Source organism: Neisseria yangbaofengii (genome assembly GCF_014898075.1).
Lineage (GTDB): Bacteria > Pseudomonadota > Gammaproteobacteria > Burkholderiales > Neisseriaceae > Neisseria > Neisseria yangbaofengii.
The window spans coordinates 1380747-1437761 of the sequence record NZ_CP062976.1; the positions used below are offsets into that span (position 1 = coordinate 1380747).

Sequence of the window (57015 nt, forward strand, 5' to 3'; positions counted from 1 at the left end):
ACGCCGAACAACAAAGCCGGTACAAACGATCCGGCAAACAAGCCCCAGTCCCATGTTTTGCGCCACGTCGGATTTTTCACCAAGCTGCGGTATTTGAAGCCGACCGGCCGGAAAAACATCGCCCACAGGACTGCCAGCATCGCCCAGTAGAAACCGGAAAACGCCGTCGCATAAATAATCGGCCATGCGGCAAAAATTGCGCCTGCGCCGGTAATCAGCCAAGTTTGGTTGCCTTCCCATGTCGCACCGATGGTGTTCACCACCACGCGGCGTTCTTCATCGGTTTTGGCGACAAACGGCAACAGTGTGCAGATACCCATATCATGGCCGTCCATCACGGCAAAACCGGCAATCAGAAAGCCAATCAGCAGCCACCAAACAAATTTCAGGCTGGCGTAATCAAAGAAATTGACAATATCCATTCCCTGTCTCCTTAATGCGCTTCATTGTCGTAACGCCCCGTGCCGAGCGAACCCGGCCCTTGGCTGATGTATTTGCGCATCAAATACACTTCTACCGCCAACAATACCGTGTAAAACACGATAAAGCCCGCCAGCGAACCATACAGCGATGTTACCGATAATGATGATGCAGACAAATGCGTCGGCAACACGCCGTAAACCGTCCACGGTTGGCGGCCGTATTCGGCCAGCAGCCAGCCTGCTTCAATCGCAATCCACGGCAGCGGCAGCGAAACCGCCGCCAAGCGCAGCAGCCATTTTTTGTGGGCGAAGGTATTTTTCACCGAATGCCAGAAGCTCAAGCCGAACACGAGCAGCATCACCACACCGCTGAACACCATCACGCGGAAGCTCCAAAACAGCGGTGCCACTTTCGGAATGGTCTCCCGCGCGGCTTGGTCTTTCATTTCCGGCGTGGCATCGGCCACATTGTCAGTGTATTGTTTCAACAGCAAACCGAAGCCGAGATTGTCTCGGTGCTGCTCAAACACATCACGCGCGGCGGCATCATCACGGTTTTGGCGCAGCGTTTCCAAAGCAGTCACGGCCTGCTGCCCCGATTCAATGCGCTGGCGGTTTTCCGCCACAATGTCTTTAATGCCCGGAATCTCCTTATCCAACGAACGCGTGCCGATGATGCCCATCACATAAGGGATATGCACGGCAAAATCGTTTCTCATCTCTTTTTCGTTGGGGACGGCAATCAGGTTAAACGAAGCAGGAGCAGGCTCGGTTTCCCACATCGCCTCCAACGCCGCCATCTTGGTTTTCTGCGCATGGCCGATACTGTAGCCCGATTCGTCACCCAACACGATAACCGATAAAATCGATGCCATACCGAACGCTGCCGCAATGCGGAAACTTTTCTTGGCAAACTCAATGTCTTTCTTACGCAGCAGATACCAGCTCGATACCGACAGTACGAACATCGAGCCGGTGACATAGCCTGCCGATACCGTGTGCACGAATTTATTTTGCGCTTCCGGATTGAAAAACACATCGGCAAAGCTGGTCATTTCCATGCGCATGGTTTCCAGATTGAACACCGCACCGACGGGATTTTGCATCCAGCCGTTGGCCACCAGAATCCACAAAGCAGAAAGATTGGTGCCCAGCGCCATAAACATCGTCACCAGCAAATGCTGGCGGCGGGTCATGCGGTCCCAGCCGAAAAAAAACAGCCCGACCAAAGTTGCTTCCATAAAGAAAGCAGTTAAGCCTTCCAAGGCCAGCGGCGCGCCGAAAATATCGCCGACATAGTGCGAATAATACGACCAGTTGGTACCGAACTGAAATTCCATGGTAATGCCGGTGGTGACACCCAAAGCAAAGTTAATACCGAACAATTTGCCCCAAAACCGGGTCATGTCGCGGTAAATCGCCTTGCCCGTCATCACATACACGGCCTCCATAATCACCAAAATCCACGATAAACCCAATGTGAGCGGCACGAAGAGAAAGTGATACAGTACCGTAACGGCAAACTGGAGCCGCGAGAGCTCAATCACATCCATACGGAATACTCCTTTAAATATGCGTGTTAATCATCAATAAAATTCATCAATAAAATGTGTGGATTAAAGTATTAATTAATCATTTGTTTTTCTAATTTTTGAGGAACCCATAATCCGTCATGCCCGCAAAGGCGGAAATCCGGACTCATCAGCGCCGGAAATTTATAAAGATTGCGGAGGATTAAAATTCCGGATTCCCGCCTTCGCAGGAATGGCGGGCATGCTTTTCTTGGTTTAAATTGAGTTTTGCAAAAATCTTGATATCTCCATACTCAAGGCCGTCTGAACAATGGTTCACTATCCATATCCAAAACCCGATAACCCGAATCGTTCGGCAAATGATGGCTGGCGGCAATCAAAAAGCCATCGGCTTGGGTTTCACGCAATATCTGCCAAATATGCCCGCGCGTGGCTTTGTCCAATCCGGCAAACGGCTCGTCCAACAGCAAAACGGGCTTCGGCCGCAACAGCAAGCGCGCCAAGGCGATTCTTCTGGCCTGTCCGCCCGATACCGCCGCACCGTATTCACCCAAAGGCGTTTGCAAACCCTGCGGTTGCGCCCTTGCCCAATCGGCCAGTGTCACTTGTGCCAACACGCGCCATAAGTCTTCATCGCTCATCTTTTCATCGCCCAAACGCAGATTATCGGCTAAGCTCATGTCGAAAATATCGACTTGCTGCGCCAAATAATTCACCGCCGCAAAATCGTATTCCCGCCCGTCCATGTTCAGACGGCTTGATTGCGCCGGCAACTCTCCGGCCAACACATCCAATAAAGTCGACTTACCGCAACCGGATTTACCTCGGATAATCAGCGCTTCGCCTTTTGCCAGTGCAAAGGAAATATTTTCCGTACCATTCAATGCGCCTGTGTAGCGGGCGTAAAGATTCTGAACAATGATATGGCTGATATTATTCAAGGCCGTCTGAACATCATGATTGGGCATGTTCAAAACCGTTTCAGACGGCACGGCCAATTCATTCAAGCGGTCGCGGGCGGCGGCGGCAAAACCGTAAGCCATGAATTGCGCTGTCAAAGGCGACAATGCTTCGTTCAGCCCGAATACCGCCAGTACCATCGCCAGCAATACCGGTACGCTCAAATCCTGCGTTTGTAATAAAGGCAAGGCCTGCCAAATCATTAATCCGACCACTGCTGCCAGCAAACATTGTTGCAACCAGCCATATAATGAAGTCAAGGCTTGCCGGCGGCGTTTCAATTGGCCGTAGGCTTCATCGGCAGCGATAAACTCACGGCGGTAATCCGCCCAGCGCCGCCATAGCAGCAGCGGTGTCAGCATTTGCAAAGGCTCAAGCAGCAAAATACGGCGTGCTTCGGTTTGGTCGGCATCGGCGCGCGCCAGTTTTTTGCCATGAACAGCAGCCAAGGCAGGCAACACGATGCCGGCCAGCAATAAAGGCAAAGCAACCGCTGCCGCTAAATCCGGTGCTACCAGAGCCAGCCACAATAAAAAGGCCGTCTGAAGCAGCAACGCCCACAGCCACGGCATAAAAAAACGCAACGGCAGATTGTCGAGCAAATCAATATCGCCCGTCAGGCGGTGCATGATTTGCGCCGAAACATTTTCCTTATTCCAAGCTTGCATCAGGTTCGCAAACAAGCGGATACGCAAATCACGCAAGAGCGCCAACACGGCATTGTGCGAAGCCAAGCGTTCGCCGTAGCGGCCGGCGGTGCGGATAATCGCCAAGGCGCGGATAATGGCACCGGGGCGGAAATAGTCAAACGTATAAGCTGTGACCATCGCCGCTAAACCGGCCGCCGCAGCAGCACTGATAAACCAGCCCGACACCGCCAGTAAAGCCGTCGTCGCCAATAAAGTTACCGCACCCAAAGCCCATGCCGGCAACCATTTTTCGGCTTGCGACTGCCACAATTCGCGCAAACTGAATTTATGCTTTTCCACGATCCGCCCCCAAAATCACCGTTTTGTCCAGCCAATTGATTTCCTGCCAATCGTGGCTCACCAGCAGTACCGTTTTGCCACGGCTGAGCGTCTCCAGCAAAGCATAAATTTCGGCAGCGGTTTGCGCATCCAAATGGGCGCAAGGCTCATCCAGCAGCCATAAGCCGCAATTACGCAGCAATAATTGCGCCAGGGAAAGCCGTTGCTGCTGCCCGCCCGACAAACCGCGCCCGCGCTCACCCAATAGCGTATCCAAACCTTGCGGTAATCGGGCAATCACATCCCACAGGCCGACTTGTTCCAAAACCTGCTGCATCTCGTTTTCATTGGCATCTGCTTTGGCCAGGCGCAAATTATGGCGGATACTGCCGCGCATCAGCGTGGCCGATTGTGCCAGATAAGCGGTTTGCTGCCGTAAGCGGGCAATGCGGTCACAATAGCCTTCACCATTTATCAGAATCTCGCCCTGATAATCAGCAAAACCAAGCAGGGCTTGCAGCAAACTCGATTTACCGATGCCGCTCTCCCCGCCAATGCCGATACGAGCGGCAGGCGGAATATGCAGCGAAAATTCGGCCAAGCGTTGCCGTCCTCCATCAGTAATGCTTACGTTGTTCAACAGAATTTCAGGCGCATGATGGGCAGTTGCTTCATTTAATAAGCCGTCTGAAAAATCAGCCGGCTTGGCGTGTGCCAGCAAAGGTTGCAATACTTCCGCCGCCGCCTGCGCCTGTGCTTTGGCATGGTAATCACTGCCCAATTGGCGTAAAGGCAGATAAAATTCGGGCGCCAACAGTAAAATAAACAACGCGCTTTCATACGGCACCGGTACGACACCCTGCGCCCACGGCAACACGCCGAGCAAGCCCAAGCCGAGATACACGGCCACCAGCGCAATCGCCAGCGAAGCAAACAATTCCAATACCGCACCCGATAAAAACGCCAAGGCCAACACGCCCATGGTTTTGCGCTGATAGCGCGAAGCCGCTTGTGCTACCTGCTTTTGCGCCCAATCCGTGGCCCGCAACCGCCTGAGCGTCGGCATACCGCGCACCATGTCTAAAAAACGCCCGCCCAATTTCGCCAATATGTCTAGCTGTTCGCGGTTTTTATCGGCTGCCATGCTGCCGACCAAAATCATAAACAGCGGCACCAACGGCGCGGTCAACAGTAAAAGTCCGGCCGCCAGTTTACTGTGAAAAAACACTGCCGCCACAATCGCCAATGGTGTGATGACCGCCGCCAAACTTTGCACGTAAAAACGGCTGATGTAGCCATCGAGCGCATCAACCTGCTCTAAAACCTGTGTGCTCAATGCGCCGTCGTTACCGTATTGATGCCGTGCCGGACCTAAATTCGCCAAAGCATCTAATAATTTTACCCGCAAGCCACTGCGCGTTTCCAAGCTGATATTTTGCAGCAGCCGCTCTTTACCTAAGTTTAACAGCGGTCGCAGCAGCAAACAGGCCATCAGCCACGGTAAAATATGCAGCAATACGTCACGGTTAACCGCCGCATCTACTACCACAACATTCAACCAATCGGCAAACAGGCGCGCCAACAACGCGCTTTGCACTATCAACAAAGCCACCGATACACACGCCAAAACCACCGGCAGCCACAAGCGGCGGCGGTAAGGCAAAAGCAGGCTGCTCAGTAGATCGTCGGAACGCATTTGCGGCATAGAAATTCCTGAGATGAAAACAAACGACAATCTATCGCTAAAGTTTAACCAAGGATAAGTTGAAAGGCTTACGGCATTATATGCCTGATTTGATTTATATCAAACCAAGCGAACTGTAAAGGCATTGAGAAAACGGCATAACGATATGACGAGACTTTTGCAAACCTCTCATTTTTAGCATATTTCTTCGTTATGCTCTGCTCGAAAGCTTGCTTATCAGATGTATGTCTTCGCTTTCTGTGCCGCTATAACTTCGGACTGAACTCAAATCTGTGGGTTTGCAAGGGTTTCAATGTTAATAGAAAAGATTTATTCATTTGATGAATGAATAGTGTAAAAAGATAAAGGCCGTCTGAATATTCAGACGGCCTTCAATAAGGAAATGAATTTCTTAACGGCTGCTCTCGATAAAACGGTAATAAGTTTCGCCGTCTTGCACATAGCCCAATTCCACGCGGGCGATTTCAGAAATGGCCTCTTGGCCGTTGGCCAAATCGTCCACTTCCGCCGCTAAGAAATTATTGCGCAAAGTGAGCGTTTGGTTTTTTTCTTCCTGCACTGCAAGCTGTTCCTTCAACTCATCCGCATGTCCCCAGCTGCCTTTACCGAACCACAGGCTGTACTGAAACCACACCAGTGCGATGGATAAAACGATGGTCACCCACTTCATGCAACATACTTCCTATTCTTATTTGCCCAATTGGTAGAAGGCGGCTTTGCCCGGGTAGTAAGCGGCTTCGGCCAATTCTTCTTCGATACGCAGCAATTGGTTGTATTTTGCCATGCGGTCAGAGCGGCTCAACGAACCGGTTTTGATCTGCATGCAATTGGTCGCCACAGCCAAGTCGGCAATGGTGCTGTCTTCGGTCTCGCCCGAGCGGTGGCTCATCACGCTGGCGTAACGGTTGCGTTTTGCCAAATCAACGGCTTGCAAGGTTTCGCTCAAGGTACCAATTTGGTTTACTTTGACCAACAATGCATTGGCCACACCTTTTTCAATGCCTTCAGCCAAGATTTTCGGATTGGTTACGAACAAGTCGTCGCCGACCAATTGCACTTTGCCGCCCAATTTATCGGTCAGCAGTTTCCAGCCGTCCCAGTCATTTTCATCCATACCGTCTTCGATAGAAATGATTGGGTATTTGGCCGCCAAGTCAGCCAAGTAGTTGGCAAATTCTTCGCTGCTGTAGGCTTTGCCTTCAGCTTCCAAGTGGTATTGACCGTCTTTGTAGAATTCGCTTGAAGCGCAATCCAAGGCAAACAACACATCTTCACCTGCTTTGTAGCCTGCGGCTTCCGTGGCTTCTACCATCAATTGCAACGCTTCTTCGTGGCTGTTCAGGTTAGGGGCAAAACCGCCTTCGTCACCCACAGTAGTCGGGAAACCTTTACTGTCACATAATTTTTTCAGAGCGTGAAAAATTTCCGCACCGCAACGCAGGGCTTCACGGAATGATTTCGCGCCAACCGGCATAATCATGAATTCTTGAATATTCAGGCTGTTATTGGCGTGTTCGCCACCGTTGATGACGTTCATCATCGGTACAGGCAAAGCCATCGGGCCGGCACCGCCCAAATAGCGGTACAGCGGCAAGCCTGCATCTTCAGCCGCCGCACGGGCAACCGCCATAGATACGGCTAAAGTCGCATTCGCACCCAAACGGCCTTTATTGTCGGTGCCGTCTAGTTCCAGCATGATTTGGTCGATGTAAGATTGCTCGTTGGCATCCACACCAATCAAGGCTTGGGCAATTTCGTTATTGACGTGCTCAACCGCAGTCAACACACCTTTGCCCAAGTAACGGCTTTTATCGCCGTCGCGCAACTCCAGCGCTTCTTTTTGGCCGGTTGACGCACCGCTTGGTACGGCAGCACGCCCCATCACGCCCGATTCCAACAACACATCACACTCAACGGTAGGATTACCTCGTGAGTCCAAGATTTCGCGGGCAAAAATATCAACGATTGCGCTCATGAGCATTCTCCAAATAAAAGGAAGGGAAAAATCGGCTTTTGAAATGCTGCAGACGTTTTCAGACGGCATCATAAAAGGCCAGCCGAATCGACAAGCAGCAGCTTTTTATCAATCTCTTGGCATCGGTTTAATCATTGGCCAAACCGATTCAATCAAACTGCTATAGTTTAACAGTTTTTCAGACGGCCTGATAGCCAGAAAAGTCAGATATTGTGCAAAAGGCCGTCTGAAAAGCATTGGCAGGCAAACTTTTCAAACGGCCCTGATTCAGATTAACAAATTAACGATGGTAATTCGGCGCTTCTTTGGTAATCTGCACATCGTGAACGTGCGATTCGCTCATACCGGCAGAAGTAATTTCCACAAATTCGGCTTTTTCGTGCATTTCATTAATGCTGGCGCAACCCAAGTAGCCCATGCTCGAACGCAAACCACCCATCAATTGATGAATGATGTTCACAATAGGGCCTTTGTAAGGCACGCGGCCTTCAATACCTTCCGGCACGTATTTATCGGTACTGTCGGTTTTGTCTTGGAAATAGCGGTCGGCCGAACCTTGGCTCATTGCACCCAGCGAACCCATGCCGCGGTAAGATTTGTACGAACGGCCTTGGTAAAGCTCAATTTCGCCCGGTGCTTCTTCCGTACCGGCAAACATACCGCCCAGCATCACGCTGTATGCACCGGCAGCCAAGGCTTTGGCAATATCGCCGGAGAAGCGGATACCGCCGTCGGCAATCAGCGGAACGCCCGTACCTTTCAAGGCTTCGGCAACATTATGAATCGCCGTCAGCTGCGGCACACCGACACCGGCCACGATACGGGTGGTACAAATCGAACCCGGGCCGATACCGACTTTCACCGCATCGGCACCCGCCGCCACCAAATCCAAAGCCGCTTGGGCAGTTGCAATATTGCCGCCGATTACCTGCACTTGCGGGAAATTTTCTTTCACCCAACGCACACGGTCAATCACGCCTTGGCTGTGGCCGTGGGCAGTATCAACCACAATCACGTCCACACCGGCTTCTACCAAGGCTTTGACACGTGCTTCAGTATCGCCGCCGGTACCCACTGCCGCACCGACACGCAGACGGCCTTCGGAATCTTTATTGGCATTTGGGAATTCGGTGTTTTTCAGAATATCTTTAACCGTAATCAAGCCTTTGAGCTCATCTTGCTCGTTCAGCACCAATACCCGCTCGACTTTATGCGTGTGCATCAGCTCCCGGGCTTCTTCGATGCTGGTGCCTTCGGCTACGGTCACTAAACGATCACGCGGTGTCATGATGGCCGATACCGGCAAATCTAAACGCTCTTCAAAACGCAAATCGCGGTTGGTCACAATGCCGACCACTTTGCCGTTTTCCACTACCGGCAAGCCTGACATTTTGCGTTTGCGTTCGGCACGTTGTTTCAGCAAATCGCCAATCAACACATCCGGCGCCACGGTGACCGGATCTTTTACAATACCGCTTTCATGGCGCTTCACCTTCGACACCGCGCGCGCTTGCAGCTCCGGCATCATGTTTTTATGGATAATGCCGATACCGCCTTCCTGCGCCATCGAAATGGCCAGACGGGCTTCGGTTACAGTATCCATTGCGGCAGAAAGCAGGGGGAGGTTGAGGGTGATTTCTTTGGTGAGTTTGGTTTGAAGTTTGACGTCGCGCGGCAGCACGGTTGAATGTGCAGGAACCAATAAAACGTCGTCAAAAGTATAGGCTTTTTCTACGATACGCATGATACTCAGGCTTTCAGTTTGTGCAAGATGCACGACATTATAACATGTAAAGAATCGACTTAACAGAATCACTTGCTCATTTGCACTAATTTTTTACAATTTGAACAATCTGCCACGTAAAACAACCATATCACCTTAAATTTTCGCTGATTTTTATGACATTCCGCTTAAAAACCAAGTAAAATATCCAAAACAACATAAAATACCCTTTTTATTTTTACTCGGGAAACCCTATGAAAACGCCCCTGACATACACCCTGCTGACCCTTTGTTTATCCTTCACTGCCGCCACCGCTTCAACCAACAGCGTGTACACATGGCGCAATACCAACGGCACCGCCACCTATTCCGATGTGCCGCATCGCCTGCAACCGGCACGAAGCAACACTATGAATGTGCGTACGCATACGGTTTACCAGCCGGCAAAAGCAGCTGCCCCTGCACCAAATGAAGGCTCTATTGCGGAGCAAGATCAGCTCAATCAACGAATCACTGAAGCTAATAAGCAGATTGAAGCCCAAAATCAAAAAATTGCCGAAAACAACCAAGCGATGAAAGACGATAACTGCAAAGCCGCCCGTCTCAACCGCGATTATGCCGAATCTGCCCGCGCCAACAACCGCGAAGCATTGAAACAGCGTTATGATGCCGACATCAGTAAATATTGCAACTGATTTATAAATAAAGGCCGTCTGAAATTTCAGACGGCCTTTCCATATCGAATCAAAGAAACATTTTGGCAAACAGCAAACCGAAGCCCAAAGAAAACGCCATGCTCAATAAACCCGGTATCATAAAGCTGTGGTTAAAAATAAACTTGCCGATTTTGGTCGTGCCTGTACTGTCGAAATCGATGGCCGCAATAATCGGGCCGTAATTCGGGATAAAGAAATAGCCGTTCACCGCCACGAAAGTGCCCAAAATGATTTCGGTCGGGATACCCAAGGAAATGGCAATCGGAAACAAAGTCGCCACCGTCGCACCTTGGCTGTTGACCAATACCGACAACAGAAACAAAGCAAAGGCAAATGTCCATGGCGCGGCCTCGACCAAGTGCGATACGGCTTCTTTTACTTCGGCCAAATGGCCGTGCATCAGCGTATCGCCCAACCATGCCACGCCGAATACGGCAATTACCGCACGCATACCGGCGTGAAACACCGATCCTCGTGTGATGTCGTCGCCATTCGGTTTGCACAGCAAAATAATAAACGCTGCCGCAGCCAACATCACAATCTCAATCGTGTGAGCCATGCCCATCGGTTTGGCTTCTTCTCCGAATGCCGGACGTAATTCCGGCAACGCACCCATAATCACCACCAACACCGCCGCCAATAAGAAAATGCCGACCGATAATTTCGCCTGCGGGCTAACGTTTAGACCCACATGCTCGAATTCATCTGCCGCATACGCGTTCACATAATCCGGGGCTTGCAACAAAGCTTGATAATGCGGATCGTCTTTTAAATCTTTGCCCAATTTATTAACGAACACACAGGCCAAGCCGATACCCAAAAGGGTCGCCGGCATAGTCACTTTCAATACATCTGTCATGGTGATGTTTTGCGGCTCTAGATAAGTCACCGTTGCCACCACTGCCGCCGCAATCGGGCTTGCAACAATGGCGAACTGCGATGCAATCACCGCCATGGCCAGCGGACGCGACGGCCGGATACCATTGCGACGGCTCACTTCGGCAATCACCGGCAACACCGAATAAGCCACATGGCCGGTGCCTGCCAATACGGTAAACGTCCACGTCACCATGGGCGCGATAAAAGTGATGTATTTCGGGTTTTTATGCAGCACACGTGTAGCGATTTTAATCATGTAATCCAAACCGCCACTGGCCTGCATAGCTGCCGCAGCAGACACCACCGCCATAATCATCAGCATGACATCAATCGGCGGACTGGTTGGCTCCATGCCGAAACCAAACGCCAACACTGTCAAACCGATACCGCCCATCACGCCTAAGCCGATTCCGCCCAGCCTTGCGCCGATTAAGATACACAGCAGCACAATGGCAAACTGAATGAAAAACATGCCAGACATACACACTCCGTTGTTGATTAATTTGTGAAAACGCTTTGCCGCTTAAATTTTTACCAAGCTGCTTTTTATTATGAATAAATACGATAAATGCAAAAAGCCGGGCAAAAACACCGGCTATCGTCGATATCAATGTTTTCAATCATACATGAACAAACATAAACAAACAATTCCTTACATAACATCAAAGGCCGTCTGAAAACGTTTCAGACGGCAGCGGATTCGCCTATCAAGTGCAACATTGCAAAACAGAAAAGGTCAGTATACGGTAGCATACTGCCTTTCCCGACAAGAAAGATTGCAATGCGCTACACACAACTGACCCAAGACGAACGATACCACATTCAGCATCATTACCGCCGGCAAACCATCACACAAACCGCACAAACGCCCGGTCACCACAAAAGCACCATCAGCCGCGAAATCAAACGCCATAGCCAAAACCAAGTCTATCGCGCCGCCCCGGCACAACAGCAAAGCCGCCAACGCAAACAGAAAAAGCGCAGTTCCTACAAAATGACCGCACAACTCATCGGACAGATCAACACCCTTGTCCGTCAAAAACCCGGCCCGCAGCAAATATGCGGATACCTCGAAAAACACCACCAAATCAAACTCCACCACAGCACCGTTTACCGCTACCTGCATCAAAACAGAAACAGCGGCGGCACATTATGGCGACACCTCGGAATATGCAGCAAATCCTACCGTAAAAAATACGGCAGCAAAACACGGACCGGAGGCAAAGTTCCCGACCGCGTCGGTATCGAACACCGTCCCGAAACCGTCAACAACAGAACGCGCATCGGCGACTGGGAAGCCGACACCAACCAAAAAAGCGCACTGCTGACACTGGTGGAACGCGTTACCCGTTACACCATCATCTGCAAACTCAAAAATTTCAAAGCCGAAGACACCGCCAACGCCGTCATCAGCGCATTGAAAAAACACAAAGACAGGGTACACACGATTACAATGGACAACGGCAAAGAATTTTACCGGCACAAGAAAACCGCTAACGCATTGAAAGCAGAAACCTATTTCTGCCGCCCCTACCACTCTTGGGAGAAGGGAACGAACGAAAACACCAACGGACTGATACGCCAATACTTCCCGAAACAGACGGATTTCGGGAAAATCAGCGGGAAGGAAATCCGGCAGGTTCAAGATGAACTGAACCACCGTCCAAGAAAAACACTTGGCTATGAAACACCAAGTGTTTTATTCTTGAATATCTTCCAACCCCTGTTAACAGATGTTGCACTTGAAAAGAGAAAGTAAGGCCGTCTGAAAGATTGGGATTTCTTAGACGGCATTCGTTTTAATAAATATAGAAAGCCATATTAAATTGGGTGGGCAGCAAGTGCCTACCCTACGCTTGCTACACATTGATTTTAGGTTTCATGCAGGCTACGGCTTGCTCATTCATATAAAATATGGGGCTGACGTAGATTAGCCCTAAACACCACACCAAATTCGCAGAATTTTTAACTGCTATTTTAGTGTGCCAAAATTAAAACAAAATTCGCATTCTTTCAAGAATAAGGGAAAAGATTTACGGTCAATTCCGTTGTATTTTCTCAGAACACGTTTTGCTTGGTTCCGGAAATTCCCAATGCCGTTAATGTGGTTTTGACACTCTGCAAAAATCTGTGAATGATTGATGCGATGATGAATAAATTCGCTCACATCAAGCACATCACAGCTTTTGTAACAGTCCGTATAAACAATACTATCAGGCATGATTTTTCTTTTAATAACAGGTAGTAAAGTATCTTGTTTGGTGTTTTCAACCACAACGGTATAGACCTTACCATTGCGTTTTAAAATACCAAAAACAGCCGCTTTACCAGCCGCACCGCGACCGCGTTTACCCTTGCGTTGTCCGCCAAAATAGCTTTCGTCCAGCTCAATAGAGCCATCAAAAACTTCGTCTGCTTGAAGTGCTAAATGGTAGGCAATCGCTTGACGGATTTTGCGGTAAAACAACATAGCACAATTAGATTGAATACCGAGTATATCCGCTGCTGAACGAGCAGTAACTTCTAATACAAAAAACTGAAGCAACTTTTGCTGTGTAGATTTACTGTGTTGTAATGGGTTATCTTCATTTTTTGAGTGTAACCTAACTGCTAATCTACGTCAGCCCCATTTTCTATGCAGACTATATTGGCAATCGTTGGTATTGTTCGTACTTCAATGACAGTGATGATAACTGAGTGAATAACGAAGAATAACAAAAAGGGCAGCTATCTTGCTGCCCTTTTTGTTATTCAGATAACGCATCCTCAACCACAGCCAAGCTCCTGTAAAATGCGGTCTTCCCTTCCTTGCTCTGAAGCTTGGTACCGCCGCTGAAACTCAGGCGCACCGAGCATTCACTCAAGTCCGGCGATTCTTCCACTTCGATGATATGGGCAATGGCCATCGTCTTTCCTTTCTCTATCTGATATTGGCAATTTCATTCAGGGTTTTGCCGCGATATGCGCTGATGGGCAGCAACCTGAACTGGAATGGTTAGGATTCCACCTACTGTCACGCAATTCATCCCCCATCTAAAAACCAAGGTAAATCAAAAATAAAATATTGATTATTTTGAATAAAATAACAAATTTATTGCAAATCGGAATGGCCGGCTATCCAAATAACCAACCTTTAATCATGTAAACTTTGCTTTTCTTTACCTTATTCCAATAACATGGCTCGCTCAACCACCTTACAGGTTCCAAGCATGTCCGCCTTTCACTATTCTTCAGACTGCCGCTCATTGATGTTGTCGTTCGCTTTGCTGGCAACTGCTGCCATGCCCGCGCTGGCTGACGAAAGACAAGCCGGTTTGATTCAGCAAGAACAAGCCCGGCAGGAACAGCAGCGTTTGCGCCAACTCGAGCAGCAGATGCAGTCGGCACCGGATGTGCGCCTAGACCGAACCGCAGAAGCCGTTTCTTCATTGCTGCTTCCTCAAAACGAAACGCCTTGTTTCCCCGTTCAAGAAATCACCTTAATCGGCGATTCTGCCGCCAAATTCCAATTTGCACTGAATAAAGCCATCAAACAATCCGGCTTCCAACCGGGCATGTGTCTGGGTGCGCAAGGCATCAACCACATCATGACGTTAGCACAAAACGCCGTTATTGACCGCGGCTATACCACCACGCGGATTTTGGCTGCGCCTCAGGATTTGAATTCCGGCAAATTGGAATTGACTGTCTTCCCCGGCCGCATCGGTCAAATCCGTTTTGATGAAAGCCATGCCGCAGAAACCCATGTCGGTCGGATTACCGCATTTCAAAACGAATTTCCTGCTGATTCAGACGGCCTGTTGAACCTGCGCGATTTGGAACAGGGTTTGGAAAACCTCAAGCGCGTTCCGACTGCCGAGGCAGATATCCAAATCATGCCGTCTGAAAAAGCGGATGTGAGTGATGTGGTGGTGCAATGGCGGCAGCGCACCCTTCCCTACCGCCTGACTTTGGGTTTTGACAATTCGGGCAGCAAGGCCACCGGCCGCTATCAGGGCAATATGACTTTCTCCGCCGATAACCCTTTGGGTTTGAGTGATTTGTTTTACGCTTCGTATAACCGTGATTTAGGCACACGTTCGGCAGATACCGATTCAGACGGCCATACGGTCAAAGGCGGTACCAACGGCTATGCTTTCCATTATTCCGTACCGTTCGGCAAATGGCTTTGGTCATGGAACCACAGCTACTACCGTTATCATCAGGCGGTAGCAGGCGATTCTGAGGTGTATGACTACAACGGTAAAAGCTGGAACAGCGATGTCGGCGTGAGCCGCCTGCTTTACCGTGATGCCCGCCGTAAAACCCATGCCGCGTTCAAATTGTGGCAGCGTGAAACGCACAGCTTTATCAATGATGCGGAAATCGAAGTGCAACGCCGCCGCACGGCCGGTTGGTCTGCTAATTTAAGCCACAAGGAATACATCGGCCAAGCCACGCTGAATCTGGGCTTGGGTTACAAACGAGGTACGGGGCGGAACAACAGCCTGTCTGCGCCCGAAGAAGCCTTCGGCGAAGGCACGTCCCGCATGAAAATCCTTACTGCCGATACCGGTGTGAATGTGCCGTTTAAAATCGGGCAGCAAAACTTTGCCTTCGACAGCAACTTCCATGCACAGTGGAACAAAACACCATTAACGCCGCAAGACAAACTGGCCATCGGCAGCCGTTATACCGTGCGCGGTTTTGATGGTGAAACCACTTTATCTGCCGAACGCGGCTGGTATTGGCGCAACGATTTATCTTGGCAGTATCATCCGAGTCATCAGCTTTATGCGGGTTTGGACGCCGGCCGTGTCTCCGGTCCTTCTGCGCAATACCTGTTGGGGCAAAGTCTGAGTGGTGCGGCCTTAGGTGTGCGCGGTCAAAGCAAAGTGGGCGGAATACTTTCTTACGATTTTTTCGCCGCCAAACCGCTGCACAAACCCGACCGCTTTCAAACGGCCAACACCACGTTCGGTCTCAATCTGAATTACAGTTTCTAATCCCTTTCCTACCCTCATGCCGTCTGAAAACACAGGCACGGGGGTATTTCCGCTTTATAGGAACCCGCCATGAACAAAACCTGCTACAAAGTCATCTTCAATAAAAAGCGCGGCATGATGATGGCTGTTGCCGAAAACACCGCACGCGACGGTAAAAACGTGCAAGACGGCAAAGCGGCTATTTCAGACGGCCTTGCGGGTGCGGCCAAGTTTCAGATACAGATGGCGGCGTTCTCGGTGTGGCTGGCGGTCGGTTCGGCTGCTGTCAGCCCCGTGTGGGCAGCAGGGCTTCAGGCCGACAAATCCGCGCCTTTGGGCCAACAACCCACCGTTTTGCAGACGGCCAACGGTTTGCCGCAAGTCAATATCCAAACCCCGACCGCAGGCGGCGTATCGGTTAACCAATACCGCCAATTCGATGTTGACAAACGCGGTGCCATATTGAACAACAGCCGCAGCAACACGCAGACCAAATTGGGCGGCTGGATACAGGGTAATCCGTGGTTGGCACGCGGCGAAGCCAAGGTGATTGTGAATCAGGTCAACAGCGTCAGTCCTTCACTACTCAACGGCTATATCGAAGTGGCCGGCCGTCGTGCCGAGGTGGTATTGGCCAATCCTGCCGGTATCCGGGTGAACGGTGCAGGCTTTATCAATGCGGCGGGGGTAACGCTTACCACAGGCAAACCGCTGTTTGACAACGGCAATCTCACCAGTTTCCAAGTACGCGACGGCGATATTGCCGTCAACGGTGACGGCTTGGATACCTCAGGAGCCGATTACACCCGCCTGCTTGCCCGCGCCGCGCAAATCAATGCCGGCGTATGGGCAAAAGATTTAAGCGTGGTATCGGGCAGCAACGATGTGGCGACCGACGGCAGCCACACCCAAGTTTCAGACGGCCGCCCAGCTCCTGCCGTGGCCATCGACACCGCGCAGCTGGGCGGTATGTATGCCAACAAGATTACGCTGGTTTCCACCGACAAAGGCGCAGCCGTTCATCATGCCGGTCAAGCCTTTGCCACCGCTGGCGGTGTGACCCTGAGTGCCGACGGTAAAATCGGTAACAGCGGCAGTATTGCGGCCGCCGACAATACGCAACGCTCGAGCGCAGCGGCGCGTGTAAATATTCAAGCCACGGCGTTTGATAATAGCGGCACCTTGTCATCACAAGGAAAAACCGCGATTCAAAGCCCGAAAGTCGGCAACAGCGGCCTGATCACCTCATCCGACGAACTGAATATCCGCACACAAAACCTCGACAACCGCCAAACCATACAGGCTGCCCGTTTCGACATCGAAACCGGCCGTCTGAACAACAGCGGCGACATGGCGCAAACCGGTTTGCAAAGCCTCAATATTGAAGCCGGCAAATTGAACAATAGCGGTTTAATCGCTTATGCCGGCCAAGACCATGTTTCCGGCAACGGCGGCAATACTGCCCCAAGCACGCCTGCCACACCGACCACCGCCGCCGCGTCAGGCCGAATCCAAACTCAAAATGATGCGGCTGCCGTACCGCTGACCTTGGCCGAAGGCCGTCTGAAGGTTTCAGACGGCCTGGAAAACAGCGGCAGCATCACCGCCAACGGCGGCGTGGATATCCACGCCGCAAACAGCTTGGGCAACACAGGCAAACTACATCTGAACAAACTGGCCGTTGGCGGCAGCCTGCTGGATAACCGCGAAGCCGAAATCATCAGCCGCCAGGCCGAGATTACCGCGCAAACCTTGGACAACCGCCAAGGTAAACTGACCGCTGCCGAAACGCTCACCATCCGCAACCAAACCACCGATAACCGCGAAGGTACCCTGCAATCCGGCGGTAGTTTGGCTGCGGCCGTCCAAACCTTGGACAACAGCAACGGCCGACTCACCGTCAACCGACAAGCCGGTATCAAAGCCGCAGCCCTGCTCAATCAAAGCGGCCAAATCGACACAGGCCGTCTGAAAGCCGAAGCCGCCCGTCTAGACAATACCTCAGGCCAAATCCGCAGCGATGAAATGACCGAGCTCAAAGTTTCAGACGGCCTTGACAACCAACGCGGCCTCATCGGTTCGGCCAAAGACGTGAAAATACACGACGGCGGCAGCCAAAGTCTAAGCATCAACAATGCATCAGGCGAAATACTCGCCGAACAACACCTTGATATCCAAGCCAAAACACTGACCAAGCAAGGAGAGCTGGCGGCCAACCGAAACCTGTCGCTCAATCTTAAAGACAGCTTTACCGCCGCACAAGACATCCGTGCCGGACAAGGTTTGACCGTCAGCAGCAAAGGCGGCATCCACAACAGCTACACGCTGGAAGGCAGCCGTTTCGTACGCTTGGAAGCCGACCACATCGACAACACCGCATCCGGCACCATCCAATCCGGCAGCGACACCCGTCTCAAAGCCGACAACATTACCAACCGCGGCTTAATCAACAGCAACGGCCTCACCCTCTTGGATGCAGGCAATACCGTACTGAACATCGGCAGCGGACGCGTGTATGGCGACTGGGTGGCGATTGAGGCCGAGAAGCTGGTGAACCAAGAAAAAACGGCCAATGGCGAAACCAAAGCCGCCGTCATTGCCGCGCGCGAGCATTTGGCCGTGGGGGCGAAAGAGATTACCAATCAGGAAGAAGCGAAGCTTTCCAGCGAAGGCAGTTTGAATATTGGCGGCAGTTTGGATGAGCAGCATCAGGCGCAGGGTATGGCTGATCGTTTGATTAATGCCAGTGCCACGATTGAAGCAGGAGGAGACGCACGGATCGCAGCGAAATCTCTGGGAAACCTGAACAAGCACTTCGAATTGGAGGAATATCTGGCCGAAACCAGCGGACAAATCAAAGAATACGCACCAGCGGGAGAGGCTGTCCGTTATCGTGAAGGTAGAGATGGAACATTTGATAATTCTCGCGGTGAGAAAGACCAAAAGACCGCGGGCTTTCATTTCCCGGATGGCAGCCAAGTTGAAGCCGAGCATTGGAATGTATGGGACTACCATATCAAAACATACCGCCAGCGGATTAAAACAAGCAAGCCGGCGGAAATTCTGATTGGCGGCAATCTGATTGCTGCTGGCAGCAACTGGCTGAACTCAGACAGCCACATATTGATTGGCGGTAATTTGGATTCAGACGGCCTAGAGGAAAACATCAACAATCAGGGCACACAAGGACAAGGTCGATTAGAAAACATTGGTCAGCAGTATCTCTCAACTTGGGATAAACGCTGGTATTCCAGAAAGCGTCGCCCTCGTCGTGTAGAAAGAGAATATGTTGCATACACACCTGTCGAGCCTTTCACCCATGACCTTGACAGCCCGGCGCTTAAATATCAGGAAAATGCCTCACTCGGCAAGCTTCAAAATCTGGCAATAGCCGCCGCTCTCAACCCAACCGCCGTTACTCACGGCGGCAGCACCCCCGCACCCATTAAAACCCTCAACACCGATACCAAGCTGCCGACATCCAGCCTGTATGCCGTCAACCCGGCCCACCCGTCGTATCTGGTCGAAACCGATCCCGCCTTTACCAACTACAAACAATGGCTGAGCAGCGACTATATGCTCAATGCCCTCAAACTCGACCCAAGTAGAATGCACAAACGCTTAGGCGACGGCTATTACGAGCAAAAGCTGGTAAACGAACAAGTTGCCCGCTTAACCGGCTACCGCCGCCTCGACGGTTACACCAACGACGAAGCCCAGTTCAAAGCACTGATGCAAGCCGGCATCACCTTCGCCCGCGAACAGCAGCTCACACCGGGCATCGCCCTTTCGCCAGAACAAGTAGCACGCCTCACTTCCGACATTGTTTGGCTGGAAACCCAAACCCTTACCTTAATCGACGGCAGCACGGTTGATGTGTTGGCACCCAAAGTCTATCTCACCGTCAAACCCGGCGACATCAATGCCCACGGCGGTTTGATCAGTGCCGACCGACTGGCGATGAACGGCACGGGCAGCATCATCAACAGCGGTACGTTGGCCGGGCGTAAAATCGCCGACCTATCCGCCACCGACATCACCAACAGCGGTGTGGTTCAAGGCGGTAAAGTGCGCTTACGCGGCCAAGATGTGAACATCGAAGGCGGCACCGTCGCCGCCGACACCCTGTTGGCCGTCGAGGCCGACCGCCTCCGCGTTGCCTCCACCACGGCTACCGGTGGCGATGAGCGCAACGGCCAAACCCAAATCGACCGCGTTGCCGGTTTGTATGTCAACAACGCTTCAGACGGCCTCTTAAGCCTCAAAGCCAACCAAAGCATCGACTTCGTCGCCGCCAATCTGCGTAACGAAGCGTCCAAAGGCAAAACCCAAATCGTTTCAGACGGCCGCATCGATTTGGGCACCGCCAAGCTCGAAGCCCACAGCAAATGGGGCGAACTGAGCGATAAAAACCACCGCCATGTTGCCCAAACTTCCGAAGCGGGTACCGTCATCGGTGCGGCCGGCGATATCCTGCTTTCCGCCAAAGACGATTTGACCGTCCGCCAAGGCAGCATCGCCAGCGATAAAGGCAGGGTTACCCTCTCCGGCCGCAACGTCGACATCAGCGAAGGCCGTCAAACGCTGGATTTGGACGAATCAATCTACACCAAATCGCGCGGCATCGCTTCCAAAACAACCGGCCTCGACCAATACCGCCGTCAGCACGACGAAGCGGTCGGCAGCGAAATCAGCGGCGGCAAAGTGTTGATTGCAGCCGATAACAATTTAACCGTACGCGGCGGCAACGTGGTTTCAGACGGCCTGACCGTGTTGACGGCGGGCAATGATGTCAACATCACCGCCGCGCAAAGCACCTATAACGACAGCGAATTCCACCAAACCAAAAAATCCGGCCTGATGGGTTCGGGCGGCATCGGTTTTACCGTCGGCAGCAAAAAAGACACCGCCGACAGCGGCAGCCGTACCCGGGTGAATCACGGCTCGACCGTCGGCAGCTTAACAGGCGACACCGTCATTTCTGCCGAACAAAACTACCGCCAAACCGGCTCGACCGTCTCCTCGCCCGAAGGCGACGTACTGATTCGTGCGCGCAACATCGACATTAAAGCGGCGCAGGATACTTACGCCACCGACTACCGGCAGACCCTCGAACAAAAAGGCCTGACCGTAGCGGTCAACGTGCCCGTCGTTCAGGCCGTACAAAGCACAGCAGCCGCTGCCAAAACCGTCGGCAAAAGCAACAACGGCCGCGTCAATGCCATGGCCGCGGCCAATGCCGCATGGCAGACACGCAAGTTATTGGCCGAAGAAAGCAGTCCCGACAACCTCAAAGGCCTGGCAAACACCGCTGCCGCCCTATCCGCCGGCGATTGGCAATCTGCAGCAAACGCATCCAACGTCAGTGTCTCCCTTACCTACGGCCAACAAAAAAACACTGCCCAAAGCCACAGCGAAGGCAGTACCGCCCAAAGCAGCCAAGTCATCGGCGGCGGCCAAGTCAGCCTGATCGCCGACGAAGGCCGTCTGAACATCACCGGCTCAGATGCGGCCGGTAAAGAAGGCACATTATTGCGCGCCAAAGACATCGTACTGCAATCGGCCGAACAGAGCCACAGCGAACGCAGCGACAACCGCAGCAGCGGCGGGAACGCCGGCGTTGCCGTTGCATTTCAAAGCGGCAAACCGGTTATCGGCTTTACCGCCGGCGGCAACCACGGCAAAGGCTACGGCAACGGTGACGACGTAACCCACCGCCATACCCACATCGGCGACAAAGACAGCCGCACCGTCATCCAAAGCAGCGGCGACACCACCCTCAAAGGCGCGCAGGTAAAAGGCAAAGGCGTTGCCCTTAGCACCCGAAACCTCAACATCGAAAGCATACAGGATAGCGCCGTCTACCGCAGCAAACAGCAAAACCTCAGCGGTTCGGTAACCGTCGGTTACGGCGCATCCGCGACTGCCGGCTACAACCAAAGCAAAACCAACGCCGACCACCGCAGTATCAGCGAACAAAGCGGCATCTTTGCCGGTGACGACGGCTTCCAAGTCAACGTGGCAAACCATACCGACTTAAAAGGCGGCATCATCACCGCCACCGAAACAGCCGAAAGCGAAGGCAGAAACCGCTTTCAGACGGCCTCAATCAGCCACAGCGACATTGAAAACCACAGCCGCTATGAAGGCGACGGCTTCGGCATTGGCGTATCAGGCAGCATCAGCGGCCAAAGCCTCGGCCAAACCGCACCTGCTGCCGACAGCCGCATCCAAACCGTCGCCGCTAAAAACGGTATCGACAGCAGCATCGGCTACGGCAGCGACGGCGGCAGTCAAAGCAGTGTTACCAAAAGCGGCATCGGCACGCGCAACATCATCATCGGCAACGATACCGACGGCACACAGGCAGCAGCGGCCTACACCGGCACCCGCAGCGAAACCGCCGAACAAAACTCAGGCCGTCTGAACAACATCTTTGACAAAGAACGGGTGCAGAGCGAGATTGATTTGCAGCGGAAGGTCAGTCAGGAATTCAGCAAAAATGTGCAGGAAGTCAGAACGGAAATCAACCACAAAGCCGAAGGCTACAAAGCACTCGCCAAAGCAGCGGAAGACAAAGCTGCCCAAGCATTACAAAACGGCGATTTGAATGCCTACCGTGAAGCCGTACAAACCGCCAATGAACACCATCAAAAGGCCGACAACTGGCAAAAAGGCGGCGTAGCCCTAGCTGCCGTGGCCACAGGTTTGAGCGCACCGACCGACAGCGCATTAGGCATAGCCGCCGCTACCGCCAGTCCGGCCGCTGCCTATCAAATCGGCCAATACTTCAAAGAACTGGCGCAACAGAATTCAGACGGCAATCTGAGCGCCAAACAGGAAACCGCCCACATCCTCGCCCATGCGGTATTGGGCGCAGCAACGGCAGCGGCGGGAGACAACAACGCCCTGGCCGGCGCCATCAGTGCAGGCAGTGCCGAAGCCGCCGCACCGCTAATCGGCAACTATCTCTACGGCGAGAAAGACGGCAGCAAACTGACGGCGGAGCAGAAAGAAACCGTAACGGCGATTACAGGCTTGTTGGGGACGGCTACGGGGGCGGCTGTTGGGAACACAACCGCCAATGCGGCTCAAGGTAGTTTGGTTGCGGGGAGTGCAGTGGAGAATAATCACTTACGAAAAGGACAACGAGTAATTAAAAAAGCTGAATTACGTTCTTGCAAAGGGGATTTATTGTGTGAATTGAAAGTTGAAGAAAAGTGGGAGCAGATAGGTTTACAAAACCTACGAAAACTTTATGCCGTTTGTGATAAGGGCATCAATACAGCAGAATGTAATAATTTAAGAAATCAAATTGACACATCTACATATCAAGGAAAACGAGATTACAACTATCCTACTGGACTGGAATTAAAGGGGGAATTAGCTGGAGCAATAGGAGTCGGTCCTCAAATCAATGGCAAGGTCACTATAACATTAGGTAATAGAGGTTCTTCTATGCAGGCAGAGGGAGGTATAGGTTTAGGTATCGGAGCAGCATTATCGGGAGGTTTATCAAAACAAACTAGACGTGTAGGTATTGATGAAAATAAGACTTTGAATGCTTCAACAGAAATTGTTTTAAGAGAAAAGCGATTTGGTACGCAAGCTAAGGATAACAATGCAACACTGTCAACTAAAGCTGAAGCTGAACTTAAGTTAGGACCGTGGAATAATTCTGCTGCTATACAAGGGGGCAGACAATATCCAGATAATCAAGCATCTTCGTTGTATAAAGGAGGAGAAATTAAATCTGTTTTTAAACCCCAATTGGGAATAGGTGGTATATTGAGATGGGATATTTGGAATGGAAGAAGTAAAAGATATGAAAAAATTAAATAACAAAGAAAAAGCAATGTATATTGCGAAGAAATTTCAAAAAAGAATGTTAATTCCTAAGATTTTTTTTATTTCAATAGCTTGTATACTTGGTGTGGCAACTATCCAAGAAATTATTACGCATAATAATTTCTTAAAAAATGATATATTTTTAATTATATTTACTATATATTGGGTTGCTGGATTACTGTTTTGCATTATTTATATCCCAATTGCCAGTATATGCCCATATTGCCATTCTTTTCAAAAACTTAATGGCAAATCTTTTGGGGCTGATACCAACAGTTTAACTTATTCAAAAGGAGTTTCTCCATTTAGTAAAAATTATTGCACTGAATGTGGAGCACCACTATCACCCAAAGCAGTTGATGAGATATACAAAAAACATGGACATTAATTTTTTCTAGCGCAGTACGCAAGCATAGAGTGGGCAACTTATTATCCACCTAATCGGGAGCGGCAATCAGCAAGCGTAGGTTGGGTTGAAAACCCAACAAAACCTTATATCTCTAGGTAATTGTTGGGTCATGACCCAACCTACACTTGCTAAAAAATATGGAAAAATTTTTAAAAACAAGGAAATAATATGGAAAATCAAGATATTGAATTTTACGAAGAAATGAAAGAAAAATATAAAAATGATGTAGGAATGTTAGTAACCTTCGCCGGCGATCAAGGAGATATAGCCTTCTTACAAGAACTAGCGGAAACAGGCCGGTTTAATCCATTAGCAACCACCCCTCTCGAAGGGTGGAGTTATTTGCACAAAGTTAATCTTGGAGAAGCATGCCCCTTATCAACCATCCGCTTTTACTTGGACAAAGGCGTAGCAGTCAATGCCCAAGACTGCTACGGCATGACACCGCTGCACTATGCGCTTCGTGCGCAAAACGCCGATGCTGCGATTGCCCTGCTGGAAGCAGGCGCAGATCCGAATATACCCAATATTGACAACCTGCGCCCTTTATCTATGGTTGGGTATACCAAAGATAGGCTGGATGTATTGGAATTAATGCTAAAAAACGGAGGTAATGTCCATAATATTATTAATGATAATGAAACTATTTTGGAAAGTTGGAAGCCAAGTACTACTTCATCTCAATGGGAAATTGATATTTACGAATTGATGAAACAATATGCTTAAGCAAGTGCAGGTACGGTTGGCTTCCCTAAGCGGTGTAACCGTACGCATGTCAGTAAACTTCATAAAAACGACAAGGCCGTCTGAAAAAACCTTTACTTTCTCTTTCAGGCAGCCTTTATTTACCCGAAACAAGCATGTTCAACGGCTACTACGAACAAAAACTGGTCAACGAACAAATCGCAAGGCTGACCGGCTACCGCCGCCTCGACGGTTATGCCAACGACGAAGTCCAGTTCAAAGCCCTGATGGAAGCCGGCATCACCTTCGCCCGCGAACAGCAGCTCACACCGGGCATCGCCCTTTCGCCAGAACAAGTAGCACGCCTCACTTCCGACATTGTTTGGCTGGAACCCCAAACTCTTACCTTAATCGATGGCAGCACGGTTGATGTGTTGGCACCCAAAGTCTATCTCACCGTCAAACCCGGCGACATCAACGCCCACGGCGGTTTGATCAGTGCCGACCAACTGGCGATGGACGGCACGGGCAGCATCGTCAACAGCGGTACGTTGGCCGGGCGTAAAATCGCCGACCTATCCGCCACCGACATCACCAACAGCGGTGTGGTTCAAGGCGGTAAAGTGCGCTTACGCGGCCAAGATGTGAACATCGAAGGCGGCACCGTCGCCGCCGACACCCTGTTGGCCGTCGAGGCCGACCGCCTCCGCGTTGCCTCCACCACGGCTACCGGTGGCGATGAGCGCAACGGCCAAACCCAAATCGACCGCGTTGCCGGTTTGTATGTCAACAACGCTTCAGACGGCCTCTTAAGCCTCAAAGCCAACCAAAGCATCGACTTCGTCGCCGCCAATCTGCGTAACGAAGCGTCCAAAGGCAAAACCCAAATCGTTTCAGACGGCCGCATCGATTTGGGCACCGCCAAGCTCGAAGCCCACAGCAAATGGGGCGAACTGAGCGATAAAAACCACCGCCATGTTGCCCAAACTTCCGAAGCGGGTACCGTCATCGGTGCGGCCGGCGATATCCTGCTTTCCGCCAAAGACGATTTGACCGTCCGCCAAGGCAGCATCGCCAGCGATAAAGGCAGGGTTACCCTCTCCGGCCGCAACGTCGACATCAGCGAAGGCCGTCAAACGCTGGATTTGGACGAATCAATCTACACCAAATCGCGCGGCATCGCTTCCAAAACAACCGGCCTCGACCAATACCGCCGTCAGCACGACGAAGCGGTCGGCAGCGAAATCAGCGGCGGCAAAGTGTTGATTGCAGCCGATAACAATTTAACCGTACGCGGCGGCAACGTGGTTTCAGACGGCCTGACCGTGTTGACGGCGGGCAATGATGTCAACATCACCGCCGCGCAAAGCACCTATAACGACAGCGAATTCCACCAAACCAAAAAATCCGGCCTGATGGGTTCGGGCGGCATCGGTTTTACCGTCGGCAGCAAAAAAGACACCGCCGACAGCGGCAGCCGTACCCGGGTGAATCACGGCTCGACCGTCGGCAGCTTAACAGGCGACACCGTCATTTCTGCCGAACAAAACTACCGCCAAACCGGCTCGACCGTCTCCTCGCCCGAAGGCGACGTACTGATTCGTGCGCGCAACATCGACATTAAAGCGGCGCAGGATACTTACGCCACCGACTACCGGCAGACCCTCGAACAAAAAGGCCTGACCGTAGCGGTCAACGTGCCCGTCGTTCAGGCCGTACAAAGCACAGCAGCCGCTGCCAAAACCGTCGGCAAAAGCAACAACGGCCGCGTCAATGCCATGGCCGCGGCCAATGCCGCATGGCAGACACGCAAGTTATTGGCCGAAGAAAGCAGTCCCGACAACCTCAAAGGCCTGGCAAACACCGCTGCCGCCCTATCCGCCGGCGATTGGCAATCTGCAGCAAACGCATCCAACGTCAGTGTCTCCCTTACCTACGGCCAACAAAAAAACACTGCCCAAAGCCACAGCGAAGGCAGTACCGCCCAAAGCAGCCAAGTCATCGGCGGCGGCCAAGTCAGCCTGATCGCCGACGAAGGCCGTCTGAACATCACCGGCTCAGATGCGGCCGGTAAAGAAGGCACATTATTGCGCGCCAAAGACATCGTACTGCAATCGGCCGAACAGAGCCACAGCGAACGCAGCGACAACCGCAGCAGCGGCGGGAACGCCGGCGTTGCCGTTGCATTTCAAAGCGGCAAACCGGTTATCGGCTTTACCGCCGGCGGCAACCACGGCAAAGGCTACGGCAACGGTGACGACGTAACCCACCGCCATACCCACATCGGCGACAAAGACAGCCGCACCGTCATCCAAAGCAGCGGCGACACCACCCTCAAAGGCGCGCAGGTAAAAGGCAAAGGCGTTGCCCTTAGCACCCGAAACCTCAACATCGAAAGCATACAGGATAGCGCCGTCTACCGCAGCAAACAGCAAAACCTCAGCGGTTCGGTAACCGTCGGTTACGGCGCATCCGCGACTGCCGGCTACAACCAAAGCAAAACCAACGCCGACCACCGCAGTATCAGCGAACAAAGCGGCATCTTTGCCGGTGACGACGGCTTCCAAGTCAACGTGGCAAACCATACCGACTTAAAAGGCGGCATCATCACCGCCACCGAAACAGCCGAAAGCGAAGGCAGAAACCGCTTTCAGACGGCCTCAATCAGCCACAGCGACATTGAAAACCACAGCCGCTATGAAGGCGACGGCTTCGGCATTGGCGTATCAGGCAGCATCAGCGGCCAAAGCCTCGGCCAAACCGCACCTGCTGCCGACAGCCGCATCCAAACCGTCGCCGCTAAAAACGGTATCGACAGCAGCATCGGCTACGGCAGCGACGGCGGCAGTCAAAGCAGTGTTACCAAAAGCGGCATCGGCACGCGCAACATCATCATCGGCAACGATACCGACGGCACACAGGCAGCAGCGGCCTACACCGGCACCCGCAGCGAAACCGCCGAACAAAACTCAGGCCGTCTGAACAACATCTTTGACAAAGAACGGGTGCAGAGCGAGATTGATTTACAGCGGAAGGTCAGTCAGGAATTCAGCAAAAATGTGCAGTCGGCCACCGGCGAAATCAACCAAAAACTGGATACGCTGAAAGAGCAGAAAGAAAAAGGCCTTATCAGCGAAACCGAGTACCGGCAAAAAGCAGGTAACTGGCAGAAAGGCAAAGTGCTGCTCAACAGCATTGCCGCAGGCTTAAGTGCGCCCACCCAAAGCACAGCAGGCATTGCCGCCGCAGCGGCAAGTCCGGCCGTATCCTATCAAATCGGCCAACACTTCAAAGAACTGGCGCAACAGAATTCAGACGGCAAACTTACCGGTAAACAGGAAACCGCCCACATCCTAGCCCATACGGTATTGGGTGCGGCCACCGCAGCGGCGGGAGGCAACAACGCCCTGGCCGGCGCCATCAGTGCCGGCAGTGCCGAAGCCGCCGCACCGTTAATCGGCAACTATCTCTACGGAGAAAAAGACGGCAGTAAGCTGACGGCGGAGCAGAAAGAAACCGTAACGGCGATTACAAACCTGTTGGGAACGGCTACGGGGACGGCGGTTGGGAACAGTACTGCGAATGCGGTGCAAGGCAGTCTGAATGCGGATAGTGCGGTGGAGAATAATGGTATTTTGGATAGAGATGGATTTACACCTGGTGAAAGAAATAGAAACAGCCTTATTCAGGAATATGGTACGAGTCCCGATAAAATATCAACAATGATTAAACAAGGAAAATTGAAACTTACCAAAGAGTTAGCTGATTATTTATATACAATTAATAAAAACCCTAATCTAATAATTGAGATACCCGATTCAGAAGAACCTTTACGCATAGTTTTATTAAACAAAGAATCTGGATGGAGACCTAATTTAGCAAGACCTAATGAGGAAATACATGATGCTCGCGTTACATATACGTCATTTGGCCAATGGGCGATTTTTGGCAAAGTTATTGTCAGCAGAGATATAAACACAGGAAAACTTCGTATTATTCCTGATAGATACGATTTTGAAATGCAAAAAGGGATTAGTAAAATTCCAAGAAACATAGAAACATTTTTGGGTTCTCCTGGTTCCGGAACTCCTTTCAAAATTGATTTTAAGGGAGAAATATTAATTGAATAAAAGATTAATAACTTTAATTATTTTCGGATTGTGGTTTATATTCTCATTTAAGTCAGAAGATTTGGAATTTGGTTTTTTTTATTTTAAAAAGTCTGAAAATATTAACTCAGGTATTCCTTTCAATTATTTTTTAATAGATAAAAGGAATAATGGAGTAATTAATTTTTTTGTTAATGATATTATCGATAGTAATGGTTATGTTTATTTTTCATATATAGATGGTGAGTTAGATTATGATTTTTGTTATAAAAATCCTAATCTTAAATTAGCCAAAATAAATAAATCAACATATAAAATTGAAGAAATTCCAATTGAGCCAAATAAGAGAATATTTCATTCAATTAGCAAGGTTCAAGAATCTGATAAGGAATGGCTATCTAATATATCAAATAAGTGTAATCAATAAGTAAATTGACGTGACTAAATGTAAAATCAGTTAAAACTATCAAAGCAAGCCTTAGGGGGCTCGTTGTCCTCTCAACTGGTAAAGCGGTGACAATGTTAGGCCTTTACGCCGGTGACGACGGCTTCCAAGTCAACTTGGCAAAACATACCGGCATCATTACCGCCACCGAAACAGCCGAAACGGCAGGCAGAAACCGCTTTCAGACGGCCTCAATCAGCCACGGCGACATTGAAAACCACAGCCGCTATGAAGGCGACGGCTTCGGCATCGGCGTATCAGGCAGCATCAGCGGCCAAAGCCTCGGCCAAACCGCACCTGCTGCCGACAGCCGCATCCAAACCGTCGCCGCTAAAAACGGTATCGACAGCAGCATCGGCTACGGCAGCGACGGCGGCAGTCAAAGCAGTGTTACCAAAAGCGGCATCGGCACCCGCAACATCGTCATCGGCAACGACCCGACGGGCGAAGCAGCCAAAGCGGTTTACACCGACACCCGTACCGAAACCGCCGAACAAAACTCAGGCCGTCTGAACAACATCTTTGACAAAGAACGGGTGCAGAGCGAGATTGATTTGCAGCGGAAGGTCAGTCAGGAATTCAGCAAAAATGTGCAGGAAGTCAGAACGGAAATCAACCACAAAGCCGAAGGCTACAAAGCACTCGCCAAAGCAGCGGAAGACAAAGCTGCCCAAGCATTACAAAACGGCGATTTGAATGCCTACCGTGAAGCCGTACAAACCGCCAATGAACACCATCAAAAGGCCGACAACTGGCAAAAAGGCGGCGTAGCCCTAGCTGCCGTGGCCACAGGTTTGAGCGCACCGACCGACAGCGCATTAGGCATAGCCGCCGCTACCGCCAGTCCGGCCGCTGCCTATCAAATCGGCCAATACTTCAAAGAACTGGCGCAACAGAATTCAGACGGCAATCTGAGCGCCAAACAGGAAACCGCCCACATCCTCGCCCATGCGGTATTGGGCGCAGCAACGGCAGCGGCGGGAGACAACAACGCCCTGGCCGGCGCCATCAGTGCAGGCAGTGCCGAAGCGGCTGCACCGTTAATCGGCAATTACCTTTACGGCGAGAAAGACGGCAGCAAACTGACGGCGGAGCAGAAAGAAACCGTAACGGCGATTACAAACCTGTTGGGAACGGCTACGGGGGCGGCTGTTGGGAACAGTACTGCGAATGCGGTGCAAGGCAGTCTGAATGCGGATAGTGCGGTGGAGAATAACTCCATCCTTTCCCGTACCGCCCGTACCCGTCTGAACCCTCAAAGCAAGGTTTTATATGACCGAATTATCCGAAAAGGTAATTTTCATACGGTAGAAGATTTTAATCATGCCTATGCCCAATGTCCTAACAAAGCCTGCCAAAATGCTGTGGTTCAAGCGTTCCAAAAAGAAAGAGAACGTTTCTTTACCTATTTGGCAGATGAAATCAAAGATGGAAAGCAGAGGGAATTGTTGATTAAAGAGTTTGCTCCGGTGATGTCCGGTGAAAACTTGTTATTGGGCGGAAGATTCGGACAGGCGGCAATCAACTGGTCAGGCTATCAAGACGGTTTCCTAGCCCGTTTCCCTGACGCATGGATTGAAAAAGACAAAATTGCTCAAAAAACTGCGTCAGGCATGAGTCTTGAACAGGCTGAACGATCGGCTATGAAAGAGATGCTGATTCCGCAAGCTATATCGGCTGCACTTGTTGGAGCTGCGGGTGTCCGTAAAATCAATGAAACTATTAAAAAAAACTGAAAGTTTTGATAATAAGCTCAAGCATACTTCAAACTTTGATAGTGATATTTCCAGAAGTATAGATAATTATTTAACACCAGCATCTAGTGTGAATGCCCAAAAAGCTTTACGCTCAAAATTATCTGGCTTGCAAGGAGCGCAAAAATCAGCTGTTAAAATCAGGAATTTACCTGATGGTCGTATAAGATATTATGATCGAGAAGTTCCTGCTAAAAAAGAAGGGCATACAAGAGGAGCTTCTTTTGTGACAGAATATAATCCTGCGACTGGTAATGTACGACAATGGATGGAAAGTTATGATAGCAATGGAAATGTAATTAGAATACATCCTAAATCTATCAATGGCCAAACCATTTCTGGACAACATTATCCTCCAACAGGCTCTGAAATTAAGGATTAAAGTAATGATAGTTCATAACAATTTTGATAAAAAAAATTTTTTACATGAAATTTTTTATTTACAAAAAAATATAGAAAATAATTTTAATGTAAATAAAATTTCCTCTCTTTCTATGGATATTTTGAATAAATATTCATCTGAGTTTAATTTAGAAAGCAGAAATATGATTATGCAGTTGATTGCAATGGACATGGGAGAAGAGTTTGAACTAAGCAAAAATGAATGCTTAAAAGTTATAAAAGATATACTTAATTTTTTAGAAGTGCCTCCAAAAGGATAATTTCTAAGAATAAGTAAGTTAACAAGTAGGTTGTAGCAACTGTATTCTTCATTATATGGGCAAAACTCATTGCCCGCATAATCAGGAGACTGTAATTACAGCATAGGTTACGGCAGTAATGACTACAACCAAAGCAAAACCAATGCCGACCACCGCAGCGTCACCGAACAAAGCGGCATTTACGCCGGTGACGACGGTTTCCAAGTCAACGTGGCAAACCATACCGACTTAAAAGGCGGTATCATTACCGCCACCGAAACAGCCGAAACGGCAGGCAGAAACCGCTTTCAGACGGCCTCAATCGGCCACAGCGACATTGAAAACCACAGCCGCTATGAAGGCGACGGCTTCGGCATCGGCGTATCAGGCAGCATCAGCGGCCAAAGCCTCGGCCAAACCGCACCTGCTGCCGACAGCCGCATCCAAACCGTTGCCGGTAAAAACGGTATCGACAGCAGCATCGGCTACGGCAGCGACGGCGACAACCGAAGCAGCATAACCCGCAGCGGCATCGGCACGCGCAACATCATCATCGGCAACGATACCGACGGCACACAGGCAGCAGCGGCCTACACCGCCACCCGCACCGAAACCGCCGAACAAAACTCAGGCCGTCTGAACAACATCTTTGACAAAGAACGGGTGCAGAGCGAGATTGATTTGCAAAGGAGCGTAAGTCAGGAATTTGGGAAGAATGCCGCGCAAGGCGTTGCCCGGCTGTCGGATTATTTGGGCAATACCCAAGACTTCCAAAGAGCGGAAATACTCAAATCTGCTATCGAAAGCGAACTGGCTTCCACGCAAGATGCCGGACGGCGCGAAACCCTGCAACAGGCATTAAACCAAACCGAAAGCTACCTTGAGGCCAACCGCGGCAGCTACGAAACCTGGAAAGAAGGCGGCGTAGGCAGAAGCATTCTGCATGCAGGCGTGGGTGGCTTGCTAACTGGAGATGTCGCCGGTGCGGTTGGTGCCGGCGGTGCCGCCGCAGCCGCACCTTATCTTGAAAAAGCAACAGAAAATCTAAGCGCTATCGGCAAAGCCGCGGTTGATACGGTTGGCGGCGCGGCTTTGGGCTATGTGCTGGGTGGGCATCCGGGGGCGGTAACAGGGGCGAATGCGGATTGGAACAACAGGCAGCTGCATCCGAGTGAAACACGGGTATTAAACCGTTTGAAGCAGGGAAAAACTGCAGAAGAGCAACGCCGTCTGAATGCGGCAGCATGTGCTCTTGTTCGTTGCGCAGAAGGCGTTCCGACAAGCGATCCTTATTATCGCCAATTGAGCGAACTGCAAAAATCAGGAGAAAGATACCAAACAGAAAAAAACTTATTGCTCAAATCCGGTAACGGATTATTCGAATACGGTTTTTGGGATGGTGCAAATGATATGCGTAGCAGCTATGACCGTGCGATTACCAAAGGCAAAGGCATTGTCAATATGGGAGCCGGAGCCGCTGTGGCAGCTGGCTCGGCGGCAGGCGGTGTTGCATTATGTACAACAGGTATCGGCTGTATTGGTGGTGCAGGTATTGCTGCTCTTGGAATCACAGGCGGCTATGCCCAAAGCAAACACGGAGCGGAACAATTATTTGGTACTTACCGCTCTAACTGGGGTAGACAGGTCATTGATTCTTTAGGCACTCCTATCAAGAACCGTCCGCCTTTGGTGCAAGATGCCGCCGATATTACGTTATGGAGTGCAGAAACCTTGGTTGGCCGTAAATTCAGCCAACTAACGGGACAAAAATCCATAGACCGTTATATCCAATTACAGAAACGCCAATCTTCGGTTCTGCCTGATAATTACATTTATGATGAGGCCAGCAAAACCTTTATCGGGCCGAAGGGAGGCAGAAGTGTTGCCACTACTTACAAAGACGGTTCGGGCAATACGGTTTATCGCCGTATAGATGGCAATGGCCAACCTCAAAACAGTTATTATGTGGTGAATGCTGATGGGAAGCAGGTTGCGGTAAGAAATCCTGACCCAACCCCCAAAGGTCAAATCGTTACACATTCAAGAAATCTGCATGAGGAATCAATAAAAGCCACAATCCAAAGTTTTGAAAACCAAAATGTCAGAGTAACTACCAATGTTAGTATTCAAAGCCCAAATGCAGCACAACGCTCCGTTATCGACCAAGTACTGAATGGGCAACCAAATCAAAATATTCCTGTTCCTCAAGGCTACACGGTAACCGATATTGCAACAGGAAGAAAAGTAAGTACTATTAAGTTAGATGATAAAGGCTTCGCTGGTTTGGAAATGAAAACAGGAGTAAAAGACCGCGCTTTACAGCGTTCGCAAGCAATCAATTATTTGGAAGCAACCAAAGGTAATGCTGTTAGTATCGGTAACAAAGCTATTGATGCAGGTTTACGCGATGGAATTGTTCCAGCCAAAATGTATCTGATTGAACCAAACAAATAAGGAATATAAAGTCATGAATCAAAAAGATGTAAAAGAATTTTGTGAGCATTTAGCTGCTGAATACAGCGGCTGGGTGTATCAAGGCTCAAAGTTTAAAAACAAAGAATTAAAGCATTCTGAAATTCAAATAGATCCATCTTGGGTATTGCATTTGTCTGCCGAACCCAGTGTTATTGTTTACAACAAATCTGTAAAAAAAGTAATCAAAGAATCTTTTATTCAAGGATTTACAAACCCTGATTATCGTACCGCCCGTATGCTTATTCTTCATCCCAATGCCCATAATAATTGTATGGTTTATCGAGAATTGGTTCACACTCTTCCTGAAGCCGAAGCGTATATCCGAGGTTTTTTTGAGCGGGGTTTGGATTTAGTCAACCGTTATTTCAGCAGTCCCGATGAAAAAGAATTTCTCAGTAATTATCCTATTGAAGCAGAATTTCCCAATCCCTGTACCGATTTTGGCTACGAAAGTTTAGGGAATTGCATTGCGCGTGCTGTTATTTTGGATTTTGATTATGTTGAACGTTTTATTCGTAATGAATTACCCATTAAACGCGGCATACCGATTTACGAACCTTATCGTACACGCGTAGCAGAGTGGCTGCCGATTTGGAAAAAACGTGCTGAACTTTATGGCAGTATTTTGAAAAAGTATAGTCAATCCCACAAATTCAAATAACACTCCTAAACAACTCATCCACAGACACCACCCCAAGTTTTCTCCGTCTCGCCTTTAACCAAGCCCATTTCTTTTCGATGGGATTCAGGTCGGGGCTGTAAGGCGGCATCCATAGGACGGTATGCCCCTTTTCCTTCAGCAAGGCTTCTGCCTTACCCTTATGAAACGCCGCATTGTCCATCACCACCACACTCTCGGGCGGCAGTTGCGGGATCAGTAACCGTTCTATCCAAGTGTCGAATATCCTGCTGTTGATGGAACAGTCAAACAAACCGACCGCAAACAGTTGATTATCATACAGCGCACCGATGGCATTAGTCTGATTACGTCCCTGCCAGTCATGGGTATCAATACACCGTCTGCCTTTTGGGGCATAACCGTAAGGACGGTGGACGGAAGCTCTGAATCCGCTTTCGTCCAGCCAAACAATCGGACGTTCTTTCAGTTGGAAACGGTGTCTGAGTCTGATAAAGCGTTTTCTGAGCCGAACATCTGCTTTGGGGTGTTTATTGGTCTTTTTTTCGGCTGATTCCGTATCTTTTCAATGCCCGGTGGATGCCGTTGGTCGAACAGTTGAGCCGTTGTGCCCGTTCGTAGCAATAGGCATCGGGGTATTGTTCGACGTCTCTAAGCAGTGCTTCTTTGGTAATTTTGAGGGGTTTTCTGTCTTTGGGATAGCCTTTGGGAATGGGATTCTTTTTCCATTTGAACACGGTATCGCTGCCGATGCCGAGCTCTTTGGCTACTTGACGGATGGAGAGGCCTTGGGCGAGTTTGGCTAAGGCCAGTTGGCGGAAGTCTGTTGAATAGGTCATGGGGGAGATTGTAATTTATATTAGGGGGATTGACTATAGTAAGCCGTAGCGTGCATGAAACTTAAAATCCAAACAACTTACGTGCCGAGCTTAAACGCGCTAAGACAAACGAAAAAAGGGAAGTCAGGCCGCGACGGGTACACCTATACCGCCTGATGATGAGTATAGTAATGATAAAGACAATTCTAAAAAAGATTAAAAAAATAGGGGCTGTCCTAGGGCCTGTCGACATTCAAATTTTCAGTGTATCCCATCCTCATGACCAGATATATTCTTACCGATGCACAGTGGGCAATAATTGGGCCTTTATGCCAAGGAAAAGTTGGCGATGCCGGCCCAACCGCTGTCGATAACCGATTATTTATAGAAGCCATACTATGGATTATCCGTACCGGCAGTCCTTGGCGCGATCTGCCCGAAGAGTTCGGCAATTGGAAAAGTATCCACAAACGCTACCGCAGATGGGTTTTGGCCGACCGTTTTCGTCATATTTTTGAAGAACCGAACCGTGATCTCGATATGGAGTATGTCATGATTGACGGCACAATCGTCAAAGTTCACCGCCACGGTCAGGGTGCAAAAGGGGGACTCGAAACCAGGCCATCGGCCAATCCAAAGGCGGAATGACGACCAAGATTTTGGCTATGGCGGATGCTTTGGGGAACCTGATTGACTTCAAACTGATGCCTGGTCAGCGCAATGGCATTTGCGGCGTAGAACCGCTGATTAAAGATAAGGAATTTGATGCTTTGTTGGCGGATAAAGCCTTTGCTGCCGACAGGCTGGTCGAAGAGCTGACCGAAAGGGGGAGTAAGGTGGTTATTCCGCCGCGTAACAACCGCAAATCGCGGCGGGAACACGACAAGATGATGTATTGCTGGCGACATTTGATTGAGAACTTTTTTTGCAAACTCAAAGAATTCAAGAAGATTGCGATGCGTGCAGAAAAAACCGGCCAATTTTTGCCCGAATGATTGTTTTGGATTTTTTGAGCGTTATCAAGAACCATGCGGCTTTACCGTGCCTTTCGGCATTCTTGGCAACACTCGAAAATCCCAAAACAGGTCTTCAAGCAAAAAAGCAAAAGTGTAAACAACGCTAGGGGCTGTCGACATTCAAGTTTATCTTAATCGCAATACGGCAGCCGCAAGGTAAATATTGGCAGTAAAAAACAAAAGCTGTTTTGGATAAAAAGTGTAAATCCGGCAATTTCCTACATCTCAGGCCGTCTGAAAGCATATTGTTCAGACGGCTTTTGCCAATCAATAATCCACTTTAATTGCGGATGGTGCTTCAGCCGCTTCTGCTTGATGGTTCAGCGGCACCAAGTCTAATTTATCCATCAGCAGACGATCGCCGTCTTCATCAGGATTATCCGTGGTTAAGAGCTTGTCGCCGTAGAAAATCGAATTGGCACCGGCCAAGAAGCACATGGCTTGGGTCTGTTCGCTCATGCCCGTGCGCCCTGCGCTCAAGCGCACAAAGCTTTTCGGCATGGTAATCCGCGCCACGGCGATGGTACGCACAAATTCAGTCCAATCCAAATCTTGGGCATCGGCCAAAGGCGTACCTTCAACTTTCACCAACTGATTAATCGGTACACTTTCCGGCTGCGGATCGAGATTGGCCAAGCTGGCAATCAATCCGGCGCGTTCGGCACGGGTTTCATTCATGCCGACAATGCCGCCGCAGCACACTTTCAAACCGGCATGACGCACTTTACCTAAGGTATCCATGCGGTCTTCGTGTTGGCGTGTATGGATGATGTCGTTGTAGCGCTCGGGATCAGTATCGAGATTGTGGTTGTAGTAATCCAATCCGGCTTCTTTCAAATCCTCGGCCATACCGTCTTCCAGCATGCCGAAAGTGCCGCAGGTTTCCAAGCCTAAGGCTTTCACGGCTTTGATGATTTCGGACACGGTTTCCACATCTTTCGGCTTCGGCCCGCGCCATGCCGCCCCCATGCAGAAACGGCTGGCGCCGCGTGCTTGTGCGATTTTGGCTTTGGCGACGATTTCATCGACATCCGTCATCTGCTCTTTGCCCAAGCCGGTATTGTGGTGCGCCGATTGCGGGCAATACGCGCAATCTTCGGGACAGCCGCCGGTTTTGATGGAAAGTAAGGTAGAAAGTTGGATTTCGCGCGGATTAAATTGCCGGCGGTGAATTTCGGCGGCTTGATAAACCAAGTCTAAAAACGGCAAGGCAAACAAAGCTTCTACATCGCATTTTTTCCAATAACGCGCAGTCGGATGCGGCTTGCGCTCGGTTTGGCGGCGCAAGGCTACGGGAGAGAGAGTCATGTTGTGTTCTTTCTAAATTCACAGCGGCGCAATGACGCTGATGGCTTGACTGCCGGCACAATGACGACAGCGGCGTAAAGGCCGTCTGAAGCGTAAACATATTTTTATGCAACGATTTAGGCTATGGTTTCAGACGGCGTGAAAAGTGTAACCTTTTTAAAAAACCACCGCAAAGGTTTTTTATGAGTGCATTCAAATTAGCGGTTTTCGATTGCAACGGCGTATTGGTCGGCAGCGAACGCATTGCCTGCGAAGTATTGAAGCAATGTTTGGCCGGGCAAGGCTTGGTGATGGACAGCCAAGAAGTCTGCATTTATCCGTCGGCAAATCCACTTCCCAATGCATGGAAATGATTAGCGAAATGTTGGGTGACAGGCCGTCTGAAAGCATGTGTCAGAAATTTGCCGGGCGTGCCCATGTCGCGTTGAACGAAAATGCGGAAGCCGTCAAAAACATCGAAGCCGCACTTGATGCGCTTGAAATTCCCTATTGCGCAGTGTCCAACAGCGATTTTGCCAAGATGCCCCCCCGTCGCCATCTGCCTGCTGCCGCGATTTCAAGACAAAATGCCGGATTTATTTCTGCTCGCTGCCGAAACCATGGGCTATGCGCCGCAAGATTGCGTGGTGATTTGAAGACAGCCCTGCCGTGCGTCACCGCCACGCTTGCTGCGGGCATGGTGCCATTTGGCTGTGCCTGATAGACACCGCGCAAAACCTTGCAAGGAGACGGTGCGCCGGTGTTGTTTGACGATATGGCACAATTGCCGCAATTGATTCGGGATTATTTGCAATCAAAATAAAAGGCCGCCTGAAAAACGTATTTTCAGACGGCCTAAATTCAATCAACCATCAACTTTTTGCTTGCCCAATCAAATATGCCACCAAGCCCGGCACACTTTCCGCCGCACGTTTCGGAATCACTTCGATATTCGCCGCCACGCTTTGCGGATTCGGGTCAACCAAATAGAAATCGGCATGCGGCGGCGCGTAATGCACCAAAGAAGCCGCAGGATATACCTGCATCGATGTGCCGATGATGATCACCACATCGGCATCGCGCATTTCTTCCGCCGCCACATCAAACATCGGCACTTGTTCGCCGAAAAACACAATATGCGGCCGCATCGCACCACCGCTGCTGCTCAAAGTCTCCGCTGTTTGTTCGCCGGTAAACTCAATGACTTCATCGGGGTTATCAACGCTGCGCAATTTATTCAGTTCGCCATGCAGATGTAACACATTTTTGCTGCCGGCTCTTTCGTGCAAATTGTCCACGTTTTGCGTGATGATGTGCACGCGGTAATGTCCGGCCAAATCCAGCAGTGCTTTGTGCGCCGCATTTGGCTCGGCTGCATTGGCTTGGCGGCGGCGTTGGTTGTAGAAATCAATCACCAATTCCGGATTCTTCGCCAAAGCTTCGGGCGTGCAGACATCAGTCACTTGATACCCTTCCCACAAACCGCCTGCATCGCGGAAAGTCAGTAAACCGCTGTCGGCACTGATCCCTGCGCCGGTTAAGACCACACATTTTTTCATGTTGCTCCCATTGTGATTAAGGCCGTCTGAATGTTGTATTTCTTCAGACGGCCTTGATTATTTCAATCGAAAAAAACTACGCCAAACCTTGCGTTTTCAATGCTTTTTGCACGCCTTCATCGGTTTCCACACGTTGATAAAAGCCTTCCAATTTATCCAAGTGGCCCAAATCGATATTGAATGCTTTCGCCCAACGCAAAACTACATACACATACACATCGGCAATAGTTAACTCGCCGGTTAGATAATCCTGATTTTTCAAAGCTTCGTTGACCAAGCCGAAATAATCACTCACTTGCAGCATCGCACGCGCACGAATTTGCGCACCTTCACCCTCGCCTTCAATAAATCGGTTCGGATTGAATACGTAAGCAAACGTCGGATGTAAATCGGCATTGGCAAACGCCAGCCATTGACGCGCTTTGGCCTGTTGGCGTACATCGCCTTTGCCAAATAGCTTGGCTTCCGGATATTGTGCGTTAATGAAATCCAAAATCGCCATATTCTGCGCCAGCACCCAATCGCCCTCTTGCAAGACCGGCACCGAACCCAACGGATTCAAAGCCAAAAACTCCGGCGTTTTCAATTCATCGTGCGCCATTTTCACTGCTTCAAAATCGGCGTTCGCCCATTCCAAAGCTACGTGCGGCACTAGCGGGCAAGCACCCTGCATATAGTAAAGTTTCAGCATATTTTTTTTCCTTTTTGTGTATTGTGAAGCTATTGTACGCAATTTCAAAAAAGCCGTCTGAAAGCCGAATTTCATCAGAAATTTTCAGACGGCCCGAATCTCAATCATCAGGATTAAATCTGGCCGCCGCACGCTCACGCGCCACGGTGTCTTTACTTTTTAAAGTTGTGCCTAAGCCCAGTTTTTTTTCATACTCGGATGGCGGCGTATCATCGTCTTCCATTCCGAATGCGCTGGCGTTGACCCAAAGCGACAGCAGTCCGGCCACCGCTGCTAAAAAACCGACAATATACCAAAACATATCTCTTTCCTTTCGCCATGCTTAATCGGCACGGCTTTTTGTTATGTCGGGATAAACTGTATCATATTCCGATAAAAGAATAAATTGTTCTTACTTAATACAATATTTGGCAGATTCAAGCGTTAAGTGAAACCCATTGAGATAAATAAACAGGTACTGTGAGATAAATGGGATGAGGCGGGCTGAGATGGGTTTTGGTGGGATTGGCTTTTTGAAACAGCGTTGCATATAGTGCAACAGGAAATAAACGGGCAGATTTTGCCCGTTTTTGTTTTTAGAGACCTGCTTTGAGTGATTCGATGGCGATGTCGATGAGCTTCTTTTCTGCTCTAGGTTGAAGTTGGCCGCTGCCGTTGATGGGGAGGTATGGTCTGGCCGGCATAGTGACTTTCCTCCCGCGCCCAGCTTGGCCGCCGAGGTGGTGGATGGCGGCGTATTTTTTGTTGCTGCCGATTTGGGCGAAGTCGTTGCCGACTTTGGTGGAAATGCTGGCGGCGAGCTGGCCGGTCAGTTGCAGGGTTTTACCTCCATTGGCCGCGCTTTTGCTTTGTTTCCACTTTTCACCGCCCCAGCTTTCGTTTTCGAAGTTGTCTTCTGTGAGGCTGACCATTTCGGTGGCGATGGCACGCATCATGGGACGGGTATTAGTGGCATTTTTGAGCAGCTGGCCGAGACCGTGTTCCAATCGGCTTGCGTCTAAGCTGATTTCAAGCATTTTTTACCCTTTCAGCAGTTCCAGTACCCAGACCAGTTCTGCTGCCGATAATGCGGCTTTGAATTTGGTATTTCTCATCATGGTTTTGAGAGCAACACGCGCGATGTCTGGGTGTACTGCTTGGGCTTTTTGTACGGCGACCGAAGCCATGCGAGAGAGCATGGCTTTGCCTTGGTTGGCGTTGAAGCCTGCGCTCGGGGCGACGAACTTACCTTCAATCCGCAGGCCGGTGCGTTGGGCGTAGCGGGCTTCGCCGGTGTATTCGTTGCTGCCGATGTCGACGGTTTGCGTTTCGAGCGTCGGGCTGGGCAAAACTTTGCCTTCTCCTCCCGCACGCGATAAGGGACGCACGCGGCAGCGGCAGCGGAAATCCAGCGGCGGATACATGGTATCCCACACCGGGTCGGTGGCGGCATAGACACGGCCGTGCATTTTGCGGTGGCTGTCGCGGGTGCGGCTGTCGTTGATGGCGACATATTGCCAATAAGGATGCGTGTCTACCGAATCCATCATCTCGGTATAGCGGCCTGCCATGTAGGCCAACTGCATATTGGTCAGATAGATGGTTTTCAGGCGGTACGGCGTGCCGAGGGTGGCCGTCTGCATTTCGCCGGTGTCGGGATTGGCAACCTCTTGTCTGCCCCACCAGCCTTTGCTTTGCAAAACGGGGGTGAGTTGGCGGCTGAACTCAGTGAGTGTCTCGCCGTTTTCGGCGGCGCGCACCACGGCATCATATATATCGTTGACCACGTCCATGCCTGCGGTTTTGGCCACGGTGAACGCGGTGGCGTGCGCGTCGTCGAGCATATCCTGCCAGTCCCACGATACGTTCACGCCTTTCTGTTTCAGGTATTCAACCGCCGCTTCGGGCTTCATGCCGAAAATGGCTTTGATGTCTTCGGGATTCATGCCAACTCTCCGCGCGCTTCGATGCGGCCGACCAATTCCGACAGGAAAATCACGCGCGCCAGCTCGTTCTGAAGCGCGCTGTCGTCCATATTCGGAAAGGCTTCGGCCAAACGGTCAAGGATATTGTCTTCGGTTTCACCCTTTTGAATTTCAGCGACCAAAGCAGCAGTTAAGGCTTGGCCTTGCGCGTTCAGACGGCCTGTATCGGGCGCGAGCGTGTCGATGATTAAGCCTGCATCGGTATGGTTATGCTCGGCAAACTCGGCCGACGGTTTTTTGCCGCGCAGAAACTCACTGCGTTCATTTTCAGACGGCATCGGCGGGTTTTCAGCCTGTTCGACAATATCGCCGTCTTCCAAACCGTAGGTACGTTTCCAATATTGCGGCGTAAACTTCACACCCGAATCAGATAAGGTTTTATCGCGGTCGGCTCGCTCTTTGGTACCGGCTTCTTCATTTTCAAACAGCTCGAACTTAGGCGCAGGTACATCGCCGAAATTCAGTTCCACCACCCATGCAATCAGCTGATTAAAGGTGCTTTCCACAATTCGGCTGTCGCCGTCACGGATGTCGTCGGCCACTTCCAAGCCTGCTGTTGCGCTGGCGTGGTTGGTTTCTTGCGCGGTGGTCTGATCTTGCCCAAGCAGTGCGATGTTGATTTCCGAGCCGCAGTAGCGGATGAGTTTGTCGTAGGCATCGACCGACGAAGACTTGCCGCCCGCTTCGTGGATTTCCACGCTCGAATCGTTCGGAATCGTACCGACCGAGTTTGCGCTTAGGGCTTCGAGCGCGTCTAAGAGTTTTTCGGTGTCGTCGGGGGTGTTGCTGCGCGGTTCTTTGCCGATCAGCCACGGCGCGCCGTATTTTTCGGTAAATTGAACCCAGAATTTCAGGCCACCGCGTTTGAAGGTAACCAGCCAAAACACCAAACCCAAATCGCCCAAACCGTAGGGATTAAGGTAGTCGGCTTCGTGGGTGGGACAGAGAAATTTATACGGCGGCAGCGGCTCTTGCTTGAGGCCGTTTTGGGTATAGACCAACAGGCCGTCCGAATCAAAACCGAACCACTCCTGCGGCTTGGCCGAAATGTCAGACGGCAGCCATTGCGTATCTTGCGCCCACACTACTTCAATCGGCTGATAACCGAACAGCGGCGCATTGAGAATGTCTTTAATCAGGCGGTAAACATCGGTTTCGACCAACCAGTTTTCGACGAATTGGCGCACGTTTTCCGGCACATTATCGCCCGTGAGCTGCCAGTCCAAACGCGCGACGGCAGCTTTGCGGCGGCGTACCAGGCTGCCCACCAGCGGGTCGCGCAACAATTCGCGGTATACCGAAATCTGTTTTCCCATCTTGCGCAAAATCGGATCGGGATTGGGCAGCCAGCCGTTGAAGCCGTGGGCAAACTGGCGCGACACGGCGATGTGGGCGGTCAAATCTTCGGGCTTGAAGGTCATGCTGCCGTGTTGGGTTTTGAGTTTGAAATGCGGTTTTTTCATTTTCAGACGGCCTGGTTAATAGTGAATCTTTTGCTTACTGATTTTGCCGCAGCAAGCACATTGCCTCAGATGGACAAACCCGATTGGTCGCTCATCTGTTTCGTTCTTGTACAAGGGGATGATTGTCAAATTTTGCCATCGGTGAATACCGAACAAGCACGAAAATTTCATCAAAATCCTCCTGTCAGTCTGCTGCGGCGTTTGATTTTACGGCTGGCCACGCGCACCGGCCCCGCATTGAGTTCGCGGCTGGCGTAATGTGCCAACACCAAGGCAATCGCCGCGTCGCCGTGGCGTTTTCTGCCGTCTTGTCCTTTGGTGCGGGTGTCGGGGATACGCGGTACGCCGCGAACCAGTTCGAAGGCACGCAAATCAGCGAGAATGTCTTCATCTCGCGGCAAGCCGTCGAGTGTGCCGTCTTCCAGTGCTGCCTTAAACGGCGCGGTATGGCTGCGGTACCAGTTTTCAGACAGCATCACGGCCTCCACCACTTCCGCGCCGAACGCGTCGCGCATGGCTTCGGCCAGCGATTGGCCGTTACCGCGTGCGTCCAAGGCTGCGCCGCGCAGGTTGGGCAAGCCGTGCAGCAGGTGCTTCATAATTTGCTCTTGCTGGGCAAACGGCATATTGCCGAGTTCCAGAATAAACGGCGGTTTTAAAATCAGGTCTTTGCCTTGCAATAGCGGCACAATCACAGTGCGGTCGCCGCTGCGGGCGAAGTCTTCGCCGACAAAGGAAACGCGGGCTTTATCCAAACCGTCGAGCAGCGGCTGCAAGGTCTCTTCAATCCAGTCAGCCACTTCACGGGCGCGGCGCGGTTCGGGCAGTAAGCCGAAAGCGTCGGGTTGGTCGTAGCGGATAACGGGGGCGTACGGGGTCATTCGGCTTTCAATTAAGGCGCGGTTGAGCCATTTTCCGCCGCCGTTTTTCGGAATACAGTCCAGCTCTTCGCTGGCATCTTCGCCGTAGAAATCGCGGATTTCCTTGCACCATGCCGCTTCGCCTTCCGGTGTCCAATCCTTGCCCAAGCGTAGGCAGATACGGCGGTACAAACCCTGTTCCACCGCTTCGTCGAAGGTAATGCGGTGGACGGAATAAGGCTTTTTCCCTGCGCGAACGTCGTTAATCAGCTCGTTAAACGGATTGTCCACGCCGTCGTGGGTGGAAATGATGTGTACCTGACCGCCCCACATCAGCAAGGCCATCGCCGCTTTGAGCAATTCGCCGAGCTGTTCGTGGAAGGCGGCCTCATCGATAATCACGCGGCCCTGTTTACCGCGTAGGTTGGACGGCCGGCTGGATAAGGCGGTAATGCGCCAACCTGAAGCAAATCGAATCACAAAGGCCAACACGGATTTCTTGTCGTCGCCTTCGATAAACACTTCTTCGGTTTCTTCAATTTCACCGGCGGCCAAGCCGTAAAACTTTGCCCAGTTGGCACAGTCGCGGATAAATTCCAAGGCCATGTCTTTGTTGTAGCCGATGTACCACGCATTCATGCCTTTGGTACTGGCGGCCAGCAGCGCGGTATCCGCCGCTTCGCCCCAACTCAAACCGATACGGCGCGACTTTTCGCAGATTTTCACCGGCGATTCGTCGGCGCACCAACGCTGTTGGTATGGCAATAAAGCCATAGGCGTGCGGCCTAAGGCTTCGATGGTTTCGGCGATGATGTGTTGCTCGCTCATGAGGCAATACCTAAAATCTGTTTACGGATGGCTTCGGCGGCTTCATCAGACAGGCCGCCTTTTTTGGCCTGTTTGGCCACATCATCGGCGGCAGCCTGCACTTTGGCCTTAACCTTGGCCTGATACTCTTTCAGGCGGGTGCTGGCGGAAATCAAGCCGCTGATTTTCTTCGCACCTTCGGCCATTACGCCGAAACGGTCGAGCGCGTTTAACTCTTCGTTGTCCATTTCGCCGATTTGCACCAACGCATCGAACAGTTCGGTTTGCAGCATGGCCATCAAGGCTTCGCTGCGGGTGTCGCCTTCATCGGATGCGCCTTCGGCAATCAGGCGGGCGGCTTCGGTGCTGGATTTGATGGCGGCAAAGCGGCGTTGTACTTTTTGGCCGTAGCGATGCGCCGCCGAGCGGCTGATTTCGTAGCCCTGCGCCTGCAGCCATTCGGCGATGGCCTGATAATCCGAAAAGCCGTTTTCCACCAGTTTTCGCTCAAACTCGTGGCGGACGGCTTCGGGTAGTTTTTCAATCGTACTGCGTTGCGCCATGCCTAGCTCCACACTTTTTCAGGGCGGGCAATACCGGCACGGCAATCGACCGTGTATTCGGCAATGTCCACGCCCAAGCTGGTCAAATCGGCAAACCACAGGCCGTGTGGCGTTTTGTTGAGCTCCACCAGCTTGCGGTCGGCCAGATAGTCGAGCTGCTGGCGCAATTCCAGCGCGGTGGTTTGCGGGTAAATCGCGTTCATGATGTCGAGCAGAAACACTTCGCTGGTGGTGTGCGGCCGTGCTTTATTAAGCGTGTTGATCAGGTTCCAGCGCATACCTTCACGGCGTTTTTTGGCGATGATTTCTTGGCTAATCATTTTTTCTGACTTTCCATTTTGTAGATTTCAGTGAGCTTTTCGGCCACGTTGTCGAGCTTGGCTTCTAGGATAGATTGGTTGCGGATGTAGTCGTCGCGCAAAACATAAGTCATCGGCAGGCTGGCCGAAAATTCGCCCAGCTGCTTTTCCATCGTTTCGACCTTACCCTGCAAGCGTTCCTGCTGTTTTTGGCGTTCGTCCTGCTGCGCTTGAAATTGCGCCAGCAGCATTTTGCCGAATCCCCAGCACACGCCGAGAAAGCTCAGCAAAAAGCCGACCAGCTGCCAAAATTCGATGTTGATAAATGTTTTTTCCATAACTAGCCGGGGAAACCTTTCTCAAAATATTCTTGGCAAACCACGCAGCGCGTGCAGCCGATTACGGCATGGCGACGGGCTTCGGGAATCGGCTCGCCGCAGTCGTCGCAGTAATAATTGCTGACGGTGGCCGTGCTTTTGTCTTGCTGCTTATAGAGTGCTTCTTCTAAATACAAGGCTTCGAGTTCAGACGCTTTGTCGCAAATATCAGTCATTTTTCAGACGGCCTTTTTCATACCATGCCTGCCAACCGGAAACCTGCGCTTCCAATTTTTGGCAATACGCGCCATAGACCACGGCATGATTTAAGAGTTGTTCGGGTGAGCCGCCGCTCAGACGCTCGGGGCGTTCGTGAATGAGCAGCAGCTCGGAAGAGACGGGCGGAATTTCCGCCACGGTAATGGTTTTAATCGTGGCCAAGGGCGCGGTTGTAGAGTTGCACGCTGTCAGCACCAATGCCGTAAGCGGCTGCCGTCTTTTTGTACGGTTTCATCAATCTGCTTCTCCAATTGAGCCGTTTGGCGGTCGATTTGCTGATAGGCTGCTGCCAAGTCGCGGCTTTGCTGCTGCGCAAAATCAAACCAACGCTGCTTTTCTTCATTGGCGGCTTTAAGCTTTTCGGTATAGAGCTGCTCGGCAGCCAAGGCCGAAGCCTGATAGGTGGCGATGATTTCGGCTTTGTCGGTTTCTGACTGCTTGGCTGCGGCCTGATAGCCGAACATAGCGGATATTGCGGCTGTGCCCAATAGGGTTACAATCAGCACCTGCCACACCGACGCCGGACTAAGCGTTTTCCACATCTTCTTTGCCTTTGTTGATTTCGGCCACTTGCGGAATCGCCGCGATGCCGCGTTTGATTAAGGCATAGCCGCCGACCATTGCGCCATAAGCCCACCACAGCCACTCGGGTGCTTCGGGTGTTTGGGCGAATTTGACGGTCATCACCGCACCGGCCACGTTCGCCCACAGCTTGGTGTGGGAGATGTGGCCGGTAGCGGGGTTGGTGACCAAGCCGCCCAGCCATTTCAAAAATTTCATCATTTTTTCAGACGGCCTTTCTTCTTACGCGCCGCACGTTTGGCGGCAGCCACGCCCGATTTACCGTAGCGCAAACTCGGGTGCTGGCGGATATGGCCAACCGAGGCGCGTGTGATTTTGAGGTCAGTAGGGATAGAGAAGGTATTGGCCATCGCAGCCAGCGATAAGGCCATCAAGGTTTTCTTCATGGCTGCCCCTTAATTGTCGGCGGCCGCGTGAATCAGGTTTTGTGCCACGCGGCGCACCCAGCCTTTGCCGAAGCTGGTAAACGTACCCAGCTTGGTATAAAACACCAAACGCTCGGCATTAAAGCGCAGCAGCAAATCGTTTTCCGGCAGTTTATCGATGGCGGCCAATGACACCGCACCAATCACACCGTCGTCTGGCACGCCTGCCGCGCGTTGCAGCATACGCGCCGCATTGCCGTAGCCGTGGTTGATGCACGCATCGAAAAACTGGAAGGCCACCGCCTCAGGCATTTTGTCGGCGTGGTAGCGTTGCCAAAACGCTTTACGGTAAATTTCAATGGCCTGAGCACGGGTCATGGCACGCATAGAGCCGGTGTAGCCGTTGGCCTGAGCGGTGCGCTTGGTGACACCCCAGTTGGTCTCGCCGCCGGGGTCTTTGGGATGGTTGACATAGCCGCCCTCGTGGGAGAGAACGCGCTCGATGAATTGGTTGAATTTGTCGGACATAAAAAATCCCTGTAACGTTGTTTCGTTATAGGGATTATCGTTTCAGACTGCCTGAAAGGCTTTTAGTACGGATTAAAATTTATTGGGTTTCAATGGTAGAATTTTCCTTACCAATTTGGCTTTTAGCAATAACTATTTCATCAAGTTCATTTTGCAATTTTTTCTTAGTTCTTGGAGGTAAATTAGTTTTCTTTAATTCTTTTTGGATAATTTTTTCGCGTTTATTTAATCTCGTTAAAGCTTTTATTTCCGTGATAGAAAATGCGAAAAAATTAGCTAGTATCCATATGCAAGTATAGCTGAGCAAGATGCTGAGCGGCGGAGAAATGGTGCTAATCAATTTCATTGTATCCGCATCTAAATTTAGATAATTAGCAAGCGCACTCACAATAGTTGCAATACCCGCCGCAGCCAAAGCTGGATTTTGCCAAATATTCTTTTTATCACTCATCACACCATTCCGTATCTTTTTTAACCGATAGTGGCTGGCTGCTATCCGCTTTAATAATGGTTTCGCTGACTAATTTACCATTATGAAAATGTTTAATAACAATGTCTTTTTGACTATCGCCAAATTGAGCATAAAGCCATAATGTCATTGCATAGGCAAAACGATATAGGATTGGGCTTAATAAGATAAGCCCAATCCAAATCATGTTTTGGCTAAAAAATTCCATTACGGTTAACATTGTTTAACTCTTGGCGGCTATTATAAAACCTGCAAAATTTTATATTTTTTGGATTCTTTCCCTAAATCATTCGTATAGGTGGTAACTTCCAAAACCATTTTATACATATCTTCTTTTTTAAAGCTTTGCTGATTAGCGGCAACTTGATTTAAAAACTCATCGTCTAATAATGGTGCAGTGACGATGGTATTTTCATCAAGTTGAATTTTCCAACCTGTATTACCTTCAAAATTGACTTGGCTAAACGAAGCCATAACTGTTATTTTATCAATTCTTGGCGGTAAAGATTTAATTTTTACTTCTTTTATAGCTTTAATATCCGTGTCATTAAATTTTAATTCAAGCTCATCAGCACCGTTTAGAATTTTAAAAACAGGCTCATAACGATGATACAACGGTGCTGCCACAATCTGTTTAATATGTGAGCGAATGGCAGGTGATGCAGTTAATAATGCTTCATCTTTTGGCAGCTCCATAGTTGTACCGTCAGACAACTCCAATTTAGCAAATTCAGGATGCTCATCAGAAGTATGCACCGCAATAATCTCTTTACCGCTAATTTTACGTAAAGCCTTAAAAACACCACCTACAACTGCGCCAGTTACTGTCATAAACCCCAAAGCTTGTAAGATATTTGTCGCCAATTCAGGATTGATTAGTTGGGCAATAAATTCTACTTCCAAAGAGCCTTCTTTGGCGGGGGCAGTAACATAAGTACGGATATTACGATTCTCGCCATTTAAAATTTCATCGGCGCGGTTAATCGCTTGGGCAACATTTTTAATCGCATCTGCTAACAAAACAGCATCCATACGATGCTCTGAAAGTTGATTGTCATCCGCATCGTAAGAAATGCTGAATTCCCATTCGTTTACAGAAAAAAGCTCTTCATTCACTTTTCGATTGCTCCAGTTTATTTTAGTTTTGCATATTAGGCCATCTGAATCTCAGACGGCCTGTTCATTACTCAGCTTTTGCTGTCAAAACCACGCTCGGCAAATTAGTAACGGTAACTTTATAAGCAACTCCACCACGCGCCCATTCGCGGGTTGGGTCTTTTTGTGCATTGTGGCTGTCAATCGCCATTTTGATTTGGTCATTGGTGTCGCGTAACAGCGTGCGGTCTTCAGGAGCAGTTGCAGCAATCAAGGCGGCCGCGGCTTTGGCGAGCTTTTCTGAGTTGTGCTGCTCTTTGTCGGTATTCCATACAACGCGAACAGCCGAAATCTTATCTGTCTTGTCGGTATCAACGGTTAATGTGAGGCCGTCTGAAAAATCGTGCAGCAGATTCTTACCTTCTGTATTGTCGGTAGGAACAACATGCTCTGGAAGTGTCAGGCCAGTTTTTTGGTCGGCAAGCCCTTTATTGGCGGCTTTGTGAAAGTCGGCATAGCCTACGGGCATGGTTTTCAACTCCATTTTGGCTTGCTCTTGTACCGGTGCATTTTGCTCTGTCGGTTGCCCGCCACACGCAGACAAAGCAAAAGCAGCGGCGATTAATAAAGTGAGTGTTTTCATTTTTTGTCCTTTGTTAGCTCAGGTCTTTTGAGATTTGAACCACCTGTCCGATGACCTGAATATCGGGGTGGTTGTCAAGGTTGGGCTGCATGAGTGCATAAGTTTGTGTTTTACGTGCCATAAGCTATTTGACCAGTCTCAACTTCAGCTTTTTTCTCTTGCTGCGCCAGTTGGTAGCAGGCGAAATCCAGCACGCTTTGGCGTGCGGCGGGAGCAAGCTGCCTGAATACGTCCAACCATGCTTGCTCGTCCCGATTTAATTCGGCTTTTTCAGACGGCATTTGTGCCGAACTGTCGTGTCTGCCGTGCATGACGTATTGAACGTCTATGCCCGCTTTTTCAAATCGGAAGAAAAGTTCTGTTTTGGGCTGGCTAATTCCACGTTCGTAATCTCCCCACATTCTTCCTGAAACTCCACATTTTTCAGCAGCTTGCGCCTGTGTCAGACCTAACTTTTTTCTTTCTTCTTTCAATCGGTTGCCTGAAAAGGAAGAGTTCTTCATAAAATACTCCTTGCAAAATAGGAAGAACACTTCCTATAATTCACACATCAAAACACAAACAGCCCCATTCGGGCGGTTTTAACCACAACACGGAGCAAAAAAAATGACACGATTTAATTCCCATCGTCTTCGCCGCGGCAAAGGGATCGCTGAAGCACTTGAACGCCAACGGTTAGAACGTGATTTGCGGCATCATCTGTCAGCTGTTCGGGCGTTGGCAGATCAGCTTTATCCGTCTGCCATAGCGGAACTTGCTGTTCGGAAAGCCATTGATTCAGCAACTGCTGCTTTTGCCCGGGATTTAGCACACGCAGCACATCATGAAACATCGCCTGCAGCGCCCGAAATTCGGCAACCTGAAAAGCCAGACCGTCTGGCTCGGCTGTTAAACGGTCAAGGTGCGGAATTAAACGAAGAAGAGACTCGGCTTCTTCGCGAGAAATGGGGAGGATTGTTGACACTTTACTCACCGGACGTTCCTTATAAATAAGCCATATTTTACCACAAAAGGAAATAAAAATGAATCATAAGACTTTAAGTTTCAAACCTTTACCCTATCCGCAAACGCCAGATTCGGCCCGTGCGTATTTTATCCGGCGCGGCATCAACCGCAGCGCATGGGCAAGGCATTTCGGCCTGCCGGTCAATACGGTAACGCACCTTTTGCGCGGCAGATACCACGGCATGCGGGGGATGAGCCATGAGGCGGCGGTGCTGCTGGGGCTGAAAGAGCGGATCGATGAGCCGGCAAGATAGGCCGCTGCAAGACGGGAGGTTGGTATGAGCAGCAAAGGACAACGTTTATTGAGTGTGTTTAAGGCACTCGAAGCCCATCCGATTATCGGCATCAGCAACAAGGAAATTGCAGACGGCCTCGGTATTTCGCCGGTGCATGTGAGCCGGGATTTGGAGGATTTGATTGAAGCGGGTTTGGCGGTCAGGCTGGATAACGGCAATTTTGCCTACAGCATTAAAACGCTGCAGATTGCGGAACGGTTCCGACAGCAAAATGAACGCATCACCGCAAGACTGAAAGAAATGCAAGACCGCGTCAGCAACGTTTGGTAATCCAAAATGGACGACGTCGTCCATTTTGAAACAACAGAAAAGGAAAAAAACATGAGTTCAGAAATTTTAGGACACACGGTTGATGTTTCGTCTACCGAATTGGTCTTACACAGTGCAAATGTAATGGCGAAATTTGCCAACGGTGAAACTTATAACGAGGCTATCTGGATTGAGCGCGGTCGTTTTGCAGTACGGCAAACGATGGAAGGAATGTTTGAGTTGGGACGCGCACTCATCATTATTAAAGAACATACCCCTCACGGTAGATTTCGTGAAATTGCGGAACAGGAATTTGGCCTACACACCCGAGAAGTAACCAGATTGATGAACGCAACACTCCGTTTTATTGACCCAAAGATGAAAGCAGTACAGCCAAAGTTGATGGATTTAGGCAAATCGAAGCTGCTGGAATTACTGGTGGAAGATGATGACACCTTGCTGGAACTGGCCGAAGGCGGCGAAATCAACGGCAACACACTTGATGATGTTGACCGCATGACGGTGAAAGAGCTGCGCGTGGCCTTACGCGAGAGCCGCGAAACAGCGGAAGCGAAAGACAAGGTGATTGCCGATAAAAACAAAAAAGTCGACGAGCTGGCAGAAAAGCTGGAAAAGAGCAAGAAAACGGTAAAGGAGCCGAAAGCGGAGGATGTGGGCAGCGAGCTGGCCATGCAGCTGACGAGTTTGGAAGTCGGCATCCGCAGCCAAGTAAGCCGTCTGAAAGACCTGTTCGACCAGCTCAACGCCCACCGCGAGGCGCACGGCATCAACCACACCGCCAAGATGGTCGGTACGTTGAATCAGATTATTTTGGATTGCGAAACGCTGCGTGAAAACTACGCGCTGCCAAACGAAGCACCGACCGATGATGTGCCTGAATGGCTGGCGGATGCGGGAAATACGGAGGATTGAGATGAATCCGGCATTAATCGAACGTCTGCAAGCGGTAGACCGGCAGGCGGAAAGCATGGGGCGCGGCGAACGCAGCGCATACCTGAAGCAGCAGGCGGCGGAATTGGGCATGAGTTTGGCCACGCTCTACCGCAAGCTGGAAGCGGTGGCGGTTAAGCCCGAGCGCAAACGCCGCAGCGATGCGGGCAAGTCGGAATTAAGCCTTGAAGAAGCGAAGCTGATTTCGGCGGTGTTGATGGAGGCCATGCGGCGCAACGGCAAGCGGCTGATGGCGGTGCGGCAGGCGGTGGAGATGCTGCGCGCCAACGGCAAAATCGAAGCAGCACGGATTGATGAAGAAACCGGCGAAGTGATGCCGCTTTCGGAATCCACCATCACCCGCGCCCTGCGCGAATACAAGCTGCACCCCGACCAGCTTTTGCAGCCTGATCCTGTGAGCCGCATGAAATCGGAACATCCGAACCATTGCTGGCAAATCGACCCGAGCTTGTGTGTGTTGTATTACCTGCCGCGCCACGGCAAGGATACGGGGCTGCGGGTGATGAAGGAGGAAGAGTTCTACAAGAACAAGCCGAAAAACGTCATCAAAATCGAGCAAGACCGTGTGTGGCGTTACACCGGCACCGATCATGCCAGCGGGACAATCGTGGCACGGTATTACTTTGGCGGCGAGACCAGCGCGAATTTGTGCGATTTCTTCATCTACATGATGCAGGCCAAGCAGGACACCTTGAAAGACCCGTTTCGCGGCGTGCCACGGATGGTGATGCTCGACCCCGGCAGCGCGAATACCTCGGCGGCGTTTAAAAACCTCTGCAAATCGCTGGACGTGCATGTGCAGATTAACAAGCCGGGCAACCCACGCGCCAAGGGGCAGGTGGAAAAAGCCAACGATATTGTCGAGACGGCGTTTGAAAGCGGCCTGCGCTTTACCGAAGTCCACGACATCGACCAGCTCAACGGCTTGGCGGAACGCTGGATGCGCTACTACAACGGTACGCAAATCCACAGCCGTCACGGTATGACCCGCTATCAGGCGTGGAACAAAATCAAGGCCGAGCAGCTGATACTGCCGCCTCCTGCCGATTACTGCCGAGAACTGGCGGTAAGCGCACCGAAAGAAGCGAAAGTGTCACCCGATTTGGAAATCCGCTTCGGCGGCCGCGTGTACAACGTGAAGGACATCAAGGGCGTGTTGGTCGGCCAGAAACTGCTGGTGGCCAAAAACCCTTGGGAATCAAACGGCGCACGCGTAGCAACATTTGATGCAGACGGCAATGAAACATGGGTGGCCGTGCCGCAGGTGGTGTTTGACGAGATGGGTTTCCGTGCAGATGCGGCGGTTATCGGGGCGGAATACAAAGCCCACGGCGAAACATCGGCGCAGCAGCACGCCAAGGAACTCGACAAGTTGGCAATGGGCGCAGAAACCTTGGACGAAGCCGCCGCCAAGCGCAAAGGCAAGGCGGTGCCGTTTGGCGGCGAACTTGACCCATACAAGCATCAGGAAGACACGCTGGCCGCACGCAACACGCTCTATATCGAGCGGCAGGGTTCGCAGATGGATTACAACCGCATGGAAGTGGCCGAGCAGGTGTTGAACAAGGTGGAAGTGGCCAAGTTGCTGAAGCCGCGTATCGAAGCCGCAGGCGGCGAGTGGACACCTTCTATGATGGCCAAACTGGGCAGGCTTTATCCGGATGGAGTGGCCGCCAGCCAGTTGGAAGCGGTATTTAACCAACTGAAAACGGCAGGCCGTCTGAAATTACACAAAACCGCTTAGACCAAATGCGACGACATCGTCACATTTGGCGGAGGAAACGATGAAGCAGGATTTTCAGAAAATCGGCAAATCCTACGCAACCGCCGCTGCCGAAATCGGCTGCAGCAAGCCCATGCTGGTGGCGGTGGTGAACCACGGGAATTGGCCGAAAAAAGGCGCAGACAAGCTGCGCGGGAAGTTGAAACAGTATTTTGAAACAAATGGTGCGGACATTCCCGCTGGCCTGAGAAACGAGCCGGAAGCCGCACCTGCCCACCCTAACGAAAGCGAGGACAAAGAGATGTTATTACGAAAAGCAACCCTGACACAAGCCGCCAAGCAACACTTCGGCATTTTTAAAGACCCTTTTAACGACGAAATCCAGTCTGCCGATGATGTGTACATGACACCGGATGTGCGTTATGTGCGCGAGGCGATGTTTCAGACGGCCTGCCACGGTGGTTTTGTGGCGGTGGTCGGCGAAAGCGGCGCGGGCAAATCCACCCTGCGCGAAGACCTGCAAGACCGTATCAACCGTGAAGGTCGCCAAATCGTCATGATCGAACCGTATGTGCTGGCGATGGAAGACAACGACCAGAAAGGCAAAACGCTCAAAGCGGTGCATATCGCCGAAGCGGTTTTGGCAGCGGTTGCGCCGAATGTATCGCCGAAACGCAGCCCTGAAGCACGTTTTGCCCAAATCCACCGCGCCTTGCAGGAATCGGCCAAAGCGGGCAACCGCCATGTTTTGGTAATCGAAGAAGCCCACGGCCTGCCGATTCCCACACTGAAGCACCTGAAACGCTTTTTTGAATTGAAATCGGGCTTTGAACGCCTGCTGGGGATTGTGTTAATCGGCCAGACCGAATTGGCGCAGAAGCTCAGCGAAAACAACCCGAACGTGCGCGAAGTGGTGCAGCGTTGCGAAGTGGTGACCCTGCTGCCGCTGACCGACGGCAAGCTTAAGGGCTATCTGCAACACAAATTTGCCCGCGCCGGAGCGGACTTGGCCAAAGTGATGGACGGAAGCGCAATCGATGCGGTGGCCGAACGCCTGACTGTTAAAAGCCGCACGGCCAAAGGCACGGAAATGAACAGCCTGCTGTATCCGCTGGCGGTCAATAACTTAGTCAGCGCGGCCATGAATCAGGCGGCAGAGCTGGGGTTTGATGTGGTGGACGGCGATGTGGTGAGAGGTGTGTGATGAGTGCGAAACGGTTAATGATTGCTTACGTGGTTTTATTGCTGGTAGCACTGACAGCCATGTTGCAGAGCTGCCAAAACCAACCAGCACATGCTGCCGATGCCCAAGCCGCCGACCAAGCGTGGGAAGCGGTGTACGGCGGCATGAGTGAGACGGAGTTGGCCAAAGCGGTGGTATTGGAGCCGGTGGGAGGTGTGCAATGAAAGTGGAACGTGATTACAGCAACATCAAAGCCAAAGTATGGCGCGAACGCTCAGGCTTTTTATGCTGCGAGCTAAGCAGCCTGAATGATGAATTTATCCTGCTGATGGTATCGGCAGACAAAGGCGAAGACGAGGCAGATTTGGTTCAGACGGCCTTGAATTGTTTGAATCATAAGGATTTAGCCTTGGCAGGCAGAAAGGCGGCGTGATGAAAGCGAAAATTTATGCTCTATACAAAGGCGAGAGTCTGATTGACACAGGCACTATGTACCAATTGGCCAAACGGCAGAACGTGCAAATCAAGACAATCTCTTTTTACCAAACGCCATCCTATCAAAAGCGCAATCGCGGTAGGAATCATCGAACGCTTGTGTGTATTTCCGGAGCCGAAAAATGATAGATGTGAACCAGTTAATCCAACTGCAAAGAAAGATTGAAAAAGCAGTTTGGGACTTTGACGATAAAAACCGCGCTTATTTCCCGCCGGAGGCTTTCAGGCGGCTGATTTGGGAAAGCCATCCGCAGGGCTTCGTCTTCGAATGGATGGGTATGCAGCAGGTGTTCGAGCAATTTTTAAAAGAGCACCATCCGGAAGTATTTGCTGAGTTGGAAGCTGTATTTAAAAGTTTTGAGGAACTGTCATGAAAGTACGTTGCCCTGCCTGCGGTGCCAGCATGAGCTTGGATGTGTTGATTGCGCATGATGACGCCCGCGAAACCTTGATTGCGCTGACGGGTATTTCAGACGATCTGGTCAAGGCGGTGTTGAAGTATCTGACATTGTTCAGGCCGTCTGAAAAGGATTTGAGTTTTAACAGGGTTTCAAAGCTTTTGGGGGAGCTGGTGCCTATGATACAGGCCGGAGAGATTACGCGTAACCGCACAATCTATCCTGCGCCACGCGAGGCTTGGG

The 57015-nt window shown here is 50.7% G+C and carries 61 protein-coding genes and 1 pseudogene (2 of these 62 running past the window's edge); 26 read left to right on the forward strand and 36 right to left on the reverse strand.

Translation table 11 applies throughout. The features are described from left to right. The 6 genes from cydB to eno form a co-directional block, all read right to left on the reverse strand. On the reverse strand, positions 1 to 422 hold the start of the coding sequence (gene cydB / locus H4O27_RS06625) for a cytochrome d ubiquinol oxidase subunit II (protein WP_165009893.1). The gene continues 736 nt to the left of window position 1, outside the view; only the first 422 of its 1158 coding nucleotides appear in the window; it begins with the start codon at positions 420 to 422; its stop codon lies beyond the left edge, outside the window. Positions 423 to 433: 11 nt separating this feature from the next. Beyond that, entirely contained in the window at positions 434 to 1975 is a 1542-nt protein-coding gene (locus H4O27_RS06630) for a cytochrome ubiquinol oxidase subunit I (RefSeq protein ID WP_165009895.1), read from the reverse strand. Between the two features lie 272 nt (positions 1976 to 2247). Continuing rightward, entirely contained in the window at positions 2248 to 3903 is a 1656-nt protein-coding gene (locus H4O27_RS06635; protein WP_165009896.1) for an amino acid ABC transporter ATP-binding/permease protein, read from the reverse strand. Continuing rightward, positions 3890 to 5587 (reverse strand): thiol reductant ABC exporter subunit CydD, encoded by a 1698-nt coding sequence (cydD, locus tag H4O27_RS06640; RefSeq protein ID WP_165009898.1) that lies wholly within the window; start codon positions 5585 to 5587, stop codon positions 3890 to 3892. Before cydD ends, H4O27_RS06635 begins: the two co-directional genes overlap by 14 nt. 391 nt (positions 5588 to 5978) lie before the next feature. Next, positions 5979 to 6257: a cell division protein FtsB gene (ftsB, locus tag H4O27_RS06645; RefSeq protein WP_165009900.1), complete on the reverse strand. Its 279-nt coding sequence runs from the start codon at positions 6255 to 6257 to the stop codon at positions 5979 to 5981. 18 nt (positions 6258 to 6275) lie between these two features. After that, the gene (eno, locus tag H4O27_RS06650; protein WP_165009902.1) at positions 6276 to 7562 is read right to left on the reverse strand and encodes a phosphopyruvate hydratase; all 1287 of its coding nucleotides are present in this window, start codon (positions 7560 to 7562) and stop codon (positions 6276 to 6278) included. On the opposite strand from eno, the gene H4O27_RS06655 reads away from it, so the two are divergent. Further along, positions 7561 to 7728 carry a hypothetical protein gene (locus H4O27_RS06655; protein WP_165009904.1) on the forward strand — a complete coding sequence of 56 codons (168 nt, stop codon included), beginning with the start codon at positions 7561 to 7563 and terminating at the stop codon, positions 7726 to 7728. The genes eno and H4O27_RS06655 overlap by 2 nt on opposite strands. 114 nt (positions 7729 to 7842) lie before the next feature. Here the strand turns inward: H4O27_RS06655 and guaB are convergent, their stop codons facing one another. Continuing rightward, entirely contained in the window at positions 7843 to 9306 is a 1464-nt protein-coding gene (gene guaB, locus H4O27_RS06660; protein ID WP_165009905.1) for an IMP dehydrogenase, read from the reverse strand. 233 nt (positions 9307 to 9539) lie between these two features. Between guaB and H4O27_RS06665 the strand changes: the two genes are divergently transcribed. After that, on the forward strand, positions 9540 to 9980 hold the full coding sequence (locus H4O27_RS06665; protein WP_165009907.1) for a DUF4124 domain-containing protein: 441 nt from the start codon (positions 9540 to 9542) through the stop codon (positions 9978 to 9980). A 49-nt stretch (positions 9981 to 10029) separates the two neighbouring features. Here H4O27_RS06665 and H4O27_RS06670 read toward each other — a convergent pair whose 3' ends face one another. Continuing rightward, positions 10030 to 11352: an anaerobic C4-dicarboxylate transporter family protein gene (locus H4O27_RS06670; RefSeq protein ID WP_206222813.1), complete on the reverse strand. Its 1323-nt coding sequence runs from the start codon at positions 11350 to 11352 to the stop codon at positions 10030 to 10032. A gap of 309 nt (positions 11353 to 11661) precedes the next feature. Between H4O27_RS06670 and H4O27_RS06675 the strand changes: the two genes are divergently transcribed. Then, on the forward strand, positions 11662 to 12639 hold the full coding sequence (locus H4O27_RS06675; RefSeq protein ID WP_165009910.1) for an IS30 family transposase: 978 nt from the start codon (positions 11662 to 11664) through the stop codon (positions 12637 to 12639). Positions 12640 to 12852: 213 nt separating this feature from the next. Here the strand turns inward: H4O27_RS06675 and H4O27_RS06680 are convergent, their stop codons facing one another. Both H4O27_RS06680 and H4O27_RS06685 read right to left on the reverse strand, forming a co-directional pair. Beyond that, complete coding sequence (locus tag H4O27_RS06680) at positions 12853 to 13425, reverse strand: IS1595 family transposase (protein WP_165009912.1); 573 nt, start codon at positions 13423 to 13425, stop codon at positions 12853 to 12855. Between the two features lie 202 nt (positions 13426 to 13627). Continuing rightward, complete coding sequence (locus tag H4O27_RS06685) at positions 13628 to 13786, reverse strand: hypothetical protein (RefSeq protein WP_165009914.1); 159 nt, start codon at positions 13784 to 13786, stop codon at positions 13628 to 13630. A 303-nt stretch (positions 13787 to 14089) separates the two neighbouring features. Between H4O27_RS06685 and H4O27_RS06690 the strand changes: the two genes are divergently transcribed. The 9 genes and pseudogenes from H4O27_RS06690 to H4O27_RS06730 all read left to right on the forward strand — a co-directional run bounded on the left by H4O27_RS06690 (position 14090) and on the right by H4O27_RS06730 (position 31755). Then, positions 14090 to 15865, forward strand: coding sequence for a ShlB/FhaC/HecB family hemolysin secretion/activation protein (locus H4O27_RS06690; protein WP_165007838.1), 1776 nt, complete (start codon positions 14090 to 14092; stop codon positions 15863 to 15865). Positions 15866 to 15934: 69 nt separating this feature from the next. Further along, complete coding sequence (locus tag H4O27_RS06695) at positions 15935 to 23686, forward strand: two-partner secretion domain-containing protein (RefSeq protein WP_193004213.1); 7752 nt, start codon at positions 15935 to 15937, stop codon at positions 23684 to 23686. Continuing rightward, positions 23652 to 24080, forward strand: a complete 429-nt coding sequence (locus H4O27_RS06700; protein ID WP_165011118.1) for a hypothetical protein — start codon at positions 23652 to 23654, stop codon at positions 24078 to 24080. Before H4O27_RS06695 ends, H4O27_RS06700 begins: the two co-directional genes overlap by 35 nt. A gap of 189 nt (positions 24081 to 24269) precedes the next feature. Then, entirely contained in the window at positions 24270 to 24827 is a 558-nt protein-coding gene (locus tag H4O27_RS06705) for an ankyrin repeat domain-containing protein (RefSeq protein WP_226883365.1), read from the forward strand. Between the two features lie 140 nt (positions 24828 to 24967). Further along, positions 24968 to 28915 (forward strand): annotated as a pseudogene (locus tag H4O27_RS06710) (hemagglutinin repeat-containing protein); the annotation flags it as partial. After that, positions 28908 to 29321: a hypothetical protein gene (locus tag H4O27_RS06715; RefSeq protein ID WP_226883366.1), complete on the forward strand. Its 414-nt coding sequence runs from the start codon at positions 28908 to 28910 to the stop codon at positions 29319 to 29321. The pseudogene H4O27_RS06710 and the gene H4O27_RS06715, both read left to right, overlap by 8 nt. Positions 29322 to 29413: 92 nt before the next feature. Then, entirely contained in the window at positions 29414 to 31075 is a 1662-nt protein-coding gene (locus H4O27_RS06720; RefSeq protein ID WP_193004217.1) for a VENN motif pre-toxin domain-containing protein, read from the forward strand. Next, the gene (locus H4O27_RS06725) at positions 31053 to 31475 is read left to right on the forward strand and encodes a hypothetical protein (RefSeq protein ID WP_165011088.1); all 423 of its coding nucleotides are present in this window, start codon (positions 31053 to 31055) and stop codon (positions 31473 to 31475) included. Before H4O27_RS06720 ends, H4O27_RS06725 begins: the two co-directional genes overlap by 23 nt. A 4-nt stretch (positions 31476 to 31479) precedes the next feature. Continuing rightward, positions 31480 to 31755, forward strand: coding sequence for a hypothetical protein (locus H4O27_RS06730; RefSeq protein ID WP_165011086.1), 276 nt, complete (start codon positions 31480 to 31482; stop codon positions 31753 to 31755). Positions 31756 to 31836: 81 nt separating this feature from the next. On the opposite strand, the gene H4O27_RS06735 is transcribed toward H4O27_RS06730, so the two are convergent. Then, entirely contained in the window at positions 31837 to 31977 is a 141-nt protein-coding gene (locus tag H4O27_RS06735) for a hypothetical protein (RefSeq protein ID WP_165011084.1), read from the reverse strand. On the opposite strand from H4O27_RS06735, the gene H4O27_RS06740 reads away from it, so the two are divergent. Together H4O27_RS06740 and H4O27_RS06745 are read left to right on the forward strand one after the other, a co-directional pair. Continuing rightward, a complete protein-coding gene (locus H4O27_RS06740) occupies positions 31966 to 34188 on the forward strand; it encodes a hypothetical protein (protein WP_165011082.1) in 2223 nt (740 codons plus the stop codon). The two genes, H4O27_RS06735 and H4O27_RS06740, sit on opposite strands and share 12 nt — an antisense overlap. A 13-nt stretch (positions 34189 to 34201) precedes the next feature. Continuing rightward, positions 34202 to 34870: a hypothetical protein gene (locus tag H4O27_RS06745; RefSeq protein WP_165011081.1), complete on the forward strand. Its 669-nt coding sequence runs from the start codon at positions 34202 to 34204 to the stop codon at positions 34868 to 34870. Here H4O27_RS06745 and H4O27_RS06750 read toward each other — a convergent pair. Both H4O27_RS06750 and H4O27_RS06755 read right to left on the reverse strand, forming a co-directional pair. Continuing rightward, positions 34863 to 35339, reverse strand: coding sequence for an IS630 family transposase (locus H4O27_RS06750; RefSeq protein ID WP_226883526.1), 477 nt, complete (start codon positions 35337 to 35339; stop codon positions 34863 to 34865). The genes H4O27_RS06745 and H4O27_RS06750 overlap by 8 nt on opposite strands. Before the next feature lie 37 nt (positions 35340 to 35376). Continuing rightward, positions 35377 to 35685, reverse strand: coding sequence for an IS630 transposase-related protein (locus H4O27_RS06755; RefSeq protein ID WP_193004219.1), 309 nt, complete (start codon positions 35683 to 35685; stop codon positions 35377 to 35379). Positions 35686 to 35943: 258 nt separating this feature from the next. Between H4O27_RS06755 and H4O27_RS06760 the strand changes: the two genes are divergently transcribed. Then, positions 35944 to 36659, forward strand: a protein-coding gene (locus H4O27_RS06760; protein ID WP_371870258.1) for an IS5 family transposase whose coding sequence is annotated in 2 segments (ribosomal slippage) — positions 35944 to 36280 and positions 36280 to 36659 — 717 coding nt in all. Because the reading frame shifts where the segments join, the coding sequence is not laid out codon by codon here. A 288-nt stretch (positions 36660 to 36947) separates the two neighbouring features. On the opposite strand, the gene bioB is transcribed toward H4O27_RS06760, so the two are convergent. After that, entirely contained in the window at positions 36948 to 37988 is a 1041-nt protein-coding gene (gene bioB, locus H4O27_RS06765; RefSeq protein ID WP_165009637.1) for a biotin synthase BioB, read from the reverse strand. A 182-nt stretch (positions 37989 to 38170) separates the two neighbouring features. On the opposite strand from bioB, the gene H4O27_RS06770 reads away from it, so the two are divergent. Both H4O27_RS06770 and H4O27_RS06775 read left to right on the forward strand, forming a co-directional pair. After that, positions 38171 to 38341 carry an HAD family hydrolase gene (locus H4O27_RS06770; protein ID WP_165009639.1) on the forward strand — a complete coding sequence of 57 codons (171 nt, stop codon included), beginning with the start codon at positions 38171 to 38173 and terminating at the stop codon, positions 38339 to 38341. After that, positions 38338 to 38688, forward strand: coding sequence for a hypothetical protein (locus H4O27_RS06775; RefSeq protein ID WP_165009641.1), 351 nt, complete (start codon positions 38338 to 38340; stop codon positions 38686 to 38688). Before H4O27_RS06770 ends, H4O27_RS06775 begins: the two co-directional genes overlap by 4 nt. A gap of 151 nt (positions 38689 to 38839) precedes the next feature. On the opposite strand, the gene H4O27_RS06780 is transcribed toward H4O27_RS06775, so the two are convergent. The 22 genes from H4O27_RS06780 to H4O27_RS06885 form a co-directional block, all read right to left on the reverse strand. Next, complete coding sequence (locus H4O27_RS06780; protein WP_165009643.1) at positions 38840 to 39526, reverse strand: SIR2 family NAD-dependent protein deacylase; 687 nt, start codon at positions 39524 to 39526, stop codon at positions 38840 to 38842. A 76-nt stretch (positions 39527 to 39602) separates the two neighbouring features. Further along, positions 39603 to 40217, reverse strand: a complete 615-nt coding sequence (locus H4O27_RS06785; protein ID WP_165009645.1) for a glutathione S-transferase family protein — start codon at positions 40215 to 40217, stop codon at positions 39603 to 39605. 100 nt (positions 40218 to 40317) lie between these two features. After that, positions 40318 to 40518 carry a hypothetical protein gene (locus H4O27_RS06790; protein ID WP_165009647.1) on the reverse strand — a complete coding sequence of 67 codons (201 nt, stop codon included), beginning with the start codon at positions 40516 to 40518 and terminating at the stop codon, positions 40318 to 40320. Between the two features lie 274 nt (positions 40519 to 40792). Further along, positions 40793 to 41233, reverse strand: coding sequence for a phage virion morphogenesis protein (locus H4O27_RS06795; protein WP_165009649.1), 441 nt, complete (start codon positions 41231 to 41233; stop codon positions 40793 to 40795). Between the two features lie 3 nt (positions 41234 to 41236). Further along, positions 41237 to 42142: a phage head morphogenesis protein gene (locus H4O27_RS06800; RefSeq protein ID WP_165009651.1), complete on the reverse strand. Its 906-nt coding sequence runs from the start codon at positions 42140 to 42142 to the stop codon at positions 41237 to 41239. After that, positions 42139 to 43644 (reverse strand): DUF935 domain-containing protein, encoded by a 1506-nt coding sequence (locus H4O27_RS06805; RefSeq protein WP_165009653.1) that lies wholly within the window; start codon positions 43642 to 43644, stop codon positions 42139 to 42141. Before H4O27_RS06805 ends, H4O27_RS06800 begins: the two co-directional genes overlap by 4 nt. A gap of 170 nt (positions 43645 to 43814) precedes the next feature. Further along, a complete protein-coding gene (locus H4O27_RS06810; protein WP_165009655.1) occupies positions 43815 to 45332 on the reverse strand; it encodes a terminase large subunit domain-containing protein in 1518 nt (505 codons plus the stop codon). After that, entirely contained in the window at positions 45329 to 45874 is a 546-nt protein-coding gene (locus H4O27_RS06815; RefSeq protein ID WP_165009657.1) for a DUF3486 family protein, read from the reverse strand. Before H4O27_RS06815 ends, H4O27_RS06810 begins: the two co-directional genes overlap by 4 nt. A 2-nt stretch (positions 45875 to 45876) precedes the next feature. After that, on the reverse strand, positions 45877 to 46194 hold the full coding sequence (locus tag H4O27_RS06820) for a hypothetical protein (protein WP_165009659.1): 318 nt from the start codon (positions 46192 to 46194) through the stop codon (positions 45877 to 45879). Beyond that, positions 46191 to 46511 carry a hypothetical protein gene (locus tag H4O27_RS06825; RefSeq protein WP_165009661.1) on the reverse strand — a complete coding sequence of 107 codons (321 nt, stop codon included), beginning with the start codon at positions 46509 to 46511 and terminating at the stop codon, positions 46191 to 46193. Before H4O27_RS06825 ends, H4O27_RS06820 begins: the two co-directional genes overlap by 4 nt. Before the next feature lie 2 nt (positions 46512 to 46513). Beyond that, positions 46514 to 46726: a TraR/DksA family transcriptional regulator gene (locus tag H4O27_RS06830; RefSeq protein WP_165009663.1), complete on the reverse strand. Its 213-nt coding sequence runs from the start codon at positions 46724 to 46726 to the stop codon at positions 46514 to 46516. Then, entirely contained in the window at positions 46719 to 46931 is a 213-nt protein-coding gene (locus H4O27_RS06835; protein WP_165009665.1) for a hypothetical protein, read from the reverse strand. The genes H4O27_RS06830 and H4O27_RS06835 overlap by 8 nt, the downstream gene beginning before the upstream one ends. A 26-nt stretch (positions 46932 to 46957) precedes the next feature. Next, entirely contained in the window at positions 46958 to 47311 is a 354-nt protein-coding gene (locus tag H4O27_RS06840) for a hypothetical protein (RefSeq protein WP_165009667.1), read from the reverse strand. Continuing rightward, complete coding sequence (locus tag H4O27_RS06845; RefSeq protein ID WP_165009759.1) at positions 47295 to 47549, reverse strand: hypothetical protein; 255 nt, start codon at positions 47547 to 47549, stop codon at positions 47295 to 47297. Before H4O27_RS06845 ends, H4O27_RS06840 begins: the two co-directional genes overlap by 17 nt. Continuing rightward, complete coding sequence (locus H4O27_RS06850; RefSeq protein ID WP_165009669.1) at positions 47549 to 47737, reverse strand: hypothetical protein; 189 nt, start codon at positions 47735 to 47737, stop codon at positions 47549 to 47551. Before H4O27_RS06850 ends, H4O27_RS06845 begins: the two co-directional genes overlap by 1 nt. Before the next feature lie 9 nt (positions 47738 to 47746). After that, on the reverse strand, positions 47747 to 48244 hold the full coding sequence (locus H4O27_RS06855) for a glycoside hydrolase family 108 protein (protein WP_165009671.1): 498 nt from the start codon (positions 48242 to 48244) through the stop codon (positions 47747 to 47749). 79 nt (positions 48245 to 48323) lie between these two features. Further along, positions 48324 to 48695 carry a hypothetical protein gene (locus H4O27_RS06860; protein ID WP_165009673.1) on the reverse strand — a complete coding sequence of 124 codons (372 nt, stop codon included), beginning with the start codon at positions 48693 to 48695 and terminating at the stop codon, positions 48324 to 48326. Then, entirely contained in the window at positions 48688 to 48933 is a 246-nt protein-coding gene (locus tag H4O27_RS06865) for a hypothetical protein (protein WP_165009675.1), read from the reverse strand. Before H4O27_RS06865 ends, H4O27_RS06860 begins: the two co-directional genes overlap by 8 nt. A gap of 20 nt (positions 48934 to 48953) precedes the next feature. After that, the gene (locus H4O27_RS06870; protein WP_165009677.1) at positions 48954 to 49829 is read right to left on the reverse strand and encodes an LAPAL motif-containing putative phage structural protein; all 876 of its coding nucleotides are present in this window, start codon (positions 49827 to 49829) and stop codon (positions 48954 to 48956) included. 67 nt (positions 49830 to 49896) lie between these two features. Further along, positions 49897 to 50451, reverse strand: a complete 555-nt coding sequence (locus tag H4O27_RS06875; RefSeq protein WP_165009679.1) for a hypothetical protein — start codon at positions 50449 to 50451, stop codon at positions 49897 to 49899. A 110-nt stretch (positions 50452 to 50561) separates the two neighbouring features. Beyond that, positions 50562 to 50954 (reverse strand): helix-turn-helix domain-containing protein, encoded by a 393-nt coding sequence (locus H4O27_RS06880; protein ID WP_165009681.1) that lies wholly within the window; start codon positions 50952 to 50954, stop codon positions 50562 to 50564. A 113-nt stretch (positions 50955 to 51067) separates the two neighbouring features. After that, positions 51068 to 51424 (reverse strand): hypothetical protein, encoded by a 357-nt coding sequence (locus H4O27_RS06885; protein ID WP_165009683.1) that lies wholly within the window; start codon positions 51422 to 51424, stop codon positions 51068 to 51070. Positions 51425 to 51473: 49 nt separating this feature from the next. On the opposite strand from H4O27_RS06885, the gene H4O27_RS06890 reads away from it, so the two are divergent. The 9 genes from H4O27_RS06890 to H4O27_RS06930 all read left to right on the forward strand — a co-directional run. Next, a complete protein-coding gene (locus tag H4O27_RS06890; RefSeq protein ID WP_165009685.1) occupies positions 51474 to 51710 on the forward strand; it encodes a DNA-binding protein in 237 nt (78 codons plus the stop codon). A 24-nt stretch (positions 51711 to 51734) separates the two neighbouring features. After that, a complete protein-coding gene (locus H4O27_RS06895; protein ID WP_165009687.1) occupies positions 51735 to 52022 on the forward strand; it encodes a DNA-binding protein in 288 nt (95 codons plus the stop codon). A gap of 51 nt (positions 52023 to 52073) precedes the next feature. Continuing rightward, positions 52074 to 52934: a hypothetical protein gene (locus tag H4O27_RS06900; RefSeq protein WP_165009689.1), complete on the forward strand. Its 861-nt coding sequence runs from the start codon at positions 52074 to 52076 to the stop codon at positions 52932 to 52934. A 1-nt stretch (position 52935) separates the two neighbouring features. Next, positions 52936 to 54717, forward strand: coding sequence for a TnsB C-terminal domain-containing protein (locus H4O27_RS06905; protein WP_165009691.1), 1782 nt, complete (start codon positions 52936 to 52938; stop codon positions 54715 to 54717). Positions 54718 to 54757: 40 nt separating this feature from the next. After that, positions 54758 to 55900, forward strand: a complete 1143-nt coding sequence (locus tag H4O27_RS06910) for an ExeA family protein (protein WP_165009693.1) — start codon at positions 54758 to 54760, stop codon at positions 55898 to 55900. Next, positions 55900 to 56103 carry a hypothetical protein gene (locus H4O27_RS06915; RefSeq protein ID WP_165009695.1) on the forward strand — a complete coding sequence of 68 codons (204 nt, stop codon included), beginning with the start codon at positions 55900 to 55902 and terminating at the stop codon, positions 56101 to 56103. The genes H4O27_RS06910 and H4O27_RS06915 overlap by 1 nt, the downstream gene beginning before the upstream one ends. Continuing rightward, entirely contained in the window at positions 56100 to 56312 is a 213-nt protein-coding gene (locus H4O27_RS06920; RefSeq protein ID WP_165009696.1) for a hypothetical protein, read from the forward strand. The genes H4O27_RS06915 and H4O27_RS06920 overlap by 4 nt, the downstream gene beginning before the upstream one ends. A 184-nt stretch (positions 56313 to 56496) precedes the next feature. Further along, a complete protein-coding gene (locus H4O27_RS06925) occupies positions 56497 to 56748 on the forward strand; it encodes a hypothetical protein (RefSeq protein WP_165009698.1) in 252 nt (83 codons plus the stop codon). After that, positions 56745 to 57015: the 5' portion of an HI_1489 N-terminal domain-containing protein gene (locus tag H4O27_RS06930; protein ID WP_165009700.1), read on the forward strand. It continues 239 nt past the right edge of the window; only the first 271 of its 510 coding nucleotides appear in the window; its start codon is at positions 56745 to 56747; its stop codon lies off the right edge, out of view. Before H4O27_RS06925 ends, H4O27_RS06930 begins: the two co-directional genes overlap by 4 nt.

Bases quoted from the DNA above. Each gene is read 5' to 3' on its own strand.
- H4O27_RS06630 (WP_165009895.1), bottom strand. From the start codon at position 1,975: ATGGATGTGATTGAGCTCTCGCGGCTCCAGTTTGCCGTTACGGTACTG.
- cydD (WP_165009898.1), bottom strand. From the start codon at position 5,587: ATGCCGCAAATGCGTTCCGACGATCTACTGAGCAGCCTGCTTTTGCCT.
- ftsB (WP_165009900.1), bottom strand. From the start codon at position 6,257: ATGAAGTGGGTGACCATCGTTTTATCCATCGCACTGGTGTGGTTTCAG.
- H4O27_RS06655 (WP_165009904.1), top strand. From the start codon at position 7,561: ATGAGCATTCTCCAAATAAAAGGAAGGGAAAAATCGGCTTTTGAAATG.
- eno (WP_165009902.1), bottom strand. From the start codon at position 7,562: ATGAGCGCAATCGTTGATATTTTTGCCCGCGAAATCTTGGACTCACGA.
- guaB (WP_165009905.1), bottom strand. From the start codon at position 9,306: ATGCGTATCGTAGAAAAAGCCTATACTTTTGACGACGTTTTATTGGTT.
- H4O27_RS06665 (WP_165009907.1), top strand. From the start codon at position 9,540: ATGAAAACGCCCCTGACATACACCCTGCTGACCCTTTGTTTATCCTTC.
- H4O27_RS06670 (WP_206222813.1), bottom strand. From the start codon at position 11,352: ATGTTTTTCATTCAGTTTGCCATTGTGCTGCTGTGTATCTTAATCGGC.
- H4O27_RS06675 (WP_165009910.1), top strand. From the start codon at position 11,662: ATGCGCTACACACAACTGACCCAAGACGAACGATACCACATTCAGCAT.
- H4O27_RS06685 (WP_165009914.1), bottom strand. From the start codon at position 13,786: ATGGCCATTGCCCATATCATCGAAGTGGAAGAATCGCCGGACTTGAGT.
- H4O27_RS06690 (WP_165007838.1), top strand. From the start codon at position 14,090: ATGTCCGCCTTTCACTATTCTTCAGACTGCCGCTCATTGATGTTGTCG.
- H4O27_RS06695 (WP_193004213.1), top strand. From the start codon at position 15,935: ATGAACAAAACCTGCTACAAAGTCATCTTCAATAAAAAGCGCGGCATG.
- H4O27_RS06700 (WP_165011118.1), top strand. From the start codon at position 23,652: ATGGAAGAAGTAAAAGATATGAAAAAATTAAATAACAAAGAAAAAGCA.
- H4O27_RS06705 (WP_226883365.1), top strand. From the start codon at position 24,270: ATGGAAAATCAAGATATTGAATTTTACGAAGAAATGAAAGAAAAATAT.
- H4O27_RS06720 (WP_193004217.1), top strand. From the start codon at position 29,414: ATGTTAGGCCTTTACGCCGGTGACGACGGCTTCCAAGTCAACTTGGCA.
- H4O27_RS06725 (WP_165011088.1), top strand. From the start codon at position 31,053: ATGAAACTATTAAAAAAAACTGAAAGTTTTGATAATAAGCTCAAGCAT.
- H4O27_RS06730 (WP_165011086.1), top strand. From the start codon at position 31,480: ATGATAGTTCATAACAATTTTGATAAAAAAAATTTTTTACATGAAATT.
- H4O27_RS06735 (WP_165011084.1), bottom strand. From the start codon at position 31,977: ATGGTTTGCCACGTTGACTTGGAAACCGTCGTCACCGGCGTAAATGCC.
- H4O27_RS06745 (WP_165011081.1), top strand. From the start codon at position 34,202: ATGAATCAAAAAGATGTAAAAGAATTTTGTGAGCATTTAGCTGCTGAA.
- H4O27_RS06755 (WP_193004219.1), bottom strand. From the start codon at position 35,685: ATGACCTATTCAACAGACTTCCGCCAACTGGCCTTAGCCAAACTCGCC.
- bioB (WP_165009637.1), bottom strand. From the start codon at position 37,988: ATGACTCTCTCTCCCGTAGCCTTGCGCCGCCAAACCGAGCGCAAGCCG.
- H4O27_RS06770 (WP_165009639.1), top strand. From the start codon at position 38,171: ATGAGTGCATTCAAATTAGCGGTTTTCGATTGCAACGGCGTATTGGTC.
- H4O27_RS06775 (WP_165009641.1), top strand. From the start codon at position 38,338: ATGATTAGCGAAATGTTGGGTGACAGGCCGTCTGAAAGCATGTGTCAG.
- H4O27_RS06780 (WP_165009643.1), bottom strand. From the start codon at position 39,526: ATGAAAAAATGTGTGGTCTTAACCGGCGCAGGGATCAGTGCCGACAGC.
- H4O27_RS06785 (WP_165009645.1), bottom strand. From the start codon at position 40,217: ATGCTGAAACTTTACTATATGCAGGGTGCTTGCCCGCTAGTGCCGCAC.
- H4O27_RS06790 (WP_165009647.1), bottom strand. From the start codon at position 40,518: ATGTTTTGGTATATTGTCGGTTTTTTAGCAGCGGTGGCCGGACTGCTG.
- H4O27_RS06795 (WP_165009649.1), bottom strand. From the start codon at position 41,233: ATGCTTGAAATCAGCTTAGACGCAAGCCGATTGGAACACGGTCTCGGC.
- H4O27_RS06800 (WP_165009651.1), bottom strand. From the start codon at position 42,142: ATGAATCCCGAAGACATCAAAGCCATTTTCGGCATGAAGCCCGAAGCG.
- H4O27_RS06805 (WP_165009653.1), bottom strand. From the start codon at position 43,644: ATGAAAAAACCGCATTTCAAACTCAAAACCCAACACGGCAGCATGACC.
- H4O27_RS06810 (WP_165009655.1), bottom strand. From the start codon at position 45,332: ATGAGCGAGCAACACATCATCGCCGAAACCATCGAAGCCTTAGGCCGC.
- H4O27_RS06815 (WP_165009657.1), bottom strand. From the start codon at position 45,874: ATGGCGCAACGCAGTACGATTGAAAAACTACCCGAAGCCGTCCGCCAC.
- H4O27_RS06820 (WP_165009659.1), bottom strand. From the start codon at position 46,194: ATGATTAGCCAAGAAATCATCGCCAAAAAACGCCGTGAAGGTATGCGC.
- H4O27_RS06825 (WP_165009661.1), bottom strand. From the start codon at position 46,511: ATGGAAAAAACATTTATCAACATCGAATTTTGGCAGCTGGTCGGCTTT.
- H4O27_RS06830 (WP_165009663.1), bottom strand. From the start codon at position 46,726: ATGACTGATATTTGCGACAAAGCGTCTGAACTCGAAGCCTTGTATTTA.
- H4O27_RS06840 (WP_165009667.1), bottom strand. From the start codon at position 47,311: ATGTGGAAAACGCTTAGTCCGGCGTCGGTGTGGCAGGTGCTGATTGTA.
- H4O27_RS06845 (WP_165009759.1), bottom strand. From the start codon at position 47,549: ATGAAATTTTTGAAATGGCTGGGCGGCTTGGTCACCAACCCCGCTACC.
- H4O27_RS06850 (WP_165009669.1), bottom strand. From the start codon at position 47,737: ATGAAGAAAACCTTGATGGCCTTATCGCTGGCTGCGATGGCCAATACC.
- H4O27_RS06855 (WP_165009671.1), bottom strand. From the start codon at position 48,244: ATGTCCGACAAATTCAACCAATTCATCGAGCGCGTTCTCTCCCACGAG.
- H4O27_RS06860 (WP_165009673.1), bottom strand. From the start codon at position 48,695: ATGAGTGATAAAAAGAATATTTGGCAAAATCCAGCTTTGGCTGCGGCG.
- H4O27_RS06865 (WP_165009675.1), bottom strand. From the start codon at position 48,933: ATGTTAACCGTAATGGAATTTTTTAGCCAAAACATGATTTGGATTGGG.
- H4O27_RS06875 (WP_165009679.1), bottom strand. From the start codon at position 50,451: ATGAAAACACTCACTTTATTAATCGCCGCTGCTTTTGCTTTGTCTGCG.
- H4O27_RS06880 (WP_165009681.1), bottom strand. From the start codon at position 50,954: ATGAAGAACTCTTCCTTTTCAGGCAACCGATTGAAAGAAGAAAGAAAA.
- H4O27_RS06890 (WP_165009685.1), top strand. From the start codon at position 51,474: ATGAATCATAAGACTTTAAGTTTCAAACCTTTACCCTATCCGCAAACG.
- H4O27_RS06895 (WP_165009687.1), top strand. From the start codon at position 51,735: ATGAGCAGCAAAGGACAACGTTTATTGAGTGTGTTTAAGGCACTCGAA.
- H4O27_RS06900 (WP_165009689.1), top strand. From the start codon at position 52,074: ATGAGTTCAGAAATTTTAGGACACACGGTTGATGTTTCGTCTACCGAA.
- H4O27_RS06905 (WP_165009691.1), top strand. From the start codon at position 52,936: ATGAATCCGGCATTAATCGAACGTCTGCAAGCGGTAGACCGGCAGGCG.
- H4O27_RS06910 (WP_165009693.1), top strand. From the start codon at position 54,758: ATGAAGCAGGATTTTCAGAAAATCGGCAAATCCTACGCAACCGCCGCT.
- H4O27_RS06915 (WP_165009695.1), top strand. From the start codon at position 55,900: ATGAGTGCGAAACGGTTAATGATTGCTTACGTGGTTTTATTGCTGGTA.
- H4O27_RS06920 (WP_165009696.1), top strand. From the start codon at position 56,100: ATGAAAGTGGAACGTGATTACAGCAACATCAAAGCCAAAGTATGGCGC.
- H4O27_RS06925 (WP_165009698.1), top strand. From the start codon at position 56,497: ATGATAGATGTGAACCAGTTAATCCAACTGCAAAGAAAGATTGAAAAA.